Annotated in this window: 50 protein-coding genes and 6 tRNA genes (2 of these 56 running past the window's edge); 21 read left to right on the forward strand and 35 right to left on the reverse strand. The window is 53.9% G+C overall.

Annotation, left to right across the window (positions count from 1 at the left end):
• The 4 genes in view from nadD to leuS are tightly spaced (at most 14 nt apart) and all read right to left on the reverse strand, a layout consistent with a single transcriptional unit that may run on beyond the window.
• Positions 1-329: the 5' portion of a nicotinate-nucleotide adenylyltransferase gene (gene nadD, locus DD586_RS05695; protein WP_012883862.1), read on the reverse strand. Its footprint begins 331 nt before the window's first position; 329 of the gene's 660 nt are visible here — the first part of the coding sequence; the start codon lies at positions 327-329; the stop codon falls past the left edge of the window.
• 4 nt (positions 330-333) lie between these two features.
• Positions 334-1,365, reverse strand: coding sequence for a DNA polymerase III subunit delta (gene holA, locus DD586_RS05700; RefSeq protein WP_012883863.1), 1,032 nt, complete (start codon positions 1,363-1,365; stop codon positions 334-336).
• Positions 1,362-1,916: an LPS assembly lipoprotein LptE gene (gene lptE / locus DD586_RS05705; protein ID WP_012883864.1), complete on the reverse strand. Its 555-nt coding sequence runs from the start codon at positions 1,914-1,916 to the stop codon at positions 1,362-1,364. The genes holA and lptE overlap by 4 nt, the downstream gene beginning before the upstream one ends.
• A 14-nt stretch (positions 1,917-1,930) precedes the next feature.
• A complete protein-coding gene (gene leuS / locus DD586_RS05710) occupies positions 1,931-4,513 on the reverse strand; it encodes a leucine--tRNA ligase (protein ID WP_012883865.1) in 2,583 nt (860 codons plus the stop codon).
• Between the two features lie 268 nt (positions 4,514-4,781).
• Here leuS and DD586_RS05715 point away from each other — a divergent pair, with 268 nt between their 5' ends.
• Positions 4,782-5,264: a zinc ribbon-containing protein gene (locus DD586_RS05715; protein WP_012883866.1), complete on the forward strand. Its 483-nt coding sequence runs from the start codon at positions 4,782-4,784 to the stop codon at positions 5,262-5,264.
• Between the two features lie 143 nt (positions 5,265-5,407).
• Here DD586_RS05715 and DD586_RS05720 read toward each other — a convergent pair whose 3' ends face one another.
• The 9 genes from DD586_RS05720 to miaB all read right to left on the reverse strand — a co-directional run bounded on the left by DD586_RS05720 (position 5,408) and on the right by miaB (position 14,674).
• Positions 5,408-6,133 (reverse strand): amino acid ABC transporter ATP-binding protein, encoded by a 726-nt coding sequence (locus DD586_RS05720; RefSeq protein WP_012883867.1) that lies wholly within the window; start codon positions 6,131-6,133, stop codon positions 5,408-5,410.
• Positions 6,133-6,807 (reverse strand): glutamate/aspartate ABC transporter permease GltK, encoded by a 675-nt coding sequence (gene gltK / locus DD586_RS05725; RefSeq protein ID WP_012883868.1) that lies wholly within the window; start codon positions 6,805-6,807, stop codon positions 6,133-6,135. The genes DD586_RS05720 and gltK overlap by 1 nt, the downstream gene beginning before the upstream one ends.
• Complete coding sequence (locus tag DD586_RS05730; RefSeq protein WP_012883869.1) at positions 6,808-7,548, reverse strand: amino acid ABC transporter permease; 741 nt, start codon at positions 7,546-7,548, stop codon at positions 6,808-6,810. It lies immediately after the preceding gene.
• Between the two features lie 162 nt (positions 7,549-7,710).
• Positions 7,711-8,604 (reverse strand): glutamate/aspartate ABC transporter substrate-binding protein, encoded by an 894-nt coding sequence (locus DD586_RS05735; RefSeq protein WP_012883870.1) that lies wholly within the window; start codon positions 8,602-8,604, stop codon positions 7,711-7,713.
• A gap of 370 nt (positions 8,605-8,974) precedes the next feature.
• Positions 8,975-10,504 carry an apolipoprotein N-acyltransferase gene (gene lnt, locus DD586_RS05740; RefSeq protein ID WP_012883871.1) on the reverse strand — a complete coding sequence of 510 codons (1,530 nt, stop codon included), beginning with the start codon at positions 10,502-10,504 and terminating at the stop codon, positions 8,975-8,977.
• Between the two features lie 7 nt (positions 10,505-10,511).
• Positions 10,512-11,381: a CNNM family magnesium/cobalt transport protein CorC gene (corC, locus tag DD586_RS05745; RefSeq protein ID WP_012883872.1), complete on the reverse strand. Its 870-nt coding sequence runs from the start codon at positions 11,379-11,381 to the stop codon at positions 10,512-10,514.
• A 100-nt stretch (positions 11,382-11,481) separates the two neighbouring features.
• Complete coding sequence (gene ybeY / locus DD586_RS05750) at positions 11,482-11,967, reverse strand: rRNA maturation RNase YbeY (protein ID WP_012883873.1); 486 nt, start codon at positions 11,965-11,967, stop codon at positions 11,482-11,484.
• Positions 11,964-13,019, reverse strand: a complete 1,056-nt coding sequence (locus DD586_RS05755; RefSeq protein ID WP_012883874.1) for a PhoH family protein — start codon at positions 13,017-13,019, stop codon at positions 11,964-11,966. The genes ybeY and DD586_RS05755 overlap by 4 nt, the downstream gene beginning before the upstream one ends.
• Before the next feature lie 230 nt (positions 13,020-13,249).
• Entirely contained in the window at positions 13,250-14,674 is a 1,425-nt protein-coding gene (gene miaB, locus DD586_RS05760; RefSeq protein WP_095522549.1) for a tRNA (N6-isopentenyl adenosine(37)-C2)-methylthiotransferase MiaB, read from the reverse strand.
• Between the two features lie 245 nt (positions 14,675-14,919).
• Between miaB and ubiF the strand changes: the two genes are divergently transcribed.
• On the forward strand, positions 14,920-16,086 hold the full coding sequence (ubiF, locus tag DD586_RS05765) for a 3-demethoxyubiquinol 3-hydroxylase (RefSeq protein WP_012883876.1): 1,167 nt from the start codon (positions 14,920-14,922) through the stop codon (positions 16,084-16,086).
• A 193-nt stretch (positions 16,087-16,279) separates the two neighbouring features.
• The gene (locus DD586_RS05770) at positions 16,280-16,609 is read left to right on the forward strand and encodes a DMT family transporter (protein ID WP_012883877.1); all 330 of its coding nucleotides are present in this window, start codon (positions 16,280-16,282) and stop codon (positions 16,607-16,609) included.
• Positions 16,610-16,746: 137 nt separating this feature from the next.
• On the opposite strand, the gene DD586_RS05775 is transcribed toward DD586_RS05770, so the two are convergent.
• The 10 genes from DD586_RS05775 to nagB all read right to left on the reverse strand — a co-directional run bounded on the left by DD586_RS05775 (position 16,747) and on the right by nagB (position 22,767).
• Positions 16,747-16,821: transfer RNA gene (locus DD586_RS05775), tRNA-Gln, on the reverse strand.
• A gap of 8 nt (positions 16,822-16,829) precedes the next feature.
• A tRNA-Met gene (locus DD586_RS05780) sits at positions 16,830-16,906 on the reverse strand.
• Positions 16,907-16,948: 42 nt separating this feature from the next.
• Positions 16,949-17,023 (reverse strand) — tRNA-Gln (locus DD586_RS05785).
• A gap of 38 nt (positions 17,024-17,061) precedes the next feature.
• Positions 17,062-17,136, reverse strand: a tRNA-Gln gene (locus DD586_RS05790).
• A gap of 54 nt (positions 17,137-17,190) precedes the next feature.
• Positions 17,191-17,275 (reverse strand) — tRNA-Leu (locus tag DD586_RS05795).
• A 10-nt stretch (positions 17,276-17,285) separates the two neighbouring features.
• A tRNA-Met gene (locus tag DD586_RS05800) sits at positions 17,286-17,362 on the reverse strand.
• Positions 17,363-17,580: 218 nt separating this feature from the next.
• On the reverse strand, positions 17,581-19,245 hold the full coding sequence (gene asnB / locus DD586_RS05805) for an asparagine synthase B (protein ID WP_012883878.1): 1,665 nt from the start codon (positions 19,243-19,245) through the stop codon (positions 17,581-17,583).
• Between the two features lie 294 nt (positions 19,246-19,539).
• Positions 19,540-20,763: a DNA-binding transcriptional regulator NagC gene (nagC, locus tag DD586_RS05810; RefSeq protein ID WP_012883879.1), complete on the reverse strand. Its 1,224-nt coding sequence runs from the start codon at positions 20,761-20,763 to the stop codon at positions 19,540-19,542.
• Between the two features lie 29 nt (positions 20,764-20,792).
• Complete coding sequence (nagA, locus tag DD586_RS05815; protein WP_012883880.1) at positions 20,793-21,944, reverse strand: N-acetylglucosamine-6-phosphate deacetylase; 1,152 nt, start codon at positions 21,942-21,944, stop codon at positions 20,793-20,795.
• Between the two features lie 22 nt (positions 21,945-21,966).
• The gene (gene nagB, locus DD586_RS05820) at positions 21,967-22,767 is read right to left on the reverse strand and encodes a glucosamine-6-phosphate deaminase (RefSeq protein WP_012883881.1); all 801 of its coding nucleotides are present in this window, start codon (positions 22,765-22,767) and stop codon (positions 21,967-21,969) included.
• Between the two features lie 329 nt (positions 22,768-23,096).
• On the opposite strand from nagB, the gene nagE reads away from it, so the two are divergent.
• Both nagE and glnS read left to right on the forward strand, forming a co-directional pair.
• Positions 23,097-24,569: an N-acetylglucosamine-specific PTS transporter subunit IIBC gene (gene nagE, locus DD586_RS05825; protein WP_012883882.1), complete on the forward strand. Its 1,473-nt coding sequence runs from the start codon at positions 23,097-23,099 to the stop codon at positions 24,567-24,569.
• A 167-nt stretch (positions 24,570-24,736) separates the two neighbouring features.
• Positions 24,737-26,395: a glutamine--tRNA ligase gene (gene glnS / locus DD586_RS05830; protein ID WP_012883883.1), complete on the forward strand. Its 1,659-nt coding sequence runs from the start codon at positions 24,737-24,739 to the stop codon at positions 26,393-26,395.
• A gap of 84 nt (positions 26,396-26,479) precedes the next feature.
• On the opposite strand, the gene fur is transcribed toward glnS, so the two are convergent.
• Both fur and fldA read right to left on the reverse strand, forming a co-directional pair.
• Positions 26,480-26,926 carry a ferric iron uptake transcriptional regulator gene (fur, locus tag DD586_RS05835; protein WP_012770614.1) on the reverse strand — a complete coding sequence of 149 codons (447 nt, stop codon included), beginning with the start codon at positions 26,924-26,926 and terminating at the stop codon, positions 26,480-26,482.
• Positions 26,927-27,347: 421 nt separating this feature from the next.
• A complete protein-coding gene (fldA, locus tag DD586_RS05840; protein WP_012883884.1) occupies positions 27,348-27,875 on the reverse strand; it encodes a flavodoxin FldA in 528 nt (175 codons plus the stop codon).
• A 418-nt stretch (positions 27,876-28,293) separates the two neighbouring features.
• Between fldA and DD586_RS05845 the strand changes: the two genes are divergently transcribed.
• Positions 28,294-29,982, forward strand: a complete 1,689-nt coding sequence (locus DD586_RS05845; protein WP_012883885.1) for a methyl-accepting chemotaxis protein — start codon at positions 28,294-28,296, stop codon at positions 29,980-29,982.
• A gap of 64 nt (positions 29,983-30,046) precedes the next feature.
• Here the strand turns inward: DD586_RS05845 and ybfE are convergent, their stop codons facing one another.
• Positions 30,047-30,328 carry a LexA regulated protein gene (gene ybfE, locus DD586_RS05850; RefSeq protein WP_012883886.1) on the reverse strand — a complete coding sequence of 94 codons (282 nt, stop codon included), beginning with the start codon at positions 30,326-30,328 and terminating at the stop codon, positions 30,047-30,049.
• A gap of 284 nt (positions 30,329-30,612) precedes the next feature.
• Positions 30,613-31,383: an esterase gene (ybfF, locus tag DD586_RS05855; protein ID WP_041164323.1), complete on the reverse strand. Its 771-nt coding sequence runs from the start codon at positions 31,381-31,383 to the stop codon at positions 30,613-30,615.
• A 255-nt stretch (positions 31,384-31,638) separates the two neighbouring features.
• On the opposite strand from ybfF, the gene seqA reads away from it, so the two are divergent.
• Together seqA and pgm are read left to right on the forward strand one after the other, a co-directional pair.
• The gene (seqA, locus tag DD586_RS05860) at positions 31,639-32,175 is read left to right on the forward strand and encodes a replication initiation negative regulator SeqA (protein WP_012883888.1); all 537 of its coding nucleotides are present in this window, start codon (positions 31,639-31,641) and stop codon (positions 32,173-32,175) included.
• 25 nt (positions 32,176-32,200) lie between these two features.
• The gene (gene pgm / locus DD586_RS05865) at positions 32,201-33,844 is read left to right on the forward strand and encodes a phosphoglucomutase (alpha-D-glucose-1,6-bisphosphate-dependent) (protein WP_012883889.1); all 1,644 of its coding nucleotides are present in this window, start codon (positions 32,201-32,203) and stop codon (positions 33,842-33,844) included.
• 63 nt (positions 33,845-33,907) lie between these two features.
• Here the strand turns inward: pgm and DD586_RS05870 are convergent, their stop codons facing one another.
• From DD586_RS05870 to kdpF, 7 genes are all read right to left on the reverse strand, one after another.
• Entirely contained in the window at positions 33,908-34,336 is a 429-nt protein-coding gene (locus DD586_RS05870) for an EamA family transporter (protein WP_012883890.1), read from the reverse strand.
• Positions 34,337-34,439: 103 nt separating this feature from the next.
• A complete protein-coding gene (gene kdpE, locus DD586_RS05875) occupies positions 34,440-35,129 on the reverse strand; it encodes a two-component system response regulator KdpE (protein WP_012883891.1) in 690 nt (229 codons plus the stop codon).
• The gene (kdpD, locus tag DD586_RS05880; RefSeq protein WP_012883892.1) at positions 35,126-37,855 is read right to left on the reverse strand and encodes a two-component system sensor histidine kinase KdpD; all 2,730 of its coding nucleotides are present in this window, start codon (positions 37,853-37,855) and stop codon (positions 35,126-35,128) included. The genes kdpE and kdpD overlap by 4 nt, the downstream gene beginning before the upstream one ends.
• 50 nt (positions 37,856-37,905) lie before the next feature.
• Positions 37,906-38,481, reverse strand: coding sequence for a potassium-transporting ATPase subunit KdpC (gene kdpC / locus DD586_RS05885; protein ID WP_012883893.1), 576 nt, complete (start codon positions 38,479-38,481; stop codon positions 37,906-37,908).
• Between the two features lie 15 nt (positions 38,482-38,496).
• Complete coding sequence (gene kdpB / locus DD586_RS05890; RefSeq protein WP_012883894.1) at positions 38,497-40,563, reverse strand: potassium-transporting ATPase subunit KdpB; 2,067 nt, start codon at positions 40,561-40,563, stop codon at positions 38,497-38,499.
• Between the two features lie 14 nt (positions 40,564-40,577).
• Complete coding sequence (gene kdpA, locus DD586_RS05895; RefSeq protein WP_012883895.1) at positions 40,578-42,263, reverse strand: potassium-transporting ATPase subunit KdpA; 1,686 nt, start codon at positions 42,261-42,263, stop codon at positions 40,578-40,580.
• A complete protein-coding gene (gene kdpF, locus DD586_RS22450; protein ID WP_049779755.1) occupies positions 42,263-42,376 on the reverse strand; it encodes a K(+)-transporting ATPase subunit F in 114 nt (37 codons plus the stop codon). The genes kdpA and kdpF overlap by 1 nt, the downstream gene beginning before the upstream one ends.
• A 387-nt stretch (positions 42,377-42,763) precedes the next feature.
• Between kdpF and DD586_RS05905 the strand changes: the two genes are divergently transcribed.
• The 7 genes from DD586_RS05905 (at position 42,764) to pxpA (ending at position 48,859) form a co-directional block, all read left to right on the forward strand.
• Complete coding sequence (locus tag DD586_RS05905; protein ID WP_012883896.1) at positions 42,764-42,970, forward strand: YbfA family protein; 207 nt, start codon at positions 42,764-42,766, stop codon at positions 42,968-42,970.
• A 168-nt stretch (positions 42,971-43,138) separates the two neighbouring features.
• A complete protein-coding gene (locus DD586_RS05910; RefSeq protein ID WP_012883897.1) occupies positions 43,139-44,098 on the forward strand; it encodes a YbgA family protein in 960 nt (319 codons plus the stop codon).
• Between the two features lie 186 nt (positions 44,099-44,284).
• Positions 44,285-45,730, forward strand: a complete 1,446-nt coding sequence (phrB, locus tag DD586_RS05915) for a deoxyribodipyrimidine photo-lyase (RefSeq protein ID WP_012883898.1) — start codon at positions 44,285-44,287, stop codon at positions 45,728-45,730.
• A 14-nt stretch (positions 45,731-45,744) separates the two neighbouring features.
• Complete coding sequence (locus DD586_RS05920) at positions 45,745-46,488, forward strand: type 2 GTP cyclohydrolase I (RefSeq protein ID WP_012883899.1); 744 nt, start codon at positions 45,745-45,747, stop codon at positions 46,486-46,488.
• Between the two features lie 61 nt (positions 46,489-46,549).
• Positions 46,550-47,209, forward strand: coding sequence for a 5-oxoprolinase subunit PxpB (gene pxpB, locus DD586_RS05925; RefSeq protein ID WP_012883900.1), 660 nt, complete (start codon positions 46,550-46,552; stop codon positions 47,207-47,209).
• On the forward strand, positions 47,203-48,132 hold the full coding sequence (gene pxpC / locus DD586_RS05930) for a 5-oxoprolinase subunit PxpC (protein ID WP_012883901.1): 930 nt from the start codon (positions 47,203-47,205) through the stop codon (positions 48,130-48,132). Before pxpB ends, pxpC begins: the two co-directional genes overlap by 7 nt.
• Complete coding sequence (pxpA, locus tag DD586_RS05935; RefSeq protein WP_012883902.1) at positions 48,122-48,859, forward strand: 5-oxoprolinase subunit PxpA; 738 nt, start codon at positions 48,122-48,124, stop codon at positions 48,857-48,859. The genes pxpC and pxpA overlap by 11 nt, the downstream gene beginning before the upstream one ends.
• Before the next feature lie 102 nt (positions 48,860-48,961).
• Here the strand turns inward: pxpA and DD586_RS05940 are convergent, their stop codons facing one another.
• Positions 48,962-50,248 (reverse strand): citrate synthase, encoded by a 1,287-nt coding sequence (locus DD586_RS05940; RefSeq protein WP_012883903.1) that lies wholly within the window; start codon positions 50,246-50,248, stop codon positions 48,962-48,964.
• Between the two features lie 679 nt (positions 50,249-50,927).
• Between DD586_RS05940 and sdhC the strand changes: the two genes are divergently transcribed.
• The 6 genes from sdhC to odhB all read left to right on the forward strand — a co-directional run.
• Entirely contained in the window at positions 50,928-51,317 is a 390-nt protein-coding gene (gene sdhC / locus DD586_RS05945; protein WP_012883904.1) for a succinate dehydrogenase cytochrome b556 subunit, read from the forward strand.
• On the forward strand, positions 51,311-51,658 hold the full coding sequence (sdhD, locus tag DD586_RS05950) for a succinate dehydrogenase membrane anchor subunit (RefSeq protein ID WP_012883905.1): 348 nt from the start codon (positions 51,311-51,313) through the stop codon (positions 51,656-51,658). Before sdhC ends, sdhD begins: the two co-directional genes overlap by 7 nt.
• Entirely contained in the window at positions 51,658-53,424 is a 1,767-nt protein-coding gene (gene sdhA / locus DD586_RS05955; RefSeq protein ID WP_012883906.1) for a succinate dehydrogenase flavoprotein subunit, read from the forward strand. The genes sdhD and sdhA overlap by 1 nt, the downstream gene beginning before the upstream one ends.
• A gap of 18 nt (positions 53,425-53,442) precedes the next feature.
• A complete protein-coding gene (locus DD586_RS05960) occupies positions 53,443-54,159 on the forward strand; it encodes a succinate dehydrogenase iron-sulfur subunit (protein ID WP_012883907.1) in 717 nt (238 codons plus the stop codon).
• 238 nt (positions 54,160-54,397) lie between these two features.
• Positions 54,398-57,205, forward strand: coding sequence for a 2-oxoglutarate dehydrogenase E1 component (gene sucA / locus DD586_RS05965; RefSeq protein ID WP_012883908.1), 2,808 nt, complete (start codon positions 54,398-54,400; stop codon positions 57,203-57,205).
• Positions 57,206-57,222: 17 nt separating this feature from the next.
• Positions 57,223-57,671, forward strand: partial view of a 2-oxoglutarate dehydrogenase complex dihydrolipoyllysine-residue succinyltransferase gene (gene odhB, locus DD586_RS05970; RefSeq protein WP_012883909.1) — the start only. The gene runs 772 nt beyond the window's last position; the window shows 449 of its 1,221 coding nt (coding positions 1-449); its start codon is at positions 57,223-57,225; the stop codon falls past the right edge of the window.

Raw genomic sequence — 57,671 nt, forward strand, 5'->3', positions numbered from 1 at the left:
AATGCCAGTGGCGTACTGGTGCCTTTCTCTGTACGCAATGCTTCCAGTGTGTCAATCGTATAAGACGGCGTGGCGCGTTGTAACTCACGAGAGTCTACCCAAAACAGCGGATTACCCTGTACTGCCAGTTCAGCCATGGTCTTGCGCTGACTGGCGCTGGCTTCTGGCTGCTCGCGGTGCGGCGGCACATTATTGGGTAACAGAATGACGCGCTGAAGGCCGATTTCCTGCGCCAGTGCAGTAACCGGGCGCAGATGTCCGTAGTGAATCGGATCAAACGTACCGCCAAAATAGGCAGTCAGGGTAGGGCGAGTGGAGGATGTCGGCAAATCGCTATACCTCAAGCAGGCTGTCAGGCAGTGCCTTACCACACAGAATCATCGACAGGGTTTCCAGTTCGTCCCAGACTGGCTGCCCATAATTCTGTTTCAGGGTGATCTCCAGTCGGCTCAGCAGGGTAATCGCCTGTTGTAATTGGGTCAACGACAGACGCTGTAACGCCTGTGTCAGCAGTGGCCGACGGTTTTGCCAGACTTTATGCTGGTCAAGCAGCGTACGCAGCGGCGTGCCTGTCATGCGTCGTTTTAACTGTAGCAGCAACAACAACTCCCGTTGCACCGTGCGCAACAGGATGACCGGTTCACAATCTTCCAGCCGTAGTTGCTGAAGAATGTGCCATGCCCGTTTGCTTTTGCCGCCGAGCAAGGCATCCAGCCAATGGAATGGCGTAAAGTGAGCGGCATCGTTGACGGCCTGTTCCACCCGAGGCAGCGTCAACTTGCCATCGGGGTACAGCAGCGAGAGCCGTTCCAGCGCCTGTACCAACGCCAGCATATTTCCTTCATAGCAATAGCAAATCAGTTGGCTAGCGGCATCATCCAGTTCCAGCTTCATATTTCTGGCTCGCTGTGCCACCCAGCGAGGAAGCTGTTCCTGTTCGGGCGTCATACAGGGAACATATACCCCCTGCTGGGATAACGCTTTGAACCAGGCGCTGTTTTCCTGTGCTTTAGTCAGTTTGTTTCCTCTGACCATTAACAGAATATCCGGATGCAGTAGCGTGGTGAGTTTAACCAGTTGTTCACTGGCAGGGGCTCCGGGACCCGTATCCGGCAAAATCAGCAACAGGGTCTGACGGGGTGCGAACAGGCTGAGTGCCTGACAGGTGGAAAAGATGGCATCCCAGTCGGTGTTGTTATCGATCGTGAAACTAAAATGTTCCAGAAAATCCTGCTGGCGGGCGACAGCACGAATATGGTCCTGACTTTCCTGCAGCAATAACGGTTCATTACCAAACAACAGATAACAGCCGCGCAGCCCCTCATGGAGCTGCGCGGTCAGTTGTTCGGGGTAGAGACGAATCATGGGTGAGCCGGAGTGACAGCGTTAGTCGCTGCTTTCTGAGCGCTTTTCGTGTTCTGGTTACCCTTGATGGTCAGCAGCTTACGTACCAGTTGCTGAGCGGCCTGTTGACGCATTTCCTGAACGATAATGTCCTGCTCAGCGTCTTTAGCCAGCGCGGCCAGCGGGTTGTCAAAGAAAGAGCGGAAAACCGTTACGCTGAGAGGATAAATATCATCCCCTGGGATCAGCACCTGGGCCTTCAGCACCATAACAAACTGATATTCCGCTGTTTTCCCGTCCTGGAAAATGGAAACCGTGTTGTGTGACAAGGTTTCCCCCATATAACGCAGCGATGGAATATCTTTGCGTTTGCTATCTTCCGTTACCTGAATATCGTTAAGGCGCAGCTGTTCACGAATAGCCCGGGTCGTTGGGCCATAGGGGTCGCCGCTGTCTAGTATCAGATTATGCAATTGCGTCGGTATTTGGGTGGTGCCGCGCAAATGAAAGCCGCAGCCGGCGGTCATTAAGACCACCAGCCCCAGCACCAGCGTTAAAAACGGGTGTCGCACAGTACCTCCTTGCCTTAACCCACAACCAGGTTAAGCAGTTTGCCCGGAACGAAAATCACCTTGCGGACAGTCACGCCATCCAGATATTTTGCCACCAGCGGCTCCTGCGCTGCACGATCACGCACCTGCTGTTCAGTGGCATCGGCCGCCACGGTAATCTTACCGCGAACTTTACCGTTAACCTGTACCACCACCAGGCGAGAATCTTCGACCATCGCCTGTTCATCGGCGACCGGCCACGGTGCCTGATCGATATCACCTTCGCCTTTCAGTTCGTTCCACAGTACGAAGCAGACGTGCGGGGTAAAAGGATAGAGCATCCGTACAACCGCCAGCAGCGTTTCTTGCGTCAGTGCGCGATCTTGCTCAGACTCTTGCGGTGCTTTAGCCAGCTTGTTCATCAGCTCCATAATGGCAGCGATAGCTGTATTGAAGGTCTGACGGCGACCGATATCGTCGGTCACTTTGGCGATGGTTTTGTGCAGGTCACGGCGCAGCGCTTTCTGATCGTCGGTCAGGGCTGCCGTATCCAGCGGTGCGCTAGCGCCTTTGCCGGTATGATCGTAAACCTGCTTCCAGACGCGTTTCAGGAAGCGGTTGGCCCCTTCAACGCCAGATTCCTGCCATTCCAGCGTCATTTCCGCCGGTGATGCAAACATCATGAACAGACGGACGGTGTCGGCACCATAGCGTTCCACCATCACCTGCGGGTCGATACCGTTGTTTTTCGATTTCGACATTTTGCTCATGCCAGCATACACCAGTTCACGGCCTTCGCTGTCAAATGCCTTGGTGATGCGGCCTTTGTCATCGCGCTCCAGTGTCACGTCGACCGGTGAAACCCAGATACGTTCACCGTTGTTGCCAAGATGATAGAACGCGTCGGCCAGCACCATTCCCTGACACAGCAGACGTTTGGCTGGCTCATTCGAATTCACCAGACCGGCGTCACGCATCAGTTTGTGGAAGAAACGGAAATACATCAGGTGCATGATGGCGTGTTCGATACCGCCAACATATTGGTCGACCGGTAACCAGTAGTTCGCCGCTGCCGGGTCGAGCATACCCTGGTCGTACTGCGGGCAGGTATAACGTGCGTAATACCAGGAGGATTCCATAAAAGTATCAAACGTGTCGGTTTCACGCAGCGCAGGCTGACCGTTAACCGTCGTTTTCGCCCATTCGGGGTCGGCTTTAATCGGGCTGGTGATCCCGTCCATGACCACGTCTTCCGGCAGAATGACCGGCAACTGGTCTTCTGGCGTTGGGATGACCGTGCCATCTTCCAGCGTCACCATCGGGATAGGTGCACCCCAGTAGCGCTGGCGGGATACGCCCCAGTCACGCAGACGATAGTTCACTTTGCGCTGACCGACGCCTTGCGATACCAGTTTATCGGCGATGGCGTTGAACGCGGCGTCAAAATCTAATCCGTTGAACTCGCCAGAGTTAAACAGGCAGCCTTTTTCGGTTTGCGCCTGAGTGGACAGATCCGGCTCACTGCCGTCTGCCATCAGAATAACGGGTTTCACCGGCAGGTTATATTTGTGGGCGAATTCCCAGTCGCGCTGGTCGTGACCCGGTACCGCCATCACGGCTCCGGTACCGTACTCCATCAGCACGAAGTTGGCGGCCCACACCGGTACTTTCTCACCGGTCAGCGGGTGGATAGCGAACAGGCCGGTGGCGACGCCTTTTTTCTCCATCGTCGCCATGTCGGCTTCCGCCACTTTGGTGTTGCGGCATTCGGCGATGAAGTCTTGCAGTACCGGGTTGCTTTCCGCCGCTTTCAACGCCAGAGGATGACCGGCAGCCACTGCAACGTAAGTCACGCCCATGAAGGTATCCGGGCGGGTAGTGTAAACGGTCAGCGTATCGTCGGCGTCGGCGATACGGAAGGTAATTTCCACCCCTTCGGAGCGACCAATCCAGTTACGCTGCATGGTTTTGACCTGCTCCGGCCAGCTTTCCAGCGTATCGAGGTCGTTGAGCAATTCGTCAGCATACGCCGTGATTTTGATGAACCACTGCGGAATTTCCTTGCGTTCCACTTTGGTATCACAGCGCCAGCAGCAACCGTCGATGACCTGCTCGTTGGCCAGTACCGTCTGGTCGTTCGGGCACCAGTTCACCGCTGAGGTTTTTTTGTAGACCAGGCCTTTTTCATACAGCTTGGTGAAAAACCACTGTTCCCAGCGATAGTAGTCCGGTTTACAGGTGGCGATTTCGCGATCCCAATCGTAACCAAAACCCAGCAATTTCAGCTGGTTTTTCATGTATTCGATATTGTCGTAGGTCCAGGGGGCTGGCGCCGTATTGTTCTTCACCGCCGCGCCTTCCGCCGGCAAGCCGAACGCATCCCAACCGATAGGCTGCAGTACGTTTTTACCCAGCATGCGCTGGTAACGGGAGATCACGTCACCGATGGTGTAGTTGCGGACATGACCCATGTGAAGACGGCCGGAAGGATAAGGCAGCATGGAAAGGCAATAGTATTTTTCCTTGCCGGGTTCTTCGGTCACTTTGAAAGTCTGTTTTTCTTGCCAGTGAAGTTGGACGTGCGCTTCGATATCTTCCGGGCGGTATTGCTCTTGCATGGCTGCCAGTGGTCCTTAGTGAAATTGCTAACGCGGTAGCATGTTCTGTTTCATTTCAAAAGATCCGCATAGCATAGCTGATAAGCAACAGGCTCAACAACCGCTTGAGGCGCTCTGTCGTTGATTTATGCGGTGTTAGCGGTGAAGAACGCGGCGAGGCGAGGGGGAAAACTGCGGATTGGGAAGCGGCTCCCGGTAGTGTTGTAAAAATCATCTACACTAGGCTTTGCAGGCCCGTCGATAAGCGCTTTTACGCTAAGGAGTCACGATGAGCAAAGTGGTGCAGTATTACCGGGAACTGATGTCTGCCGTTACCGAGTGGCTAAGCCGAGGTGAGAGAGACATAGATAAACTGATGTCGGATGCACGACGTCAGTTGCAGGAAACCAACGAACTGACGCAAAAGGAGATTGAGCAGGTAATACTGGCGCTCCAGCGTGATCTGGAAGCGTTCTCTCTCAGCTATGAGGAGAGCCAGAATGCCTTTTCCGACAGTGTCTTCATGCGTGTTGTCCGCGAAAGTTTGTGGCAGAACCTGGCGGATATCACTGACAAGACACAGCTGGAATGGCGTGAAGTGTTCAAAGATGTCAGCCACCATGGCGTGTATCATAGTGGCGAAGTGGTGGGATTGGGTAATCTGGTATGCGAACAGTGCCATCACCATATTGCCTTTTATACGCCAGAGGTGTTGCCACTGTGCCCGAAATGTGGACACGACCAGTTCCATCGCCAGCCCTTTTCTCCCTGATCCCTTTTTCCGCTAAGTCCGTTATTTCTGAACAACCATAGGTAAAAACAAGGGTGCCGGAGCACCCTTGTTATCGAGGTTAAATGTTATAGCGGTCAAATGTTACTGATATCAGAAGTCGATGGTCAGTGAGACGCTGCGTCTTAATGCAGGATCTTGGCCAAAAAGTCTTTGGCGCGATCAGAGCGTGGATTACCGAAGAAATCCTCTTTGCGCGTGTCTTCGATTATCTTGCCTTCATCCATGAAGATAACGCGATGCGCCACTTTGCGGGCGAAGCCCATCTCATGGGTGACGACCATCATGGTCATGCCTTCCTGCGCCAGTTCAACCATCACGTCCAGCACCTCGTTGATCATTTCCGGGTCGAGCGCTGAGGTTGGCTCGTCAAACAGCATCGCAACCGGGTCCATGCACAGCGCGCGCGCGATCGCCACACGCTGTTGCTGACCACCGGATAACTGCCCGGGGAATTTATTGGCGTGGGAAGACAAACCAACGCGAGCCAGCAGTTTCAATCCCTTCTCACGGGCGGCTTCTTTATCACGCTTGAGTACCTTGACCTGCGCTAACGTCAGGTTGTCAACAATAGACAAGTGTGGGAACAGTTCGAAATGCTGGAACACCATGCCCACTTTGGAGCGCAGTTGCGCCAGGTTAGTTCGTTTATCGTTGACGACGATGCCGTTAACTTCGATCTGACCTTGCTGAATGGGCTCAAGGCCGTTAACGGTTTTGATTAAGGTCGATTTCCCGGAGCCGGAAGGTCCGCAAACCACCACCACTTCACCTTTTTTCACTTCGGTGGAGCAGTCGGTCAGCACCTGAAATTGACCATACCATTTAGAAACATTTTTCAGGAAAATCATCAAACCGTCCTTCTCTTCAAATAATTGACCAGCATCGACGCCGAGAGGCTGATAACAAAATAGACAAACCCGGCGAACAGAATCATTTCTACCTGAGTGCCATCACGTTCGCCAATGGTGGATGCGGTACGGAAAAAGTCCGCCAGACTGAGCACATACACCAGCGAGGTATCCTGAAACAGCACGATACCTTGAGTCAGCAATAAGGGTACCATAGCCCGGAACGCCTGAGGCAGAATCACCAGTTGCATGGATTGCCAGTGGGTCATCCCCAACGCCAGCGCCGCTGAAGCCTGTCCACGGGAAATGCTCTGGATACCGGCGCGGATAATCTCGGAATAATAGGCAGCCTCGAACAACGAAAAGGCTACCATAGCCGATACCAGCCGAATATCGGTTTTCGGGGAAAGGCCAAGCACATTTTGTAATAAGCTCGGTACAATCAGGTAGAACCACAGCAGCACCATCACCAGTGGCACTGAACGGAACAGGTTGACGTACAGTTTGGCAAACCAACTGATGGGCTTAACCGGCGACAGTCGCATCACCGCCAGCACGGTTCCCCAGACTATCCCTACCACCACAGCTGTCAGGGTGATCTCCAGCGTCACTCCCATGCCTTTAATCAGATAAGGCAGGCTGGGGGGAATGGAACTCCAGTCAAAGTTATACATTTATTTGCTCCCCAGGTTGCCCGGCAAACGGGTTTTACGCTCTACAATTTGCATCAGCAGCATGATGATGGCGTTGATGCCGACATAAGCCAGTGTAATCGCACTAAACGATTCGTAGGCGTGGGCAGAGTAATCCAACAGTTTGCCTGCCTGCGCGGCCATATCCATCAGACCGATAGTGGAGGCGATGGCGGAGTTTTTCACCAGGTTGAGCATTTCCGAGGTCAATGGCGGCACAATGACCCGGTAGGCGTTGGGCAACAGAACATAACGGTAAGTTTGCGCAAGTGTCAGGCCAATGGCTAAACCGGCGGCCTTTTGGCCTCGCGGTAATGACTGAATGCCTGCCCGCACCTGTTCGCACACACGAGCGGCGGTGAACATGCCCAGACAAAACATAGAAGACAGGAAAAATTGAATATTGGGGTCCAGCTCCGCTTTAAACCACATCCCTAATTTGGTCGGTAAAAGCTCCGGCACCACCAGATACCAGCTAAAAAACTGCACAATCAGCGGCACGTTACGAAACATCTCTACATAACAGGTGCCGATACCTGACAGCAGACGATGGGGGACGGTACGAAGAATACCCAGCAGTGAGCCCAGCAGAAAAGCGATGACCCAGGCACATAGCGACAGTGAGACGGTGACCTGCAGACCGGAAATAATCCACCCCAGATAGGTTGTATTTCCGAAAGGGGCCGGTTGCAGGAAGATACCCCAGTTCCAATCTATTGACATAACGAACTCCGGTAAAAAAGGGGTAGCGTTCGCTACCCCGAAGATTGGTGAGTGGCTCATGGATTCACAGAATGGGGAACGGCCACTCTGCACCTGTCTGTCTTGCCACGAATCAGCAATCGGAAGGCAGATTACTGCCCTTTATTGTCATTATTAATTCGGTTACAACGCCTTATCGTTGGGTGCCTTGAACAAGGCTTTCATGTCGTCTGACAGCGCAAAGTTCATATTCAGGTTTTTCGGCGGAATCGGTTGTTTGAACCAGGTATCAAACCATTTTTCGGCTTCGCCGGAGGTCTGCACCTGACTGATTGTCGCATCAACCAGTTGTTTGAACTGCGGGTCGTCTTTACGCAGCATACAGCCATACGCCTCGCGGGATTGCGGGGTGCCGGTGATAACCCATTCATCCGGTGCTTTGGCTTTGGCGCGCTCACCTGCCAGCAAGGCATCATCCATCATGAAGGCCACAGCGCGGCCGCTTTCCAGCGTACGGAACGAGTCGCCATGGTCTTTGGCGCTTATGATGCGCATATTCAGTTTTTTCTCTTCGTTCATCTTGTTCAGCAACACTTCTGAGGTGGTGCCGGAGGTGACGACGACGGCTTTACCTGCCAGATCGCTAAAATCTTTGACGTCGGAGTCTTTTTTGGTCAGCAGACGTGTACCAATGATGAAAATGGTGTCGGAGAAAGCGACCTGCTGCTGGCGTTCCAGGTTATTGGTCGTCGAGCCGCATTCCAGGTCATAAGTGCCATTTTGCAGCAGCGGAATACGGTTTTGTGAGGTAATAGGAATTAATTTTACCTGCAGGTTTGGTGCATCGAGCTTTTTCCTGACGGCTTCAACAATCTTGTCGGAGTAGGCCTGAGAGTAACCTACTACTTTCTGCTGGTTGTCGTAGTAGGAAAATGGCACTGACGATTCACGGTGGCCGATGGTGATAACACCATTGTCTTTGATTTTTTTCAGCGTGCCCGTCAGCTCTTCTGCATGAGCCAGACTTCCGGTTGCCGAGATCAACAGTAATGACAGTGCCAGTTTGCGCAATTGCATGTTCTAACTCCTTTGCTGTTGTGATCGATGCCTATCATGGGTGATGTGACCTTTGGATTCAGGCCATGTCACGTTGTGCACCGCTAAAGAGCGAATAAAACGCTGTCATGTTTAAAAATAGCGGATTGTAAACATAATGAAACGAGAATGTTTGTTTTTTGCGAGGCGTCCCGCACCAGATTGCTGCAATAAAAAACTTATGGCACTGATTTGGTGCAGTTCATGCCCTAATGTTGTGCTGGTTCAGGGATGAAGATGGCCGCAAGCGTGCATGCAAGACGTTTCATCTGAATAGGTAGCAAGTTATATGCCAGAAATGAAACAAGACATGTCTAAGCATGTCTTGTTCGGGTTCGGGGGAGTGGGTGAGTTAGCGTAAGCGCCGACGGTATACCAGCGCTGTCAGGCCCAACGCGGCTTCCAGTATCCACAGGGGCCATGAGCCAAACCGGGCGTAAGGCGTGATGCCTGTTGTGGGAGTGACACGGGTTTCCAGCACATCACGGGTAAACTGAGGCAGGCTGGCGCTAATGCTGCCATCAGGCGCGATAGCGGCGGTTACCCCATTGTTGGTGGCGCGTAGCAGTGGGCGTCCCAGTTCCAGTGCGCGCATCCGCGCCATTTGGAAATGTTGCCAGGGACCAATCGAATTGCCAAACCAGGCATCGTTAGAAACTGTCAGCAGCATGTCGGTGTCAGGACGGAAGTTGTCGCGTACCTGTTGCCCCAGGATCACCTCATAGCAAATGGTGGCGGTGAGGCGATAACCGTTGACGACCAGTTGCGGTTGGCGATAGTCGCCGCGGCTGAACGCCGACATCGGTAAATCAAAAAACGGCGCCAGCGGGCGCAGCAAGGCTTCCAGCGGCACAAATTCCCCAAACGGCACCAGGTGATGCTTACTGTAGCGATTTGTGGTGGGGTAGTGATACGGTTGCTGGTCACCCAACACAATAATGCTGTTATAAAAATCGGTACGATTGTTTTCCCGGCGGGCATCGACGATGCCGGTGATCAGGCTGCTGTGGTGCTCGCGCAGGATAGTGTCCAGTTGCGTCAGGTACTGCTGCTGGCGGATTTCGACGTCAGGAATGGCAGATTCAGGCCAAATCACCAGTGGTGCCTTATCCATCACCTTCAGGGTGCTGTCGAAATAAATTTTTAGCGTATTGAACAGCTCGTTCGGATCCCACTTCAGCTCTTGTGGAATGTTGCCCTGCACCATGGCGACGTTAACGGCGCGTTCCGGTTGCAGTTTGTACCATTCGAGCGAGCGCAGCGGCCATGGCAACACCAATAACGCTGCCGCAACCAAGGCTGGCTGCCAGCGGCGCTGTACTAATCCCAACACCAGCAACCCACTTATCACCATCAGCAGGAAGGTGAGGGTATCCACCCCGGCTATTGGCGCAAGGCCTTTCAGCGGACCATCAAGCTGACTATAGCCAAATTGTAGCCACGGAAAGCCGGTTAATACCCAGCCACGTAGCAGTTCAGTGAGCTGCCAGAGAACCGGTGCGGCCAGCGCCAGTCGCCAGACGGTAGTTTGCGGCCACAGGCGTGAGAGTAGTCCGGCGAACAGCATCGGATAGAGTGACAGGTAGAGCGCCAGTAGCGTCACCAGGCCGACATTGACCGGCCCCGGCATGCCGCCAAAGTCGGCGATGCTGTAGTAGACCCAATGGATACCGGTGCCAAACAGGCCAAATCCCCAGCAAAAGCCGATGGCGGTAGCCTGACGAGCCCGACGGTTTAGCGTCAGGCCCAATAAACCCATCAGGGAGATAATAGCGGCAGGCCAGACATCGTAAGGAGAAAACGCCAGCGTGCCACAGGCACCGAATAAAAGCGCCAGCAGGAGGCGAACCTGCTGGCGTTGTAATAATGAGGAGACTGCCATGAATAAATTAGTCTTCCAGTTGCGGTTGCGGGGCGTCGTCAGGGATCCTGACATGAACCTGAATAATACGGCGGCTATCTGCCATGGCAACTTTGAACAGGTAACCGTCTATGTCGATGGTTTCCCCGCGTGCCGGCAGGTGGCCGAAATACTGCATCACCAGACCGCCAATGGTATCGACTTCCTCGTCGCTAAAGCGGGTTTCGAAGATCTTATTGAAATCCTCGATAGGGGTAAGCGCACGTACCGTATAAGTCTGGCGGTTGAGCTGACGGATGTCGCGATCTTCCTCGTCATCGTATTCGTCTTCGATTTCACCAACAATAAGCTCCAGAATATCTTCAATCGTCACCAGCCCAGAAACGCCGCCAAATTCATCAATGACGATAGCCATGTGGTAGCGCAGGGAGCGGAATTCATTGAGCATGCGGTCTACCCGCTTGCTTTCCGGTACCACAACGGCAGGACGCAGCACTTTATCCATGCTAAATGGCTCAGAGTTGCTACGCATAAACGGCAGCAGGTCCTTGGCCATCAGGATGCCTTCAATGTGGTCTTTGTCTTCGCTGATAACCGGGAAACGGGAGTGCGCCGATTCGATGATCACGTCCAGACACTCTTCCAGCGTCTGGTTATGTTTGAGTGTAATCATCTGAGAACGCGGAATCATAATATCGCGCACCCGTTGATCGGCGATGTCCATCACGCCTTCCAGCATGTCGCGGATTTCCGGGTCGATCTGTTCCGAATCGCGGATCAACGCCAGCAAATCGTCGTGATCTTTGGACTCACCATGAAAAATTTGATTGAGAAAAAAAGAGAAGAATCCCTTTTTGGGACTGGGGGTATCGCTGTTGGTAGAATGGTCGTCGCTCATGGCGTCAGTAAATATCACTCTTGTTAAGAAATGATGACCAGCAGTGCATACAATAAACAGGCGATATCACCGCTGGCGTCTGGTCCTTAAAATATCGAATTTAAGGCGTATCCGTAAAATTTTCTTTTTCTGCCAGATACGGGTCGGCATAACCCATACTCTGCATGATTTCCGTTTCCAGTGCTTCCATTTCTTCGGCTTCACTGTCTTCGATGTGATCATAACCTAACAGATGCAGACTGCCATGGACAACCATGTGCGCCCAATGTTCCTCTTCACTTTTCCCTTGTTCGACCGCTTCCTGCTCGACCACTTGTCGGCAGATGATAAGGTCACCCAGCAGCGGCAGTTCCACTTCTGGTGGTGCCTCGAAGGGGAAGGAGAGAACGTTGGTCGGCTTGTCCTTACCGCGATAGGTCAGGTTCAGGTGATGGCTTTCTTCTTCATCCACCACCCTGATGGTGACCTCAGCCTCGTCCTGAAACTGCGGTAACACCGCTTCCAGCCAGCGCTGGAAGTCGGCTTCAGACGGTAGCCCGTGGCTATTCTCACTGGCTATCTGCAAATCAAGAATGACCTGGCTCATTTTTGCTCCTGCGTGCTGCTGGCCTGCGCTTCACGTTTACGCTGTTCTGCCAGTTCTTCCCGGCGTTTCTGGTCGGCGCTTTCCCAGGCTTCATACGCGTTGACGATGCGGGCTACCACCGGATGGCGTACCACGTCTTCGCTGTGGAAAAAGTTGAAACTGATCTCTTCCACGTCTGACAGCACCTCAATGGCGTGACGCAAACCGGATTTTTGGTTACGTGGCAGGTCTATCTGGGTGACGTCGCCAGTAATAACGGCTTTCGAGTTAAAGCCGATACGGGTCAGAAACATCTTCATCTGCTCGATAGTGGTGTTCTGACTTTCATCCAGAATGATGAAGGCATCGTTCAGGGTACGCCCACGCATATAAGCCAGTGGCGCGACTTCAATGACGTTGCGTTCAATGAGCTTTTCCACGCGCTCGAAGCCCAGCATTTCAAACAGCGCATCGTAGAGCGGACGCAGGTAAGGGTCCACTTTCTGGCTCAAATCACCTGGCAGGAAGCCGAGTTTTTCACCGGCTTCCACCGCCGGGCGGGTCAGCAGGATACGGCGGATATCCTGTCGTTCCAGTGCGTCCACCGCAGCAGCCACCGCCAGATAGGTTTTCCCCGTACCGGCCGGGCCGATACCGAAAGTAATGTCATGATCGAGAATATGGGCGATGTACTGCGCCTGATTGGGCGTACGGGGTTTGATGACGCCGCGTTTAGTGCGGATGTTCACCGCTTTGCCGTATTCCGGTACGCTGTCGGCGGTCTGTTCCAGTACCCGGGACTCTTTGATAGCCAGATGAATCTGTTCTGGATCGATGTCTGGAATCACGCCACGCACCGGTGCGGTATCCACATACAAATGGCGCAGGATATCGGCAGCGGCGTCGATGCAGAGGTCTTTTCCTACCAGCTTGAAATGATTGTCGCGATGATTGATCTCTATGCCGAGGCGGCGCTCCAGCTGTTTGATGTTGTCGTCAAACGGGCCGCACAGACTAAGCAGACGTTTATTATCCGCAGGTTCGAGGGCAATTTCTTTTATCGTTACGTTCAAACTATTCCTCTTGGGTTTAAGCAGAATGAGCAATGACGTTGTGCCACGGGCTGAGGTATCTGCCCGGATGTGGCGCAGAGATTACCTTGATTATTTATCGTGAAGCCCGCAAGGCGCAAGTCAGATTCGGCATAAAGGCTGCCAGGGCGATGCATTCGCCCAGTCAGTGAGTCGGAACTAAAGAAAAAGCGGGCCGTTTGACGGCCCGCCTGAATAACGTGCATGAGCCATTACGGCTGATAGATACCGACGCCGAGTTCGTCTTCTTTACGAGTACGCGCGATAACCGAGGTCGGTGATTCACTGACGCGTAGATTCATTTGGTCTTCGGTACGAACGACTACGCCACGCAGCGAGTTCGGATAAACATCAACGATTTCCACGTCGACGAATTTGCCGATCATATCTGGCGTGCCTTCAAAGTTCACCACACGGTTATTTTCAGTGCGCCCGGACAGTTCCATCACGCTTTTGCGCGACGTCCCTTCCACCAGAATGCGCTGCACCGTGCCCATCATCCGGCGGCTGTACTGCATGGCTTGTTGATTGATGCGTTCTTGCAGAATGTACAAACGCTGTTTTTTCTCTTCTTCGGTCACATCGTCCACCATATCGGCGGCCGGAGTACCAGGGCGGGGCGAATAAATAAAGCTAAAGCTCATGTCGAAATCGACATCAGCAATCAACTGCATGGTTTGTTCGAAATCTTCCTGGGTTTCGCCCGGGAAGCCGACGATAAAATCGGAACTGATCTGGATAGCTGGGCGCGCTTTACGCAGTTTGCGGATAATAGCCTTGTATTCCAGCGCAGTGTGGCGACGTTTCATCATCGTCAGAATGCGGTCTGAACCGCTCTGAACCGGCAGATGCAGGAAGCTCACCAGTTCCGGCGTATCTTCGTAAACGCTGATAATGTCGTCGGTGAACTCAATCGGGTGGCTGGTGATAAAGCGGATACGGTCGATACCGTCGATCGCCGCTACTAAACGCAGCAACTCTGCGAAACTGCAAATATCATCATCGTGCGTGGCGCCGCGATACGCATTCACGTTCTGGCCCAGCAGATTCACTTCACGCACGCCTTGCGCCGCCAGTTGGGCGATTTCAAACAGCACATCATCGACCGGGCGGCTGACTTCTTCACCACGGGTATAAGGCACCACGCAGAACGTACAGTACTTGTTGCAGCCTTCCATGATGGAAACGAATGCGGTTGGCCCGTCGGCACGCGGTTCCGGCAGGCGGTCAAATTTCTCTACTTCCGGGAAACTGATATCCACGATAGGGCTACGGGTGCCCTGAACGTGATTGATCATTTCAGGCAAACGATGCAGTGTCTGTGGCCCGAAAATCACATCCACATAGTGCGCGCGGTCACGAATGTGTTCGCCTTCCTGGGACGCCACACAGCCGCCCACACCGATAATCAGATTCGGGTTGACGTCTTTGAGCGTTTTCCAGCGGCCGAGCTGATGAAACACTTTTTCCTGCGCCTTCTCTCGGATCGAACAGGTATTCAGCAGCAGAATGTCAGCTTCTTCAGCGACGTCGGTCAGCTGGTAACCGTGCGTACTTTCCAGTAGGTCGGCTATCTTCGATGAATCGTATTCGTTCATCTGACAGCCCCAGGTTTTGATATGCAGTTTCTTTGTCATCGTCATCGACTAGCCATTACTCAGTGCGGGTAAACACGCTGTCCTTCGAGGGGCGCGTACATGCGGGCGCGTATTGTAATCTTTTGCCGCCGTTGTGACCAGATCAAGCGTGAGACGGCGTTTGGCGACGGTGGGTGTCGCTTTTGTGAAAAACTCACCGTGAAATCCAGTAAACTATCGACATCTTTTGTCTTTCTGGCGCAGGTGCTTTGACTGAACTGCGCAGCAGAAACAGTGGGGCGGGTATGCACTATGATGCGGTAATTGTAGGCGGTGGCATGGTCGGTGCCGCCGCTGCGTTGGGCCTGGCACAACGAGGTTTTCAGGTGGCGGTACTGGAGCAGGAGGCACCACCACCGTTTGTCGTGGGCAGTGCGCCGGATGTGCGCGTCTCGGCAATCGGTCAGGCATCGGTCCGATTGCTTGAGCGTCTGGGCGTATGGCAGAACGTTGAGCAGATGCGTAGCGCGCCATACCGACGGCTTGAAACCTGGGAATGGGACAACGCGCATGTGGGGTTTGATGCGGCAGACCTTGGGTTATCTGAGCTGGGGTTCATGGTGGAAAACCGGGTGTTGCAACTGGCGCTATGGCAGGAACTGGAGAAGACTTCAGGCGTAACGTTGTTGTGCCCGTGGCAACTACAACGTTTGCACCGTGAGGACGACCAATGGTGGCTTACCAGCGAGCAGGGCGAGAGCCTGTCCGCATCGCTGGTGATTGGTGCGGATGGCGCTAATTCGCGCATTCGACAGTGGGCGGGTATTGGTATTACCGGCTGGCAATATCGCCAGTCCTGCATGCTGATCAGCGCTGAAATGGCAGGCCCACAGCAGGATGCGACCTGGCAGCGATTTACACCGTCCGGGCCACGTGCGTTTCTGCCGCTGTTTGACGGTTGGTGCTCGCTGGTGTGGTACGACAGCCCGCAGCGTATTCGCCAGTTACAGGCGATGTCGCTTCCTCAACTCAATAAGGCTATTGCCGAAGCGTTTCCTGAGCGACTGGGGGCGGTCAATGCCGTTGCCGTCGGCGCGTTCCCGCTGGTGCGCCGCCATGCTCAGCAGTATGTGTTGCCGGGGTTAGCCCTGATTGGCGATGCTGCCCATACCATCAACCCGCTGGCCGGGCAGGGGGTGAATTTGGGGTATCGCGATGTTTCCACACTGATGGATGTGGTGATTCAGGCTCGCGATGACGGCGAGGTCTGGTACGGCGAGCCGGTGTTGCAGCGTTATCAACGGCGGCGTAAACCCGACAATCTGTTGATGCAAAGCGGCATGGATCTGTTTTACGGCGCGTTCAGTAACCGTCTGCCACCGCTTGAGCTGGCGCGTAATCTGGCGCTGATGGCGGCGCAACGTGCCGGGAAACTGAAACAGCAGGCGTTGCGGTATGCATTAGGGCTATAGCTAGCGGCGGTATAGGCGTATCCGGGGATTCTCTTTTCGCCGTCATATCGCTTTCATATCGCTTTCATGCCGCACCATTACAGTGATGCGGTATTGACGATGTGTCGGCAATAATGTGCTGGTCTGTATCATGTGTTATTCCGCAGTATCGCGGTTTTTGTGGTGAAAGCCTCATCTTTGGGTAGCAAAACTGATGACTTACGTATTTCTTTGTCTGGCAATTGTCTCGGAAGTGATAGCAACGACGGCACTCAAACTGTCGGAGAGTTTTACCCGGCTAGTGCCGAGCGCGGTGACGGTAGTGTTTTACGCGATTGCGTTTTACTGCCTGACCATTTCGATGCGGGTGTTGCCGACCGGTGTGATTTACGCCATTTGGTCCGGTGTCGGCATTGTATTGATCGCTGCAGTAAGCTGGGTTTTTTACGGCCAACGGCTGGATTGGCCTGCGGTGTTGGGAATGGCGTTAATTATTGCCGGGGTTGCGGTCATTAACCTGTTTTCCAATACCGTCGCGCATTGATAACCAAGCCGGTGCCAACAACAGGTTGGTGCCAGGTTTGTAACCGCAATGGAGTTCGTATGCGGCACGGCGAGCAGGATAAGGTACAAGGGATGGCGGATAAAAAAGAAAAAGCCCGATAAACGGGCTTTTCTGTATGGCTGGGGTACGAGGATTCGAACCTCGGAATGGCGGAATCAGAATCCGCTGCCTTACCGCTTGGCGATACCCCAATTTAATGTGGTGGCTACGACGGGAATCGAACCTGTGACCCCAGCATTATGAGTGCTGTGCTCTAACCAGCTGAGCTACGTAGCCAAATACTGCACTGTCAAAAGCCAGAGGCTTCGTGACTGAAAATGGCTGGGGTACGAGGATTCGAACCTCGGGATGGCGGAATCAGAATCCGCTGCCTTACCGCTTGGCGATACCCCAACAGGGTGCACATCGTAAGATGTGTCTCACTAACTATCTGGCTGGGGTACCAGGATTCGAACCTGGGAGTGGCGGGATCAAAACCCGCTGCCTTACCGCTTGGCGATACCCCAAAAAATTGTTGCAACCCGAGCTGACGCTTTCGGTTTTCACACCGATGAAGATAATGGTGCGGGAGGCGAGACTTGAACTCGCACACCTTGCGGCGCCAGAACCTAAATCTGGTGCGTCTACCAATTTCGCCACTCCCGCAGGGAAAAAATGGTGGCTACGACGGGAATCGAACCTGTGACCCCAGCATTATGAGTGCTGTGCTCTAACCAGCTGAGCTACGTAGCCATCTTTTCCGCGTCACCTTCATCGGCGTTGCGGGGCGCATTATGCTGAGTTGGCCTTTTGGCGTCAACACATTTTTTCCCTAAAAACGGCGTATTCGAATTGTTTGTTTGGCTTATGAACAGTCTGGTGAGAAAAGCGTCAGAAAGCAGACTTTTAACGGCATTCCATAAGAAAAACGGGCCGCGATTGGCCCGTTTAAAACAGTAAAATAAAGCGGGTTATTGGTAGGCGGATTGGTGCACGCCGACGGCACGGCCTGACGGGTCATCCATCTTTTTGAAGGATTCATCCCATTCAATGGCTTTAGCTGACGAACAGGCTACTGACGGGCCGCCTGGGACGCATTCAGCCGCACTTGGAACCGGGAACAGTTCTTCAAAAATTTCGCGGTACAGGTAGCCTTCTTTGCTGGTCGGCGTGTTGTACGGGAAACGGAAGTGTGCGGTTTCCAGTTGTTGGTCGGTAACCTGTTTAGCGGCCACTTCTTTGAGCGTATCGATCCAGCTGTAGCCGACACCGTCGGAGAACTGCTCTTTCTGGCGCCAGGCCACGCTGTGCGGCAGATAGGATTCGAAACATTCACGCAGAATGTGTTTTTCCATTTTGCCGTTACCGCACATTTTGTCTTTCGGGTTGATACGCATGGCGACGTCCAGGAATTTCTTATCCAGGAACGGCACGCGTGCTTCAACACCCCAGGCCGACATCGCTTTATTCGCGCGGGCGCAGTCATACTGATGCAGAGCCAGCAATTTACGCACAGTTTCTTCATGGAGTTCTTTCGCGTTCGGCGCTTTGTGGAAGTAGAGATAGCCGCCGAAGACTTCGTCCGAACCTTCACCGGACAGCACCATCTTGATGCCCATTGCTTTGATTTTACGTGACATCAGGTACATCGGCGTTGAGGCGCGGATGGTCGTGACATCATAGGTTTCGATGTGATAAATCACGTCGCGGATAGCGTCCAGACCTTCTTGTACCGTGAAATGGATTTCGTGGTGCACAGTGCCGAGGTGTTCGGCAACATCACGTGCCGCTTTCAGGTCAGGCGCGCCTTCCAGTCCAACAGCGAATGAGTGAAGCTGCGGCCACCAGGCTTCGCTGCGCTCGTCATCTTCCACGCGGCGAGCCGCGAATTTCTTGGTGATGGCGGAAATGACGGACGAATCCAGACCACCGGACAGCAATACGCCATAGGGTACATCGGACATCAGGTGGCTTTTCACTGACTCTTCCAGTGCTTCACGCAGTTCGTCGGCGTCGGTGACATTATCTTTTACGTTGTCGTATTCGAACCAGTCACGGCGATAGTATTCACGAATTTCGCCGTCCTGACTCCACAGGTAGCTACCTGCCGGGAATTCCTTGATAGTGCGGCACACTGGCACCAGCGCTTTCATTTCAGAGGCGACATAAAAGTTGCCGTGCTCGTCGTAACCCATGTACAGCGGGATGATGCCCAGGTGGTCGCGGCCGATCAGGTAAGCGTCTTTTTCGCTGTCATATAGCGCGAAGGCGAACATACCGCGCAGTTCGTCCAGGAATTCCGGCCCTTTTTCCTGGTACAACGCCAGAATCACTTCACAGTCGGAACCGGTCTGGAACTGATAACGGTCGCCATATTGCTGACGCAGAGCCTGATGGTTATAAATTTCACCGTTCACGGCCAGAACGTGGGTGTGCGCCTGGTTGTAGAGGGGCTGTGCACCGGTATTGACGTCGACAATAGACAGGCGCTCATGCGCCAGAATGGCTTTGTCGCTGGCATAAACACCGGACCAGTCCGGACCGCGATGGCGCATCAGACGGGACAACTCCAGCGCTTTTTTACGCAGTTCAACCGGGTCAGTTTTCAGATCAAGCACACCAAAAATAGAACACATACCAAAGGCTCCCTTTATTCACGCATCACAACGTGAAAACTGTCAAAGTGTATGGCGGTAAGCAGCGGTTTTCCTTGCCGTATGGTATTGCTGTGGGTCGGTCGCCGCCGTGTCGGTAACACTGATTTAGCATCAAAAGGGGATGCTAATTCAATATCATTTAATGAAAAAAGCCATTGTGATGGTGAATGTGTAATTTTTTGCGTGATTTATTGTGGTTTATTCACGATACCTGAAGAGAGAGGCCGGATTTTTAGCGATCTCATAATCCGGCCTTATAGCAAAAACCAAAACCTACTGATTTTCAAGCAGACGTTGCAGCAAGACACCATTAAGCATGGCACGTTTTACCAGCGCAAAAGCGCCGATGGCAGATAAATGCTGTAATTCGGAAACGACGACGGGCAGATTTTGCCGGAAGTCTTTTAGCACCTGCGTATTGATGCAACGCTCAATGGCAGGTAACAGAATTTTGTCTGCGGCGGTAATTTCACCGGCGATAACGACCCGTTGTGGATTGAACAGGTTAACGGCAATCGCGATGGCCTTGCCCAACTGCTGTCCGGCAGCTTCGATCAGTTCTTTGGCCAGGCGATCGCCTTTGACTGCCGCTTTACAGATGGCGGCAATCTGGCAGTCATCAAGCGTCAGCTTGCTGGGGAAGCCTTGTTGCAGTAGATGCCGTACCCGCTGTTCCAGCGCACCGTTGGATACTACCGTTTCAAGGCAACCAAAGTTACCGCAGTGGCAGCGGTCACCCAAGGGATCGATCTGGATGTGACCTATCTCCCCCACATTGCTGTTACTGCCAAGGAAGATTTTGCCGTTGACGAGAATACCGGCGCCTACGCCGCGATGGACCCTTACCAGCAGCGAATCCTGACAGTCGCGGGTGGCGCCAAAATAGTGTTCAGCCAATGCCAGGCTGCGGATATCGTGACCAACAAAACTGTGTACGTTGAAACGCTGTTCAAGGTTGTCAACCAGCGGCCAGTTATCCACGCTGATATGCGGCATATAACGCACTACACCGGCAATCGGGTCGACCAACCCCGGTAACACCACTGAAATCGCGATTAATTCGCGGATTCGGCGCTGATGGCGGGTGATGAACTGATCGATAACGGTGAATAAGGCGTTTTCCAGCGCTTCCTGCGTGTTTTCCGGCAGGTTGCAGTGCTCTTCTTCCAGCCGTTTGCCCTGTAAATCGTATAAGGCGAGGGTGGCATCGTGGCGGCCGAGTCGCACCGCCACGGTATGAAACGGTCGAGTTTCGGAAATGATGGAAATAGCGCGACGACCACCGGTTGATGCCTGCTGATCCACTTCCTTGATAAGACCGCGCTCCAGCAACTGGCGGGTAATTTTGGTGACGCTGGCGGGAGCAAGCTGGCTCTGTTCTGAAATCTGAATTCGGGAGATAGGGCCTTGCTGGTCAATCAGGCGGTACACGACCGCACTGTTGAGTTGTTTAACCAGATCGATATTCCCTATCTGGGTTTGTCCGCCTGTGGTCATGACGCGTTACTCGTGTCGATGCAATACGCTTACGATTTGCGAAAGACTTCTTCACCATTCACAAACGTACTGAGGATGTCAAAATCGCGGGTAAACGCCGTCAGGTTTGCCACTTTTCCTGTTTCAATGCTTCCCAGTCGGCTTGCTTCGCCGATGGCTCTTGCCGGATAGAGCGTCGCCATTCTCAGCGCCTCATCCAGAGCGATACCCGCGTGTTCTACGCAATTGCGCACGGCGTCGATCATAGTGAGAGCCGAACCGCTCAGGGTGCCGTTCTCATCCACACAGATGCCGTCGCGGTAGTATATGGTTTTACCGGCAAATGTGAACTGGTCGATAGTGGAACCCGCGGGTGCCGTCGCGTCGGTGACCAGCACCAGTTTGTCGCCCTTGATGCGTTTACTGTTGCGGATAGTCGCCCAACTGACATGATGGCCGTCGGCAATAATGCCGCAATAGACCTCCGGGGCGTCGTAGACGGCGCCGACCAGACCGGGTTCCCGGCCGGTAATGGGGGGCATGGCGTTAAACAGGTGGGTAGCAAAGCGGATACCGGCGGCAAAACCCTGTTTAGCTTGTTCCCAGGTGGCATGAGAGTGCCCGGCGGATACGACGATGCCCGCATCGCTCAATTGCCTTATCACGTTGCCTGGCACCATTTCGGGAGCCAGCGTGATCTTGCTAATGACATCGGCATTGTCACACAGATAAGCCACCAGCTCATCGTCCGGCTGGCGGATAAAACTGGCGTCGTGGGTGCCTTTTTTTATCGGGTTAAGCCACGGGCCTTCCAGATGCAACCCCAGCGCCTGATGGCGGTGCTGAGCAAGCCAGGCACGCATTACGCCGATGCTGTGGTGCATGAATTCATCAGAAGAGGTGATAAGCGTCGGTAAGAAACTGGTGCAGCCGGATTTTTCGTTGGCCTTCTGCATGGTTTCCAGCGTTTGGACACAAAGGCTGCTTAGTGCGTCATTGAACTGAACGCCGCCGCAACCATTCAATTGCAGGTCGATAAAGCCAGGGGCCAGTAGCGCACCAGCAAGATCACGCCGGGGCAGGGTGTCAGGCAGTTCATGTGCCGGGCATACCGCCTCGATCAGTCCATCGGTGACGACGACGGCATAACCGTCAAGGATCTGGTGGCCGGTAAAAACACGACCATTGATTAAAGCGAACATCTCTAAGCTCCTGGCTCACCGATTACAGATTTTTGATATTTTCAGCTTCCAGCTCGCGGAAATATTTCACGGTCTTCACTTTTAATTCCATGGTGGAAGGCTCATCGCACACCATCAGCGCTTTAGCGTGCAATTGCAGGCAACTGATGGTCCACATGTGATTCACGTTACCTTCTACCGCCGCCTGAAGCGCCTGCGCCTTATGACGGCCGCTAACCAGAATCATCACTTCTTCTGCATCCAACAGCGTACCCACGCCGACTGTCAGGGCATATTTAGGCACCTGGCTGACGTCGCCGTCGAAGAAACGGGAATTGGCGATACGGGTCTCTTCCGTCAGCGTTTTGATACGGGTACGGGATACCAGAGAAGACGCCGGTTCGTTAAAAGCGATATGACCATCGTTGCCGACGCCGCCCATGAACAGATGAATCTTGCCGTAAGACTTGATTTTTTCTTCATAACGCTGACACTCAGCCGCGATATCTTCCGCGTTGCCATTCAACAGGTTAATGTTTCCTTCCGGAATATCAACGTGATTGAAAAAATTCTGGTACATAAAGGTGCGGTAGCTTTCCGGGTGGTCCGCCGGTAGTCCGACGTATTCATCCATGTTGAAAGTAACAACATGCTTAAAGCTGACCTGGCCTGCTTTGTAAAGCGCAATCAGCGCTTTGTAAGCTTCCAGCGGCGAGCTGCCGGTTGGCAGACCGAGCACGAACGGGCGTTCTGCCGTCGGGTTGAAAGCATTGATGCGCTCGACAATATAGCGGGCGGCCCATTTGCCAACCTCGGCGGGGGTCGTTAGTGGAATCAGTCTCATGGTGCTCTCCTCTGGCAATCGGTTAGCTATCATCGGGTAGTCGCAGCCAGATAGATTGGCTGCCAGGTAATATGCCGATGCGATGTGTCGGTGTTTATCTGGGGGGTAGTGTAGCGTGTTTTTTTTAGTCTTGAAATAAGTTGTGTTAATGCAGCGCCATAAACTTTTAATATGTGCGTTTGTGGTGACTATTATCACATAATCATGGTTATTAATTTGCGTGGCGAATTATTTTTTTGGCACTCTGGTCAGGCCCACATGGCTGGCGGGTGATTTGGTAACAAGGCTGACAGACAATTTTATTGCCCGTAAGGGAAAGAGAGGGGAAGGTGAGTACACTCGGTTATTTACAAAAAGTAGGCCGTGCGTTGATGGTGCCGGTCGCTACATTACCTGCAGCCGCCATCCTGATGGGGGTAGGGTACTGGATAGACCCGGTTGGCTGGGGGAGCGAAAGCGCGCTGGCGGCATTGTTGATCAAGTCTGGCGCGGCGATTATCGAGCATATGGCGGTATTGTTTGCTGTTGGTGTCGCTTACGGTATGTCTAAGGATAAAGACGGCGCGGCGGCGCTGTCCGGGTTTGTCGGTTATCTGGTGTTGACTACGCTGTGCTCGCCTGCGGCGGTATCAATGATTCAACATATCCCGCTGGCAGAGGTACCCAAGGCATTCAGTAAGATTGAAAACCAATTCATCGGTATCCTGGTCGGCGTGATTTCCGCCGAGTTGTATAACCGCTACAGCCAGGTTGAATTGCCTAAAGCGCTCTCTTTCTTCAACGGTCGCCGACTGGTGCCGATTCTGGTATCAGTGCTGATGATTGTGGTGGCGTTTGTGCTGATGTACGTCTGGCCGGTGATTTATAACGCGCTGGTGTCCTTTGGCGAACATATCCAGCAAATGGGGTCGGTGGGTGCTGGTATCTATGCCTTCTTTAACCGCCTGTTGATTCCGGTCGGGTTGCATCATGCACTGAATTCAGTGTTCTGGTTCGATGTGGCGGGCATTAACGATATCCCCAATTTCCTGAGCGGGCAGCAGGCGATTGATGCTGGCAAAGCGATTCCGGGCATTACCGGGCGTTATCAGGCCGGTTTCTTCCCGATCATGATGTTTGGTTTGCCGGGCGCGGCGCTGGCGATTTATCACTGTGCGCGTCCTGAAAATCGTAGCCGGGTGGCGGGGATTATGGTGGCGGCGGCGTTTGCAGCCTTCTTCACCGGCATTACCGAACCGCTGGAATTCTCCTTCATGTTTGTCGCGCCTGTGCTGTATGTACTGCACGCCGTGTTGACCGGGATTTCCGTATTCATCGCTGCCAGCATGCACTGGATTGCCGGTTTTGGTTTCAGTGCTGGTTTGGTGGACCTGGTGCTTTCTACGCGCAACCCACTGGCGACACATTGGTATATGTTGCTGCTCCAGGGAGTGGTGTTCTTCGCCATTTATTATGTGGTGTTCCGCTTTACCATTACCCGATTTAACCTGATGACGCCGGGACGTGAAGCCGCTGCGACAACACAGACTTCAACTGAGGTAACCGCTCCTGCGGGTAATGCCCAATCGGTAGCGAAAGGGTATTTGCAGGCCATCGGCGGTAAAGACAACCTGACCGGCATCGACGCTTGTATCACTCGCTTGCGCCTGAGCGTGAAGGATTCGAGCCTGGTGGACGAATCAGCGGCACGTCAGTTAGGGGCCGCGGGTGTGATTCGTCTCAATAAGCAAAGCGTGCAGATTGTGGTTGGCACTCAGGCGGAGAATATCGCCGCCGCCTTGCGTGAGGTTTCACAGGAATAATTCGGCTGGCGTCATTATCGCCGTCTGATATCGATAAACGGAGCGCGCCTGCAAGCACGCTCCGTTTTTTTATCTTGAATTTTCATGAAACAAACGGTTGTTTCCCAGCGTGGCTTGTTGGATCATTAGTGGTTAAGGGTTGTTTTTTCGCATTTGAGGAACCAAGCATGAGTGAGGCTGAAGCCCGCCCAACCAACTTTATTCGTCAGATCATTGATGAAGATCTGGCTACCGGTAAACACGACAGCATTCAGACGCGTTTTCCTCCAGAGCCGAACGGCTATCTTCATATCGGCCACGCTAAATCCATCTGCCTGAACTTCGGTATCGCTGAAGATTACAACGGCAAGTGCAACCTGCGTTTTGATGATACCAACCCGGTAAAAGAAGATATCGAGTACGTTGAATCCATCAAACATGACGTTCAGTGGCTGGGTTTTTCCTGGAGCGGCAATGTTCGCTATTCGTCGGACTATTTTGATCAGTTGCACATGTATGCTGTTGAACTGATCAATAAAGGGTTGGCATATGTCGATGAGCTGACGCCGGAACAGATTCGCGAATACCGCGGCACGCTGACCTCTCCGGGCAAAAATAGCCCGTACCGCGATCGCAGCGTTGAAGAGAACATGGCGCTGTTTGAAAAAATGCGCAACGGCGGTTTCGCCGAAGGTGCTGCTTGCCTGCGTGCTAAAATCGACATGGCATCGCCATTTATCGTGATGCGCGACCCGGTGCTGTATCGCATCAAATTCGCCGAGCATCATCAGACCGGCAATAAGTGGTGCATCTACCCGATGTATGACTTCACCCACTGCATTTCCGATGCGCTGGAAGGTATTACACATTCGCTGTGTACGCTGGAGTTTCAGGATAACCGTCGCCTGTATGACTGGGTGCTGGATAATATCACCATTCCTGCTCACCCGCGTCAGTACGAGTTTTCCCGCCTGAACCTGGAATACGCGGTCATGTCCAAGCGGAAACTGAACCAACTGGTGAGTGAGAAGATCGTCGAAGGCTGGAACGATCCGCGCATGCCGACCATCTCTGGTTTACGCCGCCGTGGTTATACCGCCGCTTCTATTCGTGAGTTCTGCCGCCGTATTGGTGTGACCAAACAGGATAACACTGTGGAAATGGCAGCCCTCGAGTCGTGCATTCGTGATGACCTCAACGAAAATGCACCACGCGCGATGGCGGTGCTGGATCCGGTGAAAGTGGTAATTGAGAACCTGCCGGAAGGTCATGAAGAATGGCTGAGCATGCCCAACCATCCGAATAAACCAGAGATGGGAACACGACAGGTTGCCTTCAGTCGCGAAGTGTACATTGATCGCGCTGATTTTCGTGAAGAAGCCAATAAGCAGTACAAACGTCTGGTGCTGGGCAAAGAAGTCCGTCTGCGTAATGCGTATGTCATTAAGGCTGAACGCATTGATAAAGACGAGCAGGGTGTGATCACCACGATTTACTGCAGCTGTGATACGGAAACCCTGAGCAAGGATCCGGCCGACGGCCGTAAAGTGAAAGGTGTGATCCACTGGGTATCTGCTGCTCACGCGTTGCCAGCGCAGTTCCGTCTGTATGATCGCCTGTTTAGCATAGCTAACCCTGGCGGAGCAGAGGATTTTCTCTCCACCATCAATCCTGATTCACTGAGTATTGCTCAGGGCTTTGTCGAAGCCAGTTTGGGTAATGCTGAGGTCGAAAAAGCCTATCAGTTTGAGCGTGAAGGGTATTTCTGCGCGGATCGCGTTTATTCCCGTCCTGATCATCTGGTATTCAACCGGACGGTGGGATTGCGTGATAGTTGGGCGGGTTAATCGCTGCCTGATTGGGACGTTAAGATAAAAATAAAACCGCCTCGGCGGTTTTATTTTTGCTCAGAATTAATAGAGAAGGCTCAATCAGCGTTCGTCGTGCGCGTTGTCGTCTTCACGGCAGTCGCCGCTACTGCAATGGCCATACAGATACAAACTGTGGTTGGTGAGCTTGATGCCATGCTTCTCGGAAATTTCACGCTGGCGCGCTTCGATAGACTCATCGCTGAATTCAATCACCCGACCGCAATCCAGACAGATCAAATGATCATGGTGGTGTTGCTGGGTGAGTTCGAAAACGGATTTGCCACCTTCGAAGTTGTGGCGGGTGACAATGCCAGCATCGTCAAACTGGTTGAGCACACGGTAGACAGTGGCCAAACCAATCTCTTCCCCCATATCAATCAGCTTCTTGTATAAGTCTTCCGCGCTGACGTGGTGGCATTGAGGATCCTGAAGGACTTCCAAAATTTTCAGTCGTGGAAGTGTGACTTTCAGGCCGGCCTTCTTTAATGCGGTGTTGTTGTCAGTCATGCGGATTTAGTCCTGTTACGTGCTTTATCTGGGAGGCTATTAGCCTAGTATCATCGGTCGGCGTAAAAAAGGTCATGTGTCTCAATTATAGAACCGCACCATCGAAATGAAAACTACGGAACTTTTACAATATGGTTCAGGTTAACGTACTGTATTCAGAGTAGTTATCGATAAGGAACAAATTGTACGCCAGGATTTATCATTAAACATAATCCGGCTGAGCGAATGACATTGTACCTTGTCAGGATGAAAAGTTAAAAAAATGTATCACTGATTGCGATAGGTTTTATCTATCTATGGCTCTCATTATCGATTTAGCCATCGATTTACCTGTTGAGATTTACCTATCGATGTTTACTTATCGATGGTGATATGGCCCCGACTACATTGGCACCAGCGGTGCATCAGGGCCACGGGTGAATCAGGCCAGTAAGGCTTTCAAATTCAGCTCTTCGCTGATTTGCTTGACCCAGGTGGATACGCGTTCGCCGGTCAGTTCTGGCTGGCGATCTTCATCAATAGCCAGGCCGATAAAGTGATCGTCATCCGCCAGGCCTTTTGAGGCTTCGAAGTAGTAGCCTTCTGTTGGCCAGTGACCAACGATGTTTGCACCGCGCGGTTCGATGATGTCGCGAATGGTGCCCATGGCGTCACAGAAGTACTCTGCGTAGTCTTCCTGATCACCGCAACCAAAGATAGCTACTAGTTTTCCAGAAAAATCAATCTCTTCCAGGGTTGGGAAGAAATCATCCCAGTCACATTGTGCTTCGCCGTAGTACCAGGTCGGGATACCCAGCAGCAGGATGTCAAAGCGCTCCAGATCCTCTTTGCTGCTTTTGGCAATGTCGTGCAGTTCGGCGACGTCGCTGCCCAGTTTTTGCTGGATAGTTTTAGCAATATTTTCGGTATTACCAGTATCACTGCCAAAAAAAATGCCTATGAGAGCCATAGATTAAATAACCTCTTGATTCCTAAGGGTATGGTGCTTACGTCACCCACTATCCGTTAATAATAGCAGACACTGTCTGACGGATAAACGTGTATCTGTGGCTGCCTGCAGTCGTGCTGTAAAAACAATTAATTGATTCTTTTTTAATCGCCTTCTTAATGTTTTTTTAATTTTTTTTAAATACGATATTCTCACAGATAACTGAAAATATGGGCAATTGGTTAAATATCTAATTTTTATTAGTTTTTAAAAAAACAGAAAAGACTAAATATTCTTATAGTTTTGACGATGACGGAACATGGTGCTTTATTGAATGTAAATGTGCAGCAATGTTTCTTACAAAACGAGAGACTTTCTCATTACATAAGTCAAAACAAGCCTTACCTCCTCGATCAATAGCTCGTTTATGGAGTCAATTATGCAATTCCTAAAAAATATTGCCATTCGCACTGCCATGTTATGGGTGCTTGGCATCTTCTGTGTGTTATGGATTGCGGTCTCGCTCTACACTATGTATTCGTTCAAAACCATGAACGAAACATCTAAAACCAGTGCTTTGCTGGTTAATAATATGAATTTGGTTAATACCGGTAATGACCAGTATTTCCGTATGGTAACCCGACTGGCACGTGCGATTGATTATCGGCAGAGTGGCGATGATCAGAAGGCAGATGAACAGCAAAAATCATCACAGGCTGCGCTGGATCTACTGAAATCTAACCTTGAAGCCTTCAAAAAGATTGATCATGTCGGCATGTCGCCGGAGCTGGTGGACGCGGTAACACGTGACTGGAGCAACCTGATTACCCAAGGGGTTGAGCCGATGTACCAGCGTGCGGTGGACAAAAAGTTCGATGAGTACGACAAGTATGCCAAAGACATCGTGCCCGCCTTCAGTCGTCAGTTCAATGTCTCGTTCACCAACTTCAACAAAGCCGGGTCAACGATGTTCGTCGATGCCGGCGACCGGTTGGAAAGTATTACTGCTGTCGGACAGAATATTTTGTTGGCAGGGCTGGTGGCTGGTTTGTTGATGCTGTTTATGACCGATCGCTATCTGGTCGCGTGTTTGACTCGCCCACTCAACGATCTGCGTGAACACTTCCAGGTGATTGCGGCTGGCCGTCTTGGCAAACCGATTCTGGATTTTGGTAACAACTGCGTAGGTAAACTGTTCCCGCTGCTGCGCGATATGCAAACCAGCCTGGCGAACACCGTGAGTACCATTCGAAGCAGTGCGGATTCCATTTATCAGGGTGTGTCGGAAATTGCATCCGGCAACAACGACCTGGCGGCCCGTACCGAGTCGCAGGCAGCGGCATTGGAAGAAAGTGCGGCCAGTATGGAACAGCTGACATCGACCGTGAAACAGAATGCGGAAAATGCCAGCCACGCCAGCCAACTGGCTCATCAGGCTTCTACCACGGCTAGTAAGGGGGGGGCACTGGTCGACAATGTTGTGAAAACCATGGCGGAAATCTCCGGTAGTTCGAAGAAAATCGCTGAGATTACCAGTGTCATTAATGGCATCGCTTTCCAGACCAACATTCTGGCGTTGAACGCAGCGGTTGAAGCGGCTCGCGCTGGTGAGCAGGGGCGTGGATTCGCGGTGGTGGCCGGTGAAGTAAGAAGCCTGGCGCAACGCAGTGCGCAGGCGGCCAAAGAGATTGAAAATCTGATTGCCGAGTCGGTTCGTTGCGTGGATAACGGTTCCTCGTTGGTGGCTGACGCAGGCAGTACCATGAGCGAGATTGTGAAAGCGGTAACCAATGTGACCGAGATTATGTCGGAAATCGCCACCGCATCGGATGAGCAAAGTAAAGGTATCGCTCAGGCTGGCCTGGCGATCACGGAAATGGATGGCGTGACTCAGCAGAACGCCGCGCTGGTGCAGGAGGCCTCTGCCGCGACTCGCTCACTGGAAGAACAGGCGATGGTGCTGACCGAAGCGGTATCTGTATTCCGTCTGTCCGAAGAACAGGCATCCGGTCTGCCGCCAAGACGCGACCGTCAGGCACCGGTTAAAGCCGTGGCGGCCCCGGCTGCCAAAGCATTGCCTGCTGCGACATCAGCGAAGAAAGGCAGTGATAATTGGGAAACGTTCTGATGTATTGAGGACGTCAGGCGTCATGGATGACGCCAGCACTATGTAGTTGTGTTGTAGTCGTGTATTAGTCTTGTTGTTCTGCCAACTGTGCCAGCAGCATCTGTTCTATCAGTTCACTTCGGCTGATGTTTTTTTGTTCAGCTAGCGCATTGAGAATCTCTACCGCTTCACTGTTAATTTTCAGCTCGACACGGCGAAGACCCCGCACTTTGTCACGCCGCAACTGGTTGCGCTTGTTGATCCGTAACTGTTCGTCACGCGAGAGCGGATTGGTTTTCGGCCGCCCTGGCCGACGCTCATTCGCGAACAGATCCAGCGTGGTGCGATCCGTTTGTTCTTTTGCCATAACTAATGGTACTGCAAGAAATTCGGCCAAAACGCCGCGTTTGATCTCGGAGGCTCACCGCCGGGATTATCTGGTGCTTTTAGCAACTCAGGCCGCGTTTTGATGAAATGTGGTTAACGATGCAAGTGGCCATACAGCCATCCCTCATACTGAGCGCGCCATAATACCCCAGCCGTTGCGGTGGCGACAACGTTTACTGGGGCTAAGACTCAATTAAGGCTTAATTAAATCAGGCTATAAGACAACCCCTTTGCCTGCCGGGCGGACTATCGTCTCGTTGCGCCTTAATGTGAGGCTAAAAAACGGTGGATGGCGCGCAGTACGGCGTCGGGTTTTTCCGCGTGTACCCAGTGGCCTGCACCACTGACCACATGGGCTCTAGCGGCAGGAAACTGGCGCACCAGGTCGTCGCGATAACGATCGTCCAGATAAGGCGACTCACTGCCACGGATAAACAGAATAGAGCCCGTCCAGGGGGATACCTCTTTCCAGCCGACAATATGCTCGTACTGATCCCATAATACCGGTACGTTAAAACGCCACTCTCCTTGCTGAAATGACTTCAGCAAAAATTGCACCACGCCTTCTTCGCCGGACAGATGAGGCCGCATGATTTCCGCTGCCTGTGAGCGTTGTGTGACGCCCGCGTCGCTGACGGCGCGAATAGCGGCAAACACCTTATCGTGGCGACGAACCTGATAATCGACCGGCGCAATATCAATTGCCACGATGCGGTCGATGCGTGCGGCAAGCCGTTCGGTCAGAGCCATTGACACTTTTCCACCCATCGAATGGCCTATCAGGATGACACGCTCCAGACCCAGCTCGTCAATCAGTTCACACACATCCTGCGCCATAGCCGGATACGTCATCTCTGACGAGCGAGGCGACAACCCATGATTGCGCAGATCAACTTGCACGGTATCGTGATGTTTTTGCAGATCGCGTGCCAGTACGCCGAGGTTATCCAGATTACCGAATAGCCCATGAATGAGGACAACGGGTAATTGATTTTGCGGGGATTGTGCGTTTTGCCAGCGATAATTCAATTTCATGGTGAAGTTCATTCAGAGAGACAGTGGCTTAGGGTATCATGACTTTACCATGTCGCTTCGCCGCAGGGTAAACTCTCTCAGGCAGCGTCAACCGGGGCAGCAGGCGGAAAGTCGCGTTCATGTACAGGATGTGCGCGGTACGTTCAGGATAATCCTGAATATGTTCTCAGCGCTGTCTGCTGCTGTTCGTGGGTTGCGCATAGCCTGTATAATTCCCGATGATTAATTAAAGACATAAAACAGTACTGGATAAAGATGAAAACTATTGAGGTCGACGACGAGCTTTACCGTTATATCGCCAGCCACACTCAGCATATCGGCGAGAGTGCATCAGATATTTTACGGCGCATGCTGAAGTTCAGCAGCGCGCAGCCAGCGGCGGTGGCGGTACCACCGGCAACGGAGTCGACAATCACCCAGCCTGCTGCCGTGCAGCCGCCGCGTGACCGGGTAAGAACCGTGCGCGAGTTACTGTTGTCGGACGAATACGCCGAGCAGAGTAGGGCAGTCAATCGTTTCCTGATGGTGCTGTCTACCCTGTATCGCTTATCGCCAGAAGAATTTGCGGCGGCCACCGAGTCGTCGCACGGTCGTACCCGCGTTTATTTTGCGGCTGACGAGCAGACCTTGTTGCTGCACGGCGCCCAGACTAAACCTCGCCCTATTGAAGGCACGCCTTACTGGGTTATCACTAATACCAATACCGGTCGTAAACGTAGCATGGTCGAGGACATCATGCTGGCGATGCAGTTCCCGCCGGAGCTGACAGAGAAAGTTTGCGGCACCATTTAAATCACTGCGTCAGGAAGAAACGCCAATGGCTAATCACCCGAGAGCCGGACAACCTACCCGGCAAAGCGACCTGATTAATGTCGCACAGTTGACGTCCCAGTATTATGTGTTGAGCCCGGATGCGAGCAATCCGGCTCAGTCGGTTAAATTCGGTACTTCAGGCCACCGCGGCAGTGCCGCTCGCCACAGTTTCAATGAAGCCCATATTCTGGCGATTGCTCAGGCGATTGCTGAAGAGCGTAGCCGTCAGGGCATCACGGGGCCATGCTATGTGGGCAAAGACACCCACGCCCTGTCCGAGCCGGCGTTCATTTCCGTACTGGAAGTGCTGACCGCCAACGGTGTCGACGTCATTATCCAGCAGGATAACGGGTTTACCCCGACACCGGCGGTGTCGAACGCGATTCTGGTGCACAACCGCCAGGGCGGCGCACTGGCGGACGGTATCGTGATTACCCCATCGCATAACCCGCCGGAAGACGGTGGTATTAAATACAACCCGCCTAATGGCGGCCCGGCGGATACCAATCTCACCAGCGTGATTGAAAAACGTGCTAACGCACTGCTGGCGGATAACTTACGTGAGGTGAAGCGCCAGTCGTTGGATCTCGCTCGCCAGAGCGGCCACCTGCACGAACGCGATCTGGTCGAGGCGTATGTCGAGTCGCTGGGTGAGGTGGTGGACATGGCCGCTATCCAGCGTGCGGGCCTGAAACTTGGCGTGGATCCGCTCGGTGGTTCCGGCATTGCTTACTGGCAGCGCATCGCCGAGCGCTACCAGCTGGATCTGACGCTGGTTAACGATGCTATCGATCAGACGTTCCGGTTTATGACGCTGGACCACGACGGTGTTATCCGTATGGACTGCTCGTCGGTTTCGGCGATGTCTGGCCTGCTGTCGCTGCGCGATAAGTTCGATCTGGCCTTCGCCAACGACCCGGATTATGACCGCCACGGCATTGTCACCCCGGCTGGGTTGATGAATCCGAACCACTATCTGGCGGTCGCTATCAACTATCTGTTCCGTCATCGTCCGCAGTGGGGCGAATCGGTCGCAGTGGGTAAAACACTGGTATCCAGTGCGATGATCGACCGTGTAGTGGCCGATCTGGGCCGTAAACTGGTGGAAGTGCCGGTCGGCTTCAAATGGTTTGTGGATGGTTTGTTTGACGGGACGCTGGGCTTCGGCGGTGAAGAGAGCGCTGGCGCCTCGTTCCTGCGTTTTGACGGCACACCCTGGTCGACGGATAAAGACGGTATCATTCTGTGCCTGCTGGCTGCGGAAATCACCGCGGTAACCGGTAAGAACCCACAGCAGCATTATGATGAATTGGCGGCACGTTTTGGTGCACCGAGCTACAACCGTTTGCAGGCATCGGCAACGCATGCCCAGAAAGCGGCCTTGTCGAAGCTATCGCCGGAAATGGTATCCGCCAGTACGCTGGCAGGTGACCCGATCACGGCCCGTCTGACTGCTGCGCCCGGTAATGGTGCATCGATTGGCGGCCTGAAAGTGATGACCGACAATGGCTGGTTTGCCGCTCGTCCATCTGGCACGGAAGAAGCCTACAAGATTTATTGCGAAAGTTTCCTCGGTGCTGAACACCGTGAAAAAATCGAGAAAGAAGCGGTGGAAATCGTTAGCGCGGTGCTGAGCAACGCGAAGTAATGCGTCATCGGTTTTAATCAGGGCGCTGTGTAAGCAGCGCCTTTTTTATGACAGTGACTCCACCTATGCTAATGCTACCAGCAACGCGCCGACAGAAATAAGCGCGACGCCCACCCCCGCCAGCAGCGATATATTTTCACCCAGTAGCAGCACAGCCAGAATGACAGCAAATACCACGCTAAGTTTGTCGATAGGCGCGACCTGCGCGACGCTGCCGCTTTTCAGTGCCATAAAATAAAACAACCAGGACAGCGCCCCTGCCACACCACTCAATACGATAAACAACATCGCTTTATGGTTGGCCAATACGGTGCCGAAGAGTGAGGATTTGCCTTGCACCACCACCACGCCGACCAGAAACAACGCCATAATCACGGCCCGAATGGCGGTGGCCGTATTGGCATCCAGCTGTTGCAGGCCGATTTTACCAAACAGCGCCACCAGTGCAGCGCATAGCGCCGACAGTAAAGCGTAAAGTAACCAGCTACTCATCACTTATCTTCTCTCTATTGGTTAGCGTCTTGTGGCGAAAAATCAGGATGCTACGCCTGACGCGGGCAGGGCGCCAGCGTCACGAATCATTAAAAGGTGCCAGTTAGGGCATAAACCGATAGCCGATGGCAGTTTCGGTCAGAAAGTGACGTGGGCGTGCCGGGTCATCTTCCAGTTTTTGGCGTAAATGCCCCATATAGATTCGCAGGTAATGGCTGTGTTCTACGGCATTAGGGCCCCAGACCTGATTGAGCAGCTGGCGCTGTGTCAGCACTTTGCCGGGGCTGGCGAGCAGGGTGGACAGTAGTCGGAATTCGATGGGCGTCAGGTGCAGTTCCTGCTGATTGCGGATAACCTGGCGGTTGAGCAAATCCACGGTGACATTAGAAAAGGTAATCAGCGGGGTTTCCTGCTGGGGAGTACTAAAACGACGTAACGCGACCCGTGAGCGTGCCAGCAGTTCGCCAATGCCGAAGGGTTTGGTGAGATAGTCTTCGGCACCGGCATCCAGTGCGGCGATTTTGTCCTGTTCGTCGGTGCGGGCTGACAACACGATAACCGGAATAGCGCTCCACTGCCGTAGATCACGGATGTAATCAATGCCGTCGCCGTCGGGCAGACCCAGATCAAGAATAATGAGATCCGGTTTGCGCGTCGCGGCTTCTATCAACCCCCGTTGCAGCGTTTCGGCTTCAAACACGCGACAGCCTTCACCTTCCAGCGCGTTGCGGACAAAACGCCGGATCTCTTTTTCATCTTCTACGATCAGTATGTTGGTCTGTAACAGGGTCAAGACTCCATCTCTTCAGGTTCGAGCGCCGGTGGCGCACCCAACGGCAGGGTAAAATGGAACACCGCGCCGCCTTCGTCGGCGTTGGTGGCCCAGATTTTCCCGCCGTGAATTTCTACAATCGCCCGGCAAATCGCCAACCCCAGCCCGACGCCGGGAATCGAAGACTCTTTGTGCCCGCGGGCAAACTTGTCGAAAATGATTTTTTCCTGACCGATGGGGATGCCTGGGCCGTTATCCTGAATCTGCACTTCCAGCACATCGCCGGACGCTGACGAGGAGATACGGCTGGCAGAAAGGGTAATGGTCGCCTGCTCACCTGCGTATTTGATGGCGTTTTCCAGCAGATTGATCAGCACCCGCTCGATCAGGCTGGCGTCGCAGTACACCAGTATCATGTCCTGCGGCAACCGTAAATGAATAGTATTGCTTGCCAGCGAGTTTTCCAACTGCCGTAATGCGCTTCCGGTTAACTCTTCCAGCGTTTGCCACTCTTTACGCAAATTAAAGCCATCAGACTGGATGCGCGCCATGTCCAGCAAGTTGTTGACCAGACGCGTGGTGCTGAGAATGTGCTGGCGTATTTGGCTGGCCTGTGGGGCATAGGGAGAACCTTCAGAGGCCAGGTTGAGCGTCAGGATTTCCGCCTGACCGAACAGTACCGTCAACGGGGTGCGTAAATCATGGGACAGCGCGGCCAGCAGTGAGTTACGCAGTTGCTCGCGTTCAGCGTCCAGACGTGCATTTTCCGTGCTGTTGACCAAATGCAGCCGTTCCAGTGCGTTAGTGATCAGCACCGTAAAGGTTTCCAGCATGCGCTGCTGTTCCGGGATCATTAACTGACGTGCGTTGGCGGGCTCGACGGCGATGACGCCAAACGTCAGTTGTGACGTTGCCAGCGGTAGCAACTGGTAAGGCACGCCCGGCAGTGTGGCGGTACCGGCACCGGCAGGAGCGGCATGATCGTAACTCCAGCGGGCAATCGCTTTATCGACGATCAATTGCTCGGGTTCATCAAGCGCAACCTGCTGTAACTCCGCCGTTGGGGAAGACAGTGGTTCAGCCAGCAAAATGGCTATCTTGGCCTGAAACGTAGATCGCAGAAAATGATGGCTGGCTTTGGCGATATCCTCCACCGACAGGCTGCGGTTAAGCGCTTTGGACATTTCGTACAGATGGCGCACCCGCTGTTCGCGGTAGCGGGCGACGCGGGCCTGATAACGTACCCCGGCGGTCAGATTTCCCACCAGAATACCGATAGTCAGCATCACCGCAAACGTGACCAGATACTGTGCGTCGGCGACAACGAAGGTACCTTTCGGTACTACGAAAAACAGATCAAAACTGGCGACATTGATGACGGCAGCGAAGACGGATGGCCAGCGGCCATAAAACAGCGCGATGATCACCACGGCCAGCAGGTAGAGCATCACCAGGTTGACCGGCTCCAGCATCGAGAAGGGCGACCACAGCGCCAGCAGGGTGATTAGCGCGCACAGCAGCACCGCCACACCGCAGCCGTAGAGTTGTAACCGCCATTTATCGGTAATTCCCCGGATCTCCGGTGCTTTGGGCGGTGGCGGTGTAGCATCGTCCTGCACTGACACCACCAGCAAATCGAGATCTGGCCCTAACTTGCCGAGCTTCTCGGCAAAGCGGGTGCGACGCCACCAGCCGAGCTTTTGCTCGGTGTGACGCCCAATGACAATTTTACCGAGATTATGATCGCGAGCGTAACGCAATACCGCGCGCTCTACCGAAGGGTCAGACAGGGTGGCGGTTTCCGCCCCCAAATCTTGCGCCAGCTTCAGGGCACGCAGGATGGCCCGCCGATCGCCTTCCGGCAGGCGATGCAAGCCGGGTGTTTCAACATACACCGCATGCCAGATGCTACCCAGGCGGGCAGCCAGACGGGCGGCGGTACGCACCAGCTTTTCATTGCCCACCCCGCGACCGATACACAGCAAGATGGCATCACGAGTATGCCAGACCCGCTCACGCCCCTGACTGGCGCGCATCGCGCGCATCTCGTCGTCCACCCGGTCAGCCATACGCCGCAGTGCAAGCTCACGTAGGGCGAGCAGATTGCCTTTGCGAAAGAAGTTTTCGATGGCGCGTTCTGCCTGCATCGGCAAGTAAACTTTGCCTTCATTAAGACGCTGGCGTAAGTCATCAGGTGGTAGGTCCACCAGCACCACCTCGTTAGCGTCGTCAAAAATCGGGTCGGGAACGGTTTCCCGTACCCGGATACCGGTGACACCGCCCACGATATCATTGAGACTTTCCAGATGCTGCACGTTGACGGTGGTGAAGACATCGATGCCAGCATCCAACAGTTCCTGAACGTCCTGCCAGCGTTTGGGGTGGCGAGAACCGCGGATATTGCTGTGCGCCAGTTCGTCGATCAGGATGATCGCCGGGCACCGTGCCAGAGCCCCATCCAGATCAAACTCATGATGATGGCGACCGTAGTGGCTGATCTTCTTCATCGGCAGGGAGGGTAGGCCTTCCACCAGTGCGGCGGTTTCGCTGCGCCCGTGGGTTTCCACCACCCCGACCAGTACGTCCAGCCCCTGTGCTTTCAGACGCTGCGCCTCCTGTAGCATGGCGTAGGTTTTACCTACGCCTGCACAAGCGCCGAAGAAGATTTTGAGTTTACCGCGCGGCTGCTCCTCAATCTGGCTTAAGAGGCTATCCGGGTCGGGTCGACGTTGTTCCTCGTCGGTCATTTCTGTTCCTCATCAATCGGGTCTGTTCTGGCGACACTGCGGTGCTTTAATCAGGGAAGCTGTTTAAGCTTATCCAGCGCCATATTCAATTCTACGACATTCACTACCGGCGCACCGATAAATGCGGGCATTGGCGTATCAGTATGGCTATTGATTAATTGATCCACCTGATCCTGCGACAAACCGCGGGCTTTGGCGACCAGTCCGGCCTGATAGCGTGCCGCTTGTACCGAAATGTGTGGGTCAAGGCCGCTGGCCGATGCCGTGACCAGATCGACCGGTACGGCATCGTTATCACCGTGACGCTGATGCCAGGCGGCGACATTCTGGCTGATGGCTTTGTCCAGCGCCGGGTTACTGACCGCCAGATTGCTGCCGCCAGACGCCATGGTGTTGTAGGCACTGTCCGAGGTCGCGGATGGGCGTCCCTGGAAGTACCCGTCACGGCTGAATGCCTGGCCTATCAGTGACGATCCAACCGGCTTGTCCTGTTGGTAGAGCAGGGAGCCGTTGGCCTGCGCCGGGAACAGCAATTGCCCCAGCGCGGTAGCCAGCAAGGGATAAGCCACGCCGGTTACCAGAGTCATCAGCAGCAACAGCACCAGAGAAGAACGAATATAATTCATGATGATTACCTTTGGTTACGCCAGTCCGGTGACGGTCAGGATCAGGTCTATCAGCTTGATGCCGATGAACGGCACCAGCAGGCCGCCCAGCCCGTAAATCCACAGATTACGGCTCAGCAATGCCGCCGCACTCATAGGTTTGTAGCTAATCCCTTTCAGCGCCAGCGGGATCAGGAACACGATAACCAGCGCGTTAAAGATCACCGCAGACAACATCGCCGAAGCAGGGGAGTGCAGGTGCATAACGTTAAGCGCGTTCAACTGCGGATAGGTTGCCGCGAACGCCGCCGGGATGATGGCGAAGTACTTGGCCACATCGTTGGCGATACTAAAGGTGGTGAGTGACCCTCGGGTCATCAGCATCTGTTTGCCGATGTGTACCACTTCGATAAGCTTGGTGGGGTTGGAGTCCAGATCCACCATGTTACCCGCTTCTTTAGCCGCCTGAGTACCGGAGTTCATGGCTACCGCCACATCGGCTTGTGCCAGCGCTGGGGCGTCGTTGGTGCCGTCACCGGTCATGGCGACCATGCGGCCTTCCGCCTGATACTGACGAATCAGCGCCAGCTTGGCTTCCGGCGTGGCTTCCGACAGGAAGTCGTCTACGCCAGCCTCGGCGGCGATGGCGGCGGCAGTCAGCGGGTTATCGCCGGTGATCATGACGGTTTTGATCCCCATGCTGCGCAGTTCAGCGAAGCGTTCCTTGATACCGCCTTTGACGATATCTTTCAGCGCTACTACGCCCAACACGCGTTTGCCCTCCGCCACTACCAGCGGGGTGCTGCCTTGTCGTGCAACGCTGGCGACGGCGTCTTCCACTTCAGCCGGGAAATGCCCCTGATTGGCTTCAATGTAGCGACGCAACGCGTCCACCGCGCCTTTGCGGATAGTGCGGCCCTGAATGTTGACACCGCTCATGCGTGTTTGCGCTGAGAACGGCACAAAGGTGGCATCTAAATCCTGTAGCGCGCGTTCACGCAGGCCAAAGCGCTGCTTGGCCAGCACCACGATGCTGCGACCTTCCGGCGTTTCATCCGCCAGTGACGCCAGTTGCGCCGCATCCGCCAGCGATTGTTCACTGATCCCCGGTGCTGGCAGAAACGCTGACGCCTGACGGTTGCCGAGCGTGATGGTGCCGGTTTTGTCCAGCAGCAGCACGTCGATGTCGCCGGCAGCCTCAACGGCACGGCCACTGGTGGCGATGACGTTGGCACCGAGCATACGGCTCATACCGGCGATACCAATGGCGGACAGCAATCCACCGATAGTGGTAGGGATCAGACACACCAGTAGCGCCACCAGAACGGTGATACTGATGACCGAGCCGCTGTTGTTAGCCAGTACGCTAAACCAGGAAAACGGCGATAACGTCGCGACTACCAGCAGGAAGATGATGGTCAGTTCCACCAGCAAAATAGTGAGTGCGACTTCGTTCGGCGTTTTACGACGTTTGGCGTTTTCCACCATGGCGATCATGCGGTCGATAAAGGTTTCGCCGGGGTTGACGGTGCATTGGATCACCAGCCAGTCGGACAGTACGCGGGTACCGCCGGTCACCGAGGCGAAATCGCCGCCGGATTCGCGGATCACCGGTGCGGATTCACCGGTGATGGCGCTTTCATCCACCGAGGCTCCGCCTTCCAGCACTTCACCGTCGCAGGGGATCATCTCACCGGCGGACACCAGCACTATGTCACCTTTACGCAAGCTATCAGCCGGTACCTGCTGGGTGGCGGCATCGTGATGCGGGGTAGCCAGTTTGTTGGCCCAACTGGTTTTCTTCACCCCTTTCAGGGCTTCAGCCTGTGCTTTGCTACGGCCTTCCGCCAGTGCTTCAGCGAAATTGGCAAACAAGACCGTTACCCACAACCACAGCGTGACAGCACCGGTGAACCCGGCACTACCGTCGGTATGACCGCTGGCGATAGCCAGCCAGATACCGGTTGTCAGCAGGCTGCCGATATACACCACGAACATCACCGGGTTGCGCCACTGGATGCGTGGGTCGAGTTTTTTTACTGAATCCACCAGCGCGTTACGCAACAGAGCGGAATCAAAAAGCGTTTGCTGTTTACGAATCATCTTCTTTCTCCGGCTCAGTGAACCAGACTTGACTGTAACTGCTCGGCAACGGGACCCAGTGCCAGGGCAGGGATAAAGTTCAACGCGCTAATCAGTAAAATGATGGCGATGAGCAGGCCGATAAACAGCGGACCACGGGTGGATAACGACCCTTGGGTTTCCGGTTGGCGTTTTTTCGCCACCAGCGAACCGGCGATAGCCAGTACTGGAATCAGCGATGAGAAACGCCCTACCAGCATGGCGATGCCCAGCGTCACGTTGTAAAACGGGGTGTTGACGGTGAGACCACCAAACGCGCTGCCGTTGTTGTTGGCGGCAGACGAGTAGGCGTACAGCACCTCGCTAAACCCGTGTGCACCGGGGTTCAGAATACCGGCGCGACCGGCTTCGGTACTGAGCGCCAGTGCCGTACCCAGTAACACCAGCGCCGGGGTGATGAGAATAGCCAACGCCGCCATTTTCATTTCCCATGCCTCGACTTTTTTACCCAGGTATTCCGGGGTACGGCCGATCATCAGTCCGGCGATAAATACGGTCAGCAAGACGAACACCAGCATGCCGTAAAAACCGGAACCTACGCCGCCGAAGATCACTTCGCCAATCTGTATCAACCACATCGGGATCAGACCACCCAGCGCGGTAAACGAATCGTGCATGGCGTTAACCGCACCACAAGACGTGGCGGTGGTAATGGCGGCGAAAAAGGCCGATGCCAGTACACCGAAGCGCGATTCCTTACCTTCCATGTTTTGCGCGCTGTCCGCCCCCAGCGATAACAGATGCGGGTTACCACTCACTTCGGCATACATCACGACCACTGTTGCAACGATTAGCATCAGCGACATCGCCCACAGCAGGGTATGACCCTGACGGCGATCGTTGACCACCCGGCCAAAGGCAAAACACAGCGCTGCTGGGATCAGCAGGATGGACAGCATCTGCACGAAGTTAGTCAATGCATTCGGGTTTTCAAACGGGTGGGCCGAGTTGGCGCCAAAAAATCCGCCGCCGTTGGTACCCAGCATTTTTATCGCTTCCTGTGAGGCCAATGGCCCCATCGGCAGCACCTGCGATGCGCCTTCCAGCGTAGTGATATGCTGGTAAGGCAGGAAGTTTTGAATGCTTCCCTGGCTGATGAAGAACAGGCTGAGCAGCAATGAAATGGGCAGCAGCAGGTACAAGTTGATGCGTAGCAGATCCAGCCAGGCGTTGCCCAATTCGTGGGTAGTGCGGCGTGCGAAGGCGCGCATCAGCACAAATGCGACGGCGATACCGGTCGCCGCGGACAAGAAATTCTGTACTGTCAGCCCTACCATCTGGCTGAAATAGCTCAGAGTACTTTCCCCGCTGTAAGCCTGCCAGTTAGTGTTAGTGACAAAACTGATTGCGGTGTTGAGCGCCAGATGCCAGGACATCCCCGGCATCTGCTGTGGGTTCAGCGGCAAATGATCCTGATACAGGAGTATCAGAAACAGCAGCACGATACCCAACAGGTTGAATGCCAGAATGGCGATCGCGTAGTGCTGCCAGCCCATTTCACGGGTTGAAAAGCCGCAGAGCCGGGCTGCGCTCAGTTCATAACGGCGTAATGCGCCGGTTTCCCCTTCCACCAACCGGGCAATAAACTGGCCGAGCGGTTGTGCCAGCACTAACAGGAGTGCAAACAGACTGACGATGAGTAAAAAAGCATCGCTGGGCATCAGAATTCCTCCGCGTTGAGCAATGCATAAAAAAGGTAAACTAGCAGTAAAACCACCAGCATACCGCCTGCCACCAGGCCAATATTCACAGTCACCTCCAACGGTGTTGACACGTTTATTCTGCCGTCGCCCTGTTCGGCTGCGGTATCTTACTGATGACCGCACACCTGAATAATGGGCGTCTTCCTGCACGATTCAGGCTACGCAGAGTGAGAAAAAGAAGGTGCAAATTTCCGCGGAGCGGGCGTAAAAAAAGTATAAAAATGGTGAAAGATACGTCAGTTAGGCTAGTGCCAGGGTGGCGATGGGACGGTGGTTAGCCAGTCGTGTCGCTCTAACGCGATGCCAAGACAAGATAGCGATATGTGACGTGGTAGTTAAAAGATTAACCTAAATTTAACTTACTGGTGGGTATGAAAAAATAGTCACTTCTGGTGTTGTTATCTGGTCCGATGAGTGTAGGATTTAATCAGATTAGGGTGTGTTAGGGAGGCGTAATTATGATGTCTTATGTTGTGTATCCTTGGTATCGGGTTGTGCTGCGCCGCATCGGCGTTGTGTTGGCGGGTACGTTGGCGCTGCCGGTTATGCTGTTCTGGCCTGGTCGTGCTCGTTTTTATAGCTATCTGCATCGTGTATGGCTTAAGACCAGCGACAAGCCGGTGTGGCTGGAGCAGTCGGAACACGCCGCCGGGTATTTTTACTGATTGACCCGATGTAACGGGACGCTTCGGCGACCGTTGCGCTTTTCTGCCCATCCGTTTTTTCCCCCTGTTTCTTTTGCTGGCTTTCTGACCGCTTCTCTGTGCGGCGCTTTCCTGCGCTCTGCTATGCTATGGCAATAGCACTCTCGTTTAATCAAGGGGATAGATATCATGACCGCCGATCTGATTTCCGTTGGTATTAGTGCGTGCCTGCTGGGTAATCCGGTACGTTTTGATGGTGGGCACAAACGGCTTGCTTTTGCCGTTGAACAGTTAGCGCCTTATTTCCATTTTGAACCGACATGCCCGGAGATGGCGATAGGTTTGCCAGTACCTCGCCCGGCGTTGCGGCTGGTGAAGTCGGATGCAGGGGACATCCGGTTGTTAGCCAGCAATGGCTCCGGGCTGGATGCGACTGAAAAGATGGCCGCGTTTTCCGCTGCCAGAACAGCGGAACTGGCGCATCTGTGTGGCTATATTGTTTGTGCCAAATCCCCCAGTTGCGGCATGGAGCGGGTCAAGGTGTATGAACCTGCTCAGAATAACGCCCGTAAAAGCGGGGTGGGGCTGTTTACCCGGCAGTTACAACAAACGTTACCCTGGCTGCCGGTGGAAGAAGATGGACGCCTGCACGATCCGATGCTGCGTGAGAACTTCATTACCCGCGTTTATGCGCTCCACGAATTCAATCAGTTATGGCAAAGCGGGTTGAGCCGTAGCGCACTCATGAGTTTCCATAGCCGTTATAAATTGTTGTTGCTGGCGCATTCGCAACCGGCGTACCGCGAACTGGGGCCGTTTGTCGCCGCAATCGACCAGTGGGATTCTCTGGATGCGTTTGCGGCACAGTACCGGTTGCGACTGATGACGCTGTTGTCACACCCCGCCTCCCGCCGCAATCACACCAACGTGTTGATGCACGTGCAGGGATATTTTCGCCGTCAATTGACCGCCGGGCAGCGGCAGGAGTTAGCGCAGTTGATCGAGCGCTATCGTCAGGGCGTCCAACCCTTACTGGCACCGCTTACCTTGTTGCGTCATTACATGACAGAATACCCGGATGCCTGGTTGTCGCAGCAGCGCTATTTTGATCCTTACCCGGAAGCACTGCGGTTACGCTATGGCCACTAAGTGCCTATCCCATTAGGGCTATTTCTCTTGCCATTTGGGTATTGAGCAGTGCTCGAAATCCTCACGTACTCCGTGTACGCTCCGGTTTATTCGCTGCGCTAATAATCCCAACTGGGACAGGCCTTAAGTCAGGTCTTCGTTTTAATCAGGTCTTTGTTTTAAGTAGTACGACGTTAAGGATGGTTCATGACCACACATTTGGTTTGGTTTCGCCACGATTTACGCCTTACCGATAATCTGGCGTTACACGCCGCCTGCCAGGATCCCGACGCGCGGGTAGAAGCCGTGTTTATCGCCACGCCGCAACAGTGGGCCAGCCATGATATGGCACCCTGTCAGGCTGCATTTTTACTGGGTAATTTACGCTGTTTGCAACAAGCACTACAGGAGAAAGGCATCCCGCTGCACTACCAGCAATGTGACGATTTTGCCGCCAGTGTGCGTTGGCTGGCTGACTTTTGCCGCGAGCGTCAGGTCACGCAGCTATTTTACAACCGTCAGTATGAATGGAATGAACGCCAGCGTGATGGGCAACTGACCCAGGCTTTAGCGGGGGTGACCGTGTGTCGGGAATTTGATGACAGCCTGTTATTGCCACCGGGTAGCGTGGTGACAGGGTCTGGCGAGATGTACAAGGTGTTTACGCCATTTCGTACGGCCTTTATCAAACGCCTGCAACTGCAGGATGTCAGCTCGTTACCTGCGCCGGTTACCCGCCAACAGGGGGACGTCACGCTAGCGCCGCTGGCACCGTTCGACTATCCGCAAGCGGAGGTTCATGCGGATTTTCCGGTCGGTGAGGCGGCGGCGGTGCAGCGCCTGCGCCAGTTTTGCCGCGAGCAGGTAGCCTTCTACCATGCGTTGCGCGACCTGCCTGCGCGACCTGCCACCAGCAAGCTATCACCCTATCTGGCGCTGGGTATTTTGTCGCCACGCCAGTGTTTCAACCGGTTAAGAATGGAACACCCTGACTGGCTGTCTCAGCCGGAGGGCGGCGCGTTTACCTGGTTCAACGAGCTGGTGTGGCGTGAGTTTTACCGCCACCTGTTGGTGTTTAGTCCGTCGCTGTGTCGGCACCAGCCATTCATTGGCTGGACGCGGCGTGTAGCCTGGCGTCACGCGCCGGATGAACTGGCCGCGTGGCAGCGCGGGGAAACGGGGTATCCCATCGTTGATGCGGCGATGCGTCAGTTAAACCAGACGGGCTGGATGCATAACCGGCTTCGCATGATCTGCGCCAGTTTTCTGGTGAAAGATCTCCTGATCGACTGGCGTGAAGGTGAGCGTTATTTCATGAGCCGTCTATTGGACGGCGATTTGGCGGCCAATAATGGCGGCTGGCAGTGGGCTGCTTCCACTGGTACTGACGCTGCACCTTATTTCCGTATTTTCAATCCGACCACGCAGGGTGAGCGCTTCGATCCGGACGGTGAGTTCATTCGACATTGGATACCCGAGTTGGCGCAGATTCCGGGCAAGGCGGTACATCAGCCTCATGACTGGGCTGCCTGCCAGCACCGGCGTATCGATTATCCGGCACCGATTGTCGATCATAAACAGGCGCGCACGCGCACGCTGGCGGCATTCGAAGCTGCCAAACAGGAAGCGGCATCATCGCCACAACAGCATTAAGGAGCACAAGAGCTATGCGTAATACAGAACTGGAAAGCCTGATTAACGGTTTTCTGCATGTGGCTGCGTTTCAGGATTACGGCCCTAATGGATTACAGGTAGAAGGGCGCAGTGATGTGCAGCGTATCGTGACCGGTGTGACGGCGTGTCAGGCTTTGCTGGATGCGGCAGTAGCGCAGCAAGCCGATGCGGTGCTGGTCCATCATGGCTACTTCTGGCGTAACGAACCGGCGGTGGTACGCGGCATGAAACGCCAGCGTCTGAAAACCTTGCTGGCGAATGATCTCAATTTGTATGGGTACCACCTGCCGTTGGATGCCCACCCGCAAATCGGTAACAACGCCCAACTGGCGGCGATGCTGGATATTTGCGTTCTGGGGGAGATTGAGCCGCTGTTGCCGTATGGCGAAGTCGCTCAGCCTTGTAGCGGTGACGCGTTGCGTCACAAACTGGAAAGGGTATTGGAGCGGCCGGTGTTGCACTGTGGTGACAATGCGCCTGCACAGATCCGGCGTATTGCCTGGTGTACGGGGGGTGGGCAAGGTTTTATCGATCAGGCGGCGGACTTCGGCGTTGATGCTTTCATCACCGGTGAGGTGTCGGAAAAAACGATTCATACCGCTCGTGAAATGGGGCTACATTTCTACGCTGCCGGACATCATGCTACTGAGCGTGCCGGTATTCGTGCATTAGGTGAGTGGCTTACGGCACAACACGGTTTTGACGTGACATTTATCGATATCCCTAACCCGGCGTAGAGCAGACCGGGTTTGGATGAGGCAATCGCGAGATAGGGCAGAACATCAGTCGGGAGGTGGAATGCAACGCGCACGCTGTTATTTACTGGGTGAGAGAGCGGTGGTGCTGGAGCTGGAACCGCCATTACGACTGGAAAGCCAGCAGCGGATTTGGGGGCTGGCAGAGCGTTTGACCGGGCATGACGAGGTCAGTGAAGTCATTCCCGGCATGAATAACCTGACGGTGGTGCTCAGACACCCCCGTGAACAGGCGCTGGATGCCATCGAACGGTTGCAACGTTGGTGGGAAGAGAGTGCATCCTTCGCGCAAGAGCAGGCCCGTGACGTTGATATTCCGGTGACCTATGGCGGTGATTACGGCCCGGACCTGAAAACGGTGGCTGAGCACTGTGGTATGACGCCAAAGCAGGTGGTGGAACGTCATGCTGCCGGGCGTTATGTGGTCTATTTTCTGGGTTTCCAGCCCGGTTTCCCTTATCTGGGCGGGTTGGATGAGGCGCTGTTTACTCCTCGTCGTGCCGAACCACGCGTGCAGGTGCCCGCCGGTTCAGTCGGGATTGGCGGCAATCAAACCGGTATCTACCCGCTCAGTACGCCGGGCGGTTGGCAACTGATTGGCCAGACATCGCTGGCGTTATTCCAGCCGACGCAGACACCGCCAGTGTTGTTAAGACCGGGCGATCGGGTGCGCTTTATACCCCAGCGGGAGGGAATATGCTGAAGATTATTCGCGCAGGGTTGCAAACCACCGTACAGGATCTCGGACGTCCAGGTTGGCGTCAACTGGGGATCAGTCAGTGTGGCGCGTTGGATAGTCCGGCGTTGAAACTCGCCAATCTGCTGGTGGGGAACGAAACGACTGCGGCCGCGCTGGAAATTACACTGGGGCAACTGGTCGTTACGTTTACCGCGCCATGCTGGATAGCGTTGACCGGTGCCGATTGCCACGCCTCATTGGACGGTAAAACGTTGTGGACCGGCTGGCGTTTTCCGGTACAAAAGGGGCAGACGTTACGCTTGCGCTCGCCGCGTAACGGTATGCGCAGTTATCTGGCGGTATCCGGAGGGATTGCCGTACCAGAGATATTGGGTTCTCGTAGCACCGACCTGAAAGCGGGTATTGGCGGGCTGGAAGGGCGACTGCTGGCGGAAGGCGATGTGCTCCCGTTAGGGAAACCGGCACGCTTGCCCGAACGTTCAGTGGGGGTGAAGCAACTGCTATTCGGTAACCGGGTACGTGTGTTGCCAGGACCGGAATATCAGGAGTTTAGTGAAGCGGCGCGCGATAATTTCTGGCGTACCGGCTGGCATCTAAGTCCGCAGAGTAACCGCATGGGATATCGCCTGTTGGGGCCAGAGTTAGTGCGCGAAAAGCAGCGAGAAATGCTGTCGCACGGTCTGTTGCCGGGGGTGATTCAGGTGCCGCATAACGGCAAGCCTATTGTGTTGATGGCGGATGCGCAGACTACCGGCGGTTATCCGCGTATCGGTTGTGTGATTGACGCCGATCTTTACAACATGGCGCAGTTGCGTCTGGGAGAGCCGGTGCACTTTATTCGCTGCTCGCTGGATGAAGCGCAGCGAGCATGGCAGGAGCAATCCCGCTATCTGGAGCAGATTGCCTGGAGGTTACATGGTCATTGATTTGAATGCCGATCTGGGAGAAGGCGGTCAACATGACGAGGCGTTGCTACAGCTGGTTTCCTCCGCCAATATCGCTTGTGGTTTTCATGCTGGCGATGCCAGTCTGATGCGCCAGTCGGTACGTTGGGCTATCCAGTATGGCGTGGCGATCGGGGCTCATCCGAGCTTTTTTGATCGCGAAAACTTTGGCCGAACGGCCATGAACGTACCGCCGGACAAGGTATATGCGCAGGTGCTGTATCAGATTGGTGCCCTGGCAGCGATCGTTAAGGCAGAAGGGGCGCGCCTGTTTCATGTGAAGCCACATGGCATGCTCTACAATCAGGCGGCGCGCGATCCGGCACTGGCAGAGGCGATCGCCCGTGCGGTTGCGGCGGTCGACTCGTCGTTGTGTCTGGTAGGGCTGGCGGGGAGTGAATTGATTCATGCTGGTCAGCGCGCCGGGTTGAAGAGCCGTCAGGAGGTTTTCGCTGATCGCAGCTATCAGGCCGATGGTTCGCTGGTACCACGTGATCAACCTTCTGCCGTGATCAGTAGCGACGAACTGGCACTAGCCCAGACATTGGAAATGGTGCAGCGTCAGCGGGTTCGGGCTCAGGATGGCAGTTGGGTCTCGGTACAGGCAGAAACGGTCTGCTTGCATGGCGACAACGAGCATGCGCTGGTTTTTGCCCGTCGGCTTAGGGAGAGTTTCACGCAGTACGGCATACAGGTTACGGCCCGTTAGCAGAAAAGCGTGGATACGGGCATGCACTGAACATAAAAAGGCTAAAAGTAAAAAGGTCGGGTAAATACCCGACCTTACTTATTTGACTAACCGTGATGACGCTTAGCGTTTGGTGACTGACGGCTCAAAGTTGCGTTCGGCGTGGCCGGTATACAGCTGACGCGGACGAGCGATCTTCAGCCCTTCGCCGTGCATTTCGCTCCAGTGAGCAATCCAGCCGACAGTACGAGCCATCGCGAAAATCACCGTGAACATCGTCGACGGAATACCCATGGCTTTCAGAATGATGCCTGAGTAGAAGTCTACGTTCGGGTAGAGTTTACGCTCAATGAAGTACGGGTCGTTCAGCGCGATGTTTTCCAGTTCCATCGCCACTTCCAATAGGTCGTCTTTCGTACCCAGTTCTTTCAGAACTTCGTGACAGGTCTGACGCATTACGGTAGCGCGCGGGTCGTAATTCTTGTACACGCGATGACCAAAGCCCATCAAACGGAACGAATCGTTCTTGTCTTTGGCGCGTTTGATAAAGGCCGGAATATGCTCCACAGAGCTGATTTCTTCCAGCATACGCAGACAAGCTTCGTTGGCACCGCCATGCGCTGGCCCCCAAAGTGAGGCAATACCGGCGGCGATACACGCAAACGGGTTGGCACCGGAGGAGCCTGCGGTACGCACGGTAGAGGTAGACGCATTCTGCTCATGGTCAGCGTGCAGAATCAGGATGCGGTCCATGGCACGTTCCAGCACCGGATTGACGACGTACTCTTCGCATGGCGTCGAGAACATCATGTGCAGGAAGTTACCCGCATAGGACAGATCGTTACGTGGGTACACAAACGGCTGGCCGATGGAATATTTATAACACATGGCCGCTACGGTCGGCATTTTCGACAGCAGACGGTAAGCGGCGATCTCACGATGACGTTCGTTTCCGATATCTAACGAATCATGGTAGAACGCTGCCAGTGCGCCGGTTACGCCGCACAACACCGCCATGGGGTGGGAGTCGCGACGAAAACCGTGGAACAGACGCGTGATCTGCTCGTGAATCATGGTGTGGCGGGTTACGGTGGTCTTGAAAGTGTCATACTGTTCTTGTGTCGGCGCTTCGCCAAACAACAAGATATAACAGACCTCCAGATAGTTGGATTTTTCCGCCAGTTGCGCAATCGGGTAGCCGCGGTGCAGCAGTACGCCCACATCGCCGTCAATGTAAGTGATTTTGGATTCGCAGGATGCGGTGGAAGTGAAACCGGGGTCAAACGTGAAATAACCTTTAGAACCTAGGCTACGAATATCGATTTCATCGTTGCCAAGCGTACCAGACAGGACATTCAGCTCAATCGCTTCATTGCCGTCTATTGTAAGCGTTGCTTTTTTATCAGCCATTTACAGTCTCCTTAGCGCTTTAATCTTTAATTTTAAAAATTCGTCACTGCAGAAATACCGTCATGCCCGCACGCTGGACAAAGTAAACAGACCAGACGTCGCCCTGTAGTTGGAAACCAAACTGTCGTCGGAAACCAAATCGGGTACAGAGTTGACTATTATCGTCAGGCGTATCGTCAGGCGGTCACACAGTCAGGATGAACTCGTCTTCTCCCAGCTCGGGTTTTAGCCCTGTCCTGCTCTAATTGTAGCCAGTACTTATAATTTTTCCGGGGACTTTGTTTCCCACTGTTACATAACTTTGGTGAATGGGAAAGAGCTACCGATGAGCTTTAACAGGACAACAGGTTTCTTGGGCCTTAGTTGTAATTTAAATGTTGAGGATTTGTCAAATCAGATAATTAATTTTATATAAATTGTGAAAATCGTGATCTCAATCACTGTTCAGGGCAAATGTGCCCAAACAGTTTGTAGGGTAATTGTAATAAGAATGTGAAGTGCCTATACTGCCGCCAGGTCTCCGGAATACCCTGCAGTAGGAGCACCCAGTGTGATCGGTTTGTGCGGATGAAAATAAAGGATCGTATCCAGCCGTACATTGACAGAGACAAGCATCATCTCACCGTCCGCACTGTCTGACCCCACAACAGGTCCGGAGGAAGAAAATAATAAAAGCTGTGTGGGCAAACTCGTGAAAAAACAAAGACCTGTCAATCTGGATCTGCAAACGATCCGGTTCCCCGTTACCGCGATAGCATCTATTCTTCACCGTGTCTCCGGCGTTATAACGTTTGTTGCTGTAGGTATCCTATTGTGGCTGTTGGGCCTGTCTCTCTCTTCGCAAGAAGGGTTTGTTCAGGCGGCGGCCATCATGGGCAGCTTCATCGTGAAATTCGTTGTCTGGGGCATTTTGACCGCACTGGCCTATCATATTGTAGGTGGTCTGCGGCATCTGTTGATGGATTTCGGCTATATCGAAGAGAACTTCGAGGCGGGATCGCGTTCTGCAAAAACCTCTTTCATCATTACTGTCGTGCTTTCATTTTTGGCTGGAGTCCTCGTATGGTAAGCAATGCCTCCGCATTGGGGCGTAATGGCGTACACGATTGGTTATTACTTCGCGCTTCTGCCATCGTCATCGTGCTGTATGTCCTGTATATCGTTGGTTTTGTAGCCAGCGCCGGTAACCTCACGTATGAAGTCTGGCGCGGTTTCTTCGCCATGCATCTCACCAAGGTGTTCACCCTGCTGACGCTGTTCGCCATTCTGGTTCATGCATGGATCGGGATGTGGCAGGTGTTGACTGACTATATCAAACCGCTGGCTATCCGGCTGACGTTGCAGCTGGCTATCGTCGTCGCGTTGTTGGTGTACGTCATTTATGGAACTGTTGTGGTGTGGGGTGCGTGATGAATTTGCCAGTCAGAGAGTTTGATGCCGTTGTCGTCGGTGCAGGTGGCGCAGGTATGCGCGCTGCGCTGCAGATTTCCCAGATGGGCCTGTCCTGTGCCCTGTTATCAAAAGTGTTCCCGACCCGTTCTCATACTGTATCTGCCCAAGGCGGCATCACGGTAGCGCTGGGCAATACCCATGAAGATAACTGGGAATGGCACATGTATGACACCGTGAAAGGTTCCGACTATATCGGTGATCAGGACGCTATCGAATATATGTGTAAAACCGGTCCGGAAGCGATTCTTGAACTGGAACACATGGGGCTGCCGTTTTCCCGTCTCGATGACGGACGTATTTACCAGCGCCCGTTCGGTGGTCAGTCTAAGAATTTTGGCGGCGAGCAGGCTGCCCGTACTGCAGCGGCGGCAGACCGTACCGGTCACGCGCTGTTGCATACGTTGTATCAACAGAACCTGAAAAACCACACCACGGTGTTTTCCGAGTGGTATGCACTGGATCTGGTGAAAAACCAGGATGGCGCGGTGGTTGGGTGTACGGCTATCTGTATTGAAACCGGCGAAGTCGTTTATTTCAAAGCGCGTGCTACCGTGCTGGCGACAGGCGGAGCCGGTCGTATTTATCAGTCTACGACCAATGCCCATATTAATACCGGCGACGGTGTTGGCATGGCGCTGCGCGCCGGTGTCCCGGTGCAGGACATGGAAATGTGGCAGTTCCACCCGACCGGTATTGCCGGCGCGGGCGTACTGGTGACCGAAGGTTGCCGTGGTGAGGGTGGTTACCTGTTGAATAAACACGGTGAGCGCTTCATGGAACGCTATGCGCCAAATGCTAAAGACCTGGCCGGACGTGACGTGGTAGCCCGTTCTATCATGATTGAAATTCGTGAAGGCCGTGGTTGTGATGGTCCGTGGGGACCACATGCCAAGCTGAAGCTGGATCACCTGGGTAAAGACGTACTGGAATCCCGTCTGCCGGGTATTCTGGAATTGTCCCGTACGTTCGCACACGTTGATCCGGTGAAAGAGCCGATTCCGGTTATCCCGACCTGCCACTACATGATGGGGGGGATTCCAACCAAGGTGACCGGTCAGGCACTGACAGTGAATGAGAAGGGTGAGGATGTCGTTATCCCTGGTCTGTTCGCTGTAGGTGAAATCGCTTGTGTATCGGTACATGGCGCTAACCGTCTGGGTGGCAACTCGTTGCTCGACCTGGTGGTGTTCGGGCGTTCTGCGGGGATGCACTTGCAGGAATCTCTGGCCGAACAGGGCGTGACGCGTGATGCCAGCGATTCTGATATCGAGGCCTCGCTGGACAGACTGAACCGCTGGAATAACACCCGTTCCGGTGAAGACCCGGTGGAAATTCGCAAAGCGTTGCAGTCCTGCATGCAGAACAATTTCTCGGTATTCCGTGAAGGTGATGCCATGGCGAAAGGGCTGGAAGAGCTGAAAGTGATCCGTGAACGGCTCAAAAACGCCCGTCTGGACGATACGTCCAGCGAGTTCAATACCCAGCGTATTGAATGTCTGGAACTGGATAACCTGATGGAAACGGCTTACGCCACGGCGGTATCGGCAAATTTCCGTACCGAAAGCCGTGGAGCTCACAGCCGATTCGACTATCCTGATCGTGATGACGAGAATTGGTTGTGCCATTCGCTGTATCAACCGCAAACCGAAAGCATGACGCGCCGTGAGGTAAACATGCAGCCTAAACTGCGTCCGGCGTTCCCGCCGAAAGTGCGTACCTATTAATTGTGCGGAGAGAAAGCGATGAAAGTTGAATTTTCCATTTATCGTTATAACCCGGATGTCGATAGCGCTCCGCGCATGCAGGACTATACGCTGGAAGCGGAAGAAGGCCGTGACATGATGCTGCTCGATGCGCTGATCCTGCTCAAAGAGCAGGACCCGACACTGGCATTCCGTCGCTCCTGTCGTGAAGGGGTGTGCGGTTCCGACGGCCTGAACATGAATGGCAAGAATGGGTTGGCCTGCATCACGCCGGTATCTACCCTGCGCAATGGTAATAACAAAATTGTGATTCGTCCCCTGCCTGGACTGCCAGTCGTACGTGATTTGGTGGTAGACATGGGGCAGTTCTATGCTCAATATGAGAAAATTAAGCCTTACCTGTTGAATAATGGGAAGAATCCACCTTCTCGCGAGCATCTGCAGTCACCAGAGCAGCGGGAAAAACTGGATGGGCTGTACGAGTGCATCATGTGCGCATGCTGTTCGACATCCTGCCCGTCTTTCTGGTGGAACCCGGATAAGTTTGTCGGGCCTGCAGGTCTGCTGGCAGCCTACCGTTTCCTGATTGACAGCCGCGATACGGAAACCAAGGCTCGCCTGGATGACCTCAATGATGCTTTCAGCGTATTCCGCTGTCACAGCATCATGAATTGCGTCAGCGTCTGTCCGAAAGGATTGAACCCGACGCGCGCTATCGGCCACATCAAGTCGATGTTGCTGCAGCGTAGCGCCTGAGTTCTGGCTCTGTAGCACACTGTTTCCCCGTCGCGAGGCGGGGGAGCAACAGGAAACCTTTAAAAACCGGCTTGTGCGCTTGAACCGCTTTTTAAAGGTTCCTTCAGGATAAGACTATCCGCATTGTGCGTAACTAAGCACAGCAAGTGAACCGTTTTACGGCAATCCGTTTTATAACGGCAACATAGAACATGTTAACCACGGCGAAAACTGAAGCTAATTAGCTTAAGGGATCACAATGCAGAACGGCGCAATGAAGGCCTGGCTGGATTCCTCCTATCTGGCGGGCGCGAACCAGTCCTACATAGAGCAGCTCTATGAAGATTTTTTAACCGACCCAGATTCTATTGATCACAGCTGGCGTTCGATTTTTCAACAACTTCCTACCACTGGGGTTAGACCGGATCAACTTCACTCCAAAACCCGCGATTATTTTCGCCGTCTGGCGAAAGATGCTTCGCGTTATACTTCTTCCATTACTGATCCCGACAGTGATGCTAAGCAAGTCAAAGTGTTACAGCTGATTAACGCTTTCCGTTTCCGTGGGCATCAGCATGCCAACCTTGACCCGCTGGGTCTGTGGAAACAAGAGCGCGTAGCCGATCTGGATCTGGCTTACCACAACCTGACCGATGACGATCTGAAAGAGAGCTTTAATGTTGGCTCATTCGCCATTGGTAAAGAAACCATGCAGCTTGGTGAACTGTATAGCGCACTGAAGCAGACTTACTGTGGTTCGATCGGTGCGGAATACATGCACATCACCAACACCGACGAAAAACGCTGGATTCAGCAGCGTATCGAGTCGGTGGTGGGACAACCCAGCTTTAGCGTTGAAGAAAGAAAGCGCTTCCTGAAAGAGCTGACTGCTGCTGAAGGGCTGGAACGTTACCTGGGTGCCAAGTTCCCCGGCGCCAAGCGCTTCTCGCTGGAAGGTGGCGATGCGCTGATTCCTATGCTGAAGGAAATGATCCGCCACGCGGGCAAAAATGGTACGCGTGAAGTGGTGATGGGGATGGCCCACCGTGGTCGCCTCAACGTGCTGGTGAACGTGATGGGGAAAAAAACCCAGGATCTGTTCGACGAGTTCTCCGGTAAGCACAAAGACCATCTCGGCACGGGGGACGTGAAGTACCATCAGGGTTTCTCCTCCGATATGGAAACCGAAGGCGGCAAGGTTCACCTGGCGCTGGCGTTTAACCCCTCTCATCTGGAAATCGTCAGCCCGGTGGTCATGGGCTCGGTGCGTGCCCGTATCGATCGTCTGGATAACCCCAGTAGTTCACTGGTGTTGCCAATTACTATTCACGGCGACGCCGCGATTGCCGGGCAAGGGGTAGTGCAAGAAACCCTGAACATGTCCAAAGCTCGCGGTTACGACGTGGGTGGCACGATCCGTATTGTTATCAACAATCAGATTGGTTTTACCACCTCCAACCCTCTCGATGCCCGTTCCACTGAATACTGTACCGATATCGGCAAGATGGTGCAGGCGCCTATTTTCCACGTTAATGCTGATGACCCGGAAGCGGTAGCGTTTGTTACCCGTCTGGCGCTGGATTTCCGTAATACCTTCCAGCGTGATGTCTTCATTGATCTGGTGTGCTACCGCCGCCACGGCCATAACGAAGCCGATGAGCCGAGCGCTACCCAGCCGGTGATGTACCAGAAAATCAAAAAGCACCCAACGCCGCGTAAAATCTACGCCGACCGTCTGGAACAGCAGAAGATTGCAACGTTGGAAGACGCCACCGAGATGGTCAATCTTTATCGCGATGCGCTGGATGCGGGTGAGTGTGTGGTAGACGAGTGGCGTCCGATGGACATGCACTCTTTCACCTGGATGTCTTATCTCAACCATGAGTGGGACGAACCGTATCCGCATAAAGTTGAAATCAAGCGTTTGCAGGAACTGGCACGCCGTATCAGCGAAGTGCCGGAAGCGCTGGAAATGCAGCCGCGTGTCGCCAAGATTTATAACGACCGTGCTGAAATGGCGGCGGGCGAAAAACTGTTTGACTGGGGCGGTGCGGAAACACTGGCCTACGCCACACTGGTAGACGAAGGCATTCCGGTGCGTTTGTCTGGCGAAGATGCCGGTCGCGGTACCTTCTTCCATCGTCACGCTGTGGTGCACAACCAGAAAGGCGGCTCTACCTATACACCGCTGGCGTATGTTCATAACGCTCAGGGCGTTTTCAACGTCTGGGATTCGGTGCTGTCTGAAGAGGCTGTGCTGGCATTTGAGTACGGTTACGCTACGGCTGAGCCGCGTACGCTGACTATCTGGGAAGCGCAGTTTGGTGATTTCGCCAACGGCGCTCAGGTGGTGATTGACCAGTTCATCAGTTCCGGCGAGCAGAAATGGGGCCGTATGTGTGGTCTGGTCATGCTGTTGCCGCATGGTTATGAAGGTCAGGGTCCAGAACACTCCTCCGCCCGTCTGGAGCGCTACTTGCAATTGTGCGCTGAGCAAAATATGCAGGTCTGCGTTCCCTCCACACCGGCTCAGGTCTACCACATGCTGCGTCGTCAGGCGTTGCGTGGTATGCGCCGCCCGCTGATTGTGATGTCGCCGAAATCGCTGCTGCGTCATCCTCTGGCGACGTCTACGCTGGATGAACTGGCTGATGGGCAGTTCCAGCCGGCAATAGGGGAAATTGACAGTCTGGATCCAAAAGCAGTGAAGCGTGTCGTGATGTGTTCCGGCAAGGTCTACTATGATTTACTGGAACAGCGTCGCAAGAATGAACAGAACGATGTGGCGATAGTGCGTATCGAACAGTTGTATCCGTTCCCGCATCAGTCGGTGCAGGCCGCGCTGGAACCGTTCGCTCACGTACATGATTTTGTCTGGTGCCAGGAAGAGCCGCTGAACCAGGGCGCATGGTATTGCAGCCAGCACCACCTCCGTGAGGTGATTCCTTTTGGTGCCTCGTTGCGGTATGCCGGTCGCCCGGCCTCTGCTTCACCCGCCGTTGGCTATATGTCCGTACACCAGAAACAACAACAAGCTCTGGTTAATGACGCGCTGAACGTTAATTAAATGAATAAGGATAGATAATGAGTAGCGTAGATATTCTTGTCCCTGATCTGCCGGAATCTGTAGCTGACGCGACTGTCGCTACCTGGCACAAGAAACCGGGCGATAGCGTCCAGCGTGATGACGTGCTGGTTGAAATTGAAACCGACAAAGTGGTGCTGGAAGTACCGGCTATCGAAGCGGGTGTACTGGAAGTGGTGCTGGAAGCTGAAGGCGCTACCGTGACATCTCGCCAGGTTCTGGGGCGTTTGCGTCCGGGAGATAACTCCGGGAAAGAAACCAGCGAAAAAGCACAGAACAAAGAGTCTACTCCGGCACAGCGTCACACCGCTGGATTAGAAGATGAAAATAACGATGCTTTGAGTCCAGCGATTCGTCGTCTGATTGCCGAACATGACTTGGACGCATCCGCTATTAAAGGCAGTGGTGTCGGCGGGCGTATTACCCGCGAAGATGTGGAAAAACACCT

Origin of the sequence: Dickeya parazeae Ech586, from assembly GCF_000025065.1 — a bacterium.
Classification (GTDB): domain Bacteria; phylum Pseudomonadota; class Gammaproteobacteria; order Enterobacterales; family Enterobacteriaceae; genus Dickeya; species Dickeya zeae.

What these genes read in the sequence shown, in the direction of transcription:
- holA (WP_012883863.1), bottom strand. Translation starts at nt 1,365, where the DNA reads ATGATTCGTCTCTACCCCGAACAACTGACCGCGCAGCTCCATGAGGGG.
- leuS (WP_012883865.1), bottom strand. Translation starts at nt 4,513, where the DNA reads ATGCAAGAGCAATACCGCCCGGAAGATATCGAAGCGCACGTCCAACTT.
- DD586_RS05715 (WP_012883866.1), top strand. Translation starts at nt 4,782, where the DNA reads ATGAGCAAAGTGGTGCAGTATTACCGGGAACTGATGTCTGCCGTTACC.
- DD586_RS05720 (WP_012883867.1), bottom strand. Translation starts at nt 6,133, where the DNA reads ATGATTTTCCTGAAAAATGTTTCTAAATGGTATGGTCAATTTCAGGTG.
- gltK (WP_012883868.1), bottom strand. Translation starts at nt 6,807, where the DNA reads ATGTATAACTTTGACTGGAGTTCCATTCCCCCCAGCCTGCCTTATCTG.
- DD586_RS05730 (WP_012883869.1), bottom strand. Translation starts at nt 7,548, where the DNA reads ATGTCAATAGATTGGAACTGGGGTATCTTCCTGCAACCGGCCCCTTTC.
- DD586_RS05735 (WP_012883870.1), bottom strand. Translation starts at nt 8,604, where the DNA reads ATGCAATTGCGCAAACTGGCACTGTCATTACTGTTGATCTCGGCAACC.
- lnt (WP_012883871.1), bottom strand. Translation starts at nt 10,504, where the DNA reads ATGGCAGTCTCCTCATTATTACAACGCCAGCAGGTTCGCCTCCTGCTG.
- corC (WP_012883872.1), bottom strand. Translation starts at nt 11,381, where the DNA reads ATGAGCGACGACCATTCTACCAACAGCGATACCCCCAGTCCCAAAAAG.
- ybeY (WP_012883873.1), bottom strand. Translation starts at nt 11,967, where the DNA reads ATGAGCCAGGTCATTCTTGATTTGCAGATAGCCAGTGAGAATAGCCAC.
- miaB (WP_095522549.1), bottom strand. Translation starts at nt 14,674, where the DNA reads ATGACAAAGAAACTGCATATCAAAACCTGGGGCTGTCAGATGAACGAA.
- ubiF (WP_012883876.1), top strand. Translation starts at nt 14,920, where the DNA reads ATGCACTATGATGCGGTAATTGTAGGCGGTGGCATGGTCGGTGCCGCC.
- DD586_RS05770 (WP_012883877.1), top strand. Translation starts at nt 16,280, where the DNA reads ATGACTTACGTATTTCTTTGTCTGGCAATTGTCTCGGAAGTGATAGCA.
- asnB (WP_012883878.1), bottom strand. Translation starts at nt 19,245, where the DNA reads ATGTGTTCTATTTTTGGTGTGCTTGATCTGAAAACTGACCCGGTTGAA.
- nagC (WP_012883879.1), bottom strand. Translation starts at nt 20,763, where the DNA reads ATGACCACAGGCGGACAAACCCAGATAGGGAATATCGATCTGGTTAAA.
- nagA (WP_012883880.1), bottom strand. Translation starts at nt 21,944, where the DNA reads ATGTTCGCTTTAATCAATGGTCGTGTTTTTACCGGCCACCAGATCCTT.
- nagB (WP_012883881.1), bottom strand. Translation starts at nt 22,767, where the DNA reads ATGAGACTGATTCCACTAACGACCCCCGCCGAGGTTGGCAAATGGGCC.
- glnS (WP_012883883.1), top strand. Translation starts at nt 24,737, where the DNA reads ATGAGTGAGGCTGAAGCCCGCCCAACCAACTTTATTCGTCAGATCATT.
- fur (WP_012770614.1), bottom strand. Translation starts at nt 26,926, where the DNA reads ATGACTGACAACAACACCGCATTAAAGAAGGCCGGCCTGAAAGTCACA.
- fldA (WP_012883884.1), bottom strand. Translation starts at nt 27,875, where the DNA reads ATGGCTCTCATAGGCATTTTTTTTGGCAGTGATACTGGTAATACCGAA.
- DD586_RS05845 (WP_012883885.1), top strand. Translation starts at nt 28,294, where the DNA reads ATGCAATTCCTAAAAAATATTGCCATTCGCACTGCCATGTTATGGGTG.
- ybfE (WP_012883886.1), bottom strand. Translation starts at nt 30,328, where the DNA reads ATGGCAAAAGAACAAACGGATCGCACCACGCTGGATCTGTTCGCGAAT.
- ybfF (WP_041164323.1), bottom strand. Translation starts at nt 31,383, where the DNA reads ATGAAATTGAATTATCGCTGGCAAAACGCACAATCCCCGCAAAATCAA.
- seqA (WP_012883888.1), top strand. Translation starts at nt 31,639, where the DNA reads ATGAAAACTATTGAGGTCGACGACGAGCTTTACCGTTATATCGCCAGC.
- pgm (WP_012883889.1), top strand. Translation starts at nt 32,201, where the DNA reads ATGGCTAATCACCCGAGAGCCGGACAACCTACCCGGCAAAGCGACCTG.
- DD586_RS05870 (WP_012883890.1), bottom strand. Translation starts at nt 34,336, where the DNA reads ATGAGTAGCTGGTTACTTTACGCTTTACTGTCGGCGCTATGCGCTGCA.
- kdpD (WP_012883892.1), bottom strand. Translation starts at nt 37,855, where the DNA reads ATGACCGACGAGGAACAACGTCGACCCGACCCGGATAGCCTCTTAAGC.
- kdpC (WP_012883893.1), bottom strand. Translation starts at nt 38,481, where the DNA reads ATGAATTATATTCGTTCTTCTCTGGTGCTGTTGCTGCTGATGACTCTG.
- kdpB (WP_012883894.1), bottom strand. Translation starts at nt 40,563, where the DNA reads ATGATTCGTAAACAGCAAACGCTTTTTGATTCCGCTCTGTTGCGTAAC.
- kdpA (WP_012883895.1), bottom strand. Translation starts at nt 42,263, where the DNA reads ATGCCCAGCGATGCTTTTTTACTCATCGTCAGTCTGTTTGCACTCCTG.
- DD586_RS05905 (WP_012883896.1), top strand. Translation starts at nt 42,764, where the DNA reads ATGATGTCTTATGTTGTGTATCCTTGGTATCGGGTTGTGCTGCGCCGC.
- DD586_RS05910 (WP_012883897.1), top strand. Translation starts at nt 43,139, where the DNA reads ATGACCGCCGATCTGATTTCCGTTGGTATTAGTGCGTGCCTGCTGGGT.
- phrB (WP_012883898.1), top strand. Translation starts at nt 44,285, where the DNA reads ATGACCACACATTTGGTTTGGTTTCGCCACGATTTACGCCTTACCGAT.
- DD586_RS05920 (WP_012883899.1), top strand. Translation starts at nt 45,745, where the DNA reads ATGCGTAATACAGAACTGGAAAGCCTGATTAACGGTTTTCTGCATGTG.
- pxpB (WP_012883900.1), top strand. Translation starts at nt 46,550, where the DNA reads ATGCAACGCGCACGCTGTTATTTACTGGGTGAGAGAGCGGTGGTGCTG.
- pxpC (WP_012883901.1), top strand. Translation starts at nt 47,203, where the DNA reads ATGCTGAAGATTATTCGCGCAGGGTTGCAAACCACCGTACAGGATCTC.
- pxpA (WP_012883902.1), top strand. Translation starts at nt 48,122, where the DNA reads ATGGTCATTGATTTGAATGCCGATCTGGGAGAAGGCGGTCAACATGAC.
- DD586_RS05940 (WP_012883903.1), bottom strand. Translation starts at nt 50,248, where the DNA reads ATGGCTGATAAAAAAGCAACGCTTACAATAGACGGCAATGAAGCGATT.
- sdhD (WP_012883905.1), top strand. Translation starts at nt 51,311, where the DNA reads ATGGTAAGCAATGCCTCCGCATTGGGGCGTAATGGCGTACACGATTGG.
- sdhA (WP_012883906.1), top strand. Translation starts at nt 51,658, where the DNA reads ATGAATTTGCCAGTCAGAGAGTTTGATGCCGTTGTCGTCGGTGCAGGT.
- DD586_RS05960 (WP_012883907.1), top strand. Translation starts at nt 53,443, where the DNA reads ATGAAAGTTGAATTTTCCATTTATCGTTATAACCCGGATGTCGATAGC.
- sucA (WP_012883908.1), top strand. Translation starts at nt 54,398, where the DNA reads ATGCAGAACGGCGCAATGAAGGCCTGGCTGGATTCCTCCTATCTGGCG.